This is a genomic window from Pseudoalteromonas sp. SR43-3 (genome assembly GCF_014163875.1).
GTDB lineage: Bacteria > Pseudomonadota > Gammaproteobacteria > Enterobacterales > Alteromonadaceae > Pseudoalteromonas > Pseudoalteromonas distincta.
The window spans coordinates 1-57,671 of the sequence record NZ_JACJEC010000001.1 but is presented as its reverse complement, the minus strand read 5'-3'; the positions used below and the strand labels follow the sequence as shown (position 1 = coordinate 57,671).

Genomic DNA, 57,671 nt, shown 5'->3' with positions numbered 1-57,671 from the left:
CCAGCGACGACACTCTAAATTGGCATTTTTTTATACATAAATTATACTCTTATCAATAATATAATTTACGCCATACCAAGGTAACTGCATGAGAGATAAACTTAGTAAGCACCTTTTTGATCCACAAAGCGATGCTTCTATTGAATCAAAGTTATTAAAGTTACTTTCACTTGTACGAAAACATTTAAGTATGGAAGTCGCGTTTATTTCAAAATTCACCAATACTGAGCGCGTTTTTAAAGTGGTAGATAACCAAACTACAAATACATGCGTATCAGTAGGTAATTCAGATCCAATTTGCGAAACTTACTGTAAAAAAATATCTGATAACGAGCTAGAACAAATAATCCCTAATACTCTTGAGCACCCAATAACCCGCAACATGCCAGTCACAGAAAAGCTAAATATTGGCTCTTATATTGGTGTACCCATTATTTTATCCACCGGAAAAGTTTATGGAACTTTTTGCTGTTATAAAACCGTATTAGACAATGCCCTGAACGACAAAGATTTGTCATTTCTTAGGCTCATTTCTGAAATAGCTACTGAGTTAATCGAAAAAAAAGTTCAGTCTGACATTTTAAATAATGAGTCAAAGTCGCTTATTGAAAATATTATAAAAACAAACGATATTACGATTTATTTTCAGCCCATATTTAATTTATCAACCAACCAACTTTCGGGTTATGAATCTCTGTCACGCTTTTTTATTGAACCCTATAAAACACCTGATATTTGGTTTAAAGATGCTGAAAAACTGGGTTTAGGAGAAGCATTAGAAATACTTGCTATACAAAATACATTACATTGCTTAGATCAATTTGATGAAAAAGCTTATATCACTATAAATACTTCACCTCAGCATATTTTATCAGGCTCAATAGACAAAGTATTACAAAGCATCGATTGTAATAGAATAATTTTAGAAGTGACTGAACATTCACCTATTTTAGACTACCAAGCGATGCGAACTGCACTTCAACCATTAAGAAGCAAAGGCGTAAGATTAGCTATAGATGATGTTGGAGCTGGCTATTCGTCTTTTCAACATATTTTAGAATTAGAGGCAGATATCATTAAGTTAGATATAAGCCTCACTCAAAATATAAATAAAGACAGTAGAAAGTTTTTATTAGCTAAAGCACTATGCGGATTTGCCAAAGCTATTAATTGCTCAATTGTAGCTGAGGGTATAGAAAATCAAGATGAATTAAACACACTAAGAAAACTAGGCGTTGATAACGTACAAGGCTATTTTATTGGGCGCCCAGCTCCTATTGAAGATGCCATCCAATATCAAACAATTACGCTATAATTAATAAACGCCACTTTTAGTGGCGTTCTGATTCGTTAAATTCTTTTCGATAATAGCGCTTTTGATAGTTTTTTACTTTAGTGTGTACGCCTTTGCTTAAGCTTTTAAATTTAGCCTCAAGTACGTCTACACCGTATAAAATACCGACCACCAGCACCGAGAGTTTTATTGCAGCCCCAAGGTTTTCTGTCGCTATCATCACGCCTATTGATGCAAGCACCCAAATGGTTGCAGCAGAGGTTACGCCAACTACCGCACCATCTTTTGCGAGCATAACGCCTGCCCCTAAAAAGCCAATACCTGTAATTATTTGCCCAACTACACGAGAATGATCTATTACATCCCCTTGTAAATTAAACGCAGTGGATAAAAACAAATACGTACCCAACGTTATTAGGGCTGACGTACGAATACCTACAGGCTTGCCGCGCAATTGGCGCTCTATTCCAATAATAGCACCACAAAAAGCCGCAGTACCAATAGCTGCCCATGAATACGGAGCTACATCAATTAAATCTAAAAAAGTCACTGTTAACCTTATATTTTATTAGCTATAGCCACCGCCGTTCTTAAACGTTGGCTACCAAACGCTGACATTTTGCTAAAATCACTTCGTGCAATAGGTACATATTGGCAATCTATTGCGAGCTGTTTATCGTTACCGGGCTCACAAAACGGATCGTGAACATACACGCAGTGCTCATCAAGGTGCGTAACACACACCCAGTGTGGCGATTTTTTACCATCAAAACTGTATGTACTAATTAATAACAGCACACTAAAGCCTTTACTTAACCACTGCTCAATATGCTCAAGCTCTACATCTTTATACGTAAGCGGTATATTTGCTTGTGCAATACCATCTACAAATTGTTGATGCACGGTGGCAAGTACCACTTTTTTGTTTTCGTTACGTACGCCATCTAAAAACAAAGGCTCTGTGGTATTAACCATTACCTCGCTTTTAAAACCACGCTTATTAGCCCCAAGTGCCAAACCAAACGGATGGCAACCACCATGACCCGATGTCATAAAAATGGTGGTACCTTCACGCCAAAGTGCCAGCTCATGCGATTGGGTAAGCTCAGTTGTTGACTCAAGTGCGCCCATTGCCATTAATAGTGCAGCAGGTCCGCACGTAAACTCAGTAGTTTGCTGATACCACGGCGTTAAACGCGCCACTTTTAACTCACTCGTTTGTCGAATGTTTTTTTGCATTCGTAGTGCGTCACTGTGGTCATCGTAATAATCGCTATATTGACCAAACACTCTGTAACCTAAGCTTTTATAAAGCCCTATCGCACCTTCGTTATTTACAGCCACTTCTAAACGAAGGTAAATACGCCCTCGCTCATACGTTTCTTTTTCAAGGCTAGTAAGCAATGTCTTTGCAACGCCCTTACCTTGCATTGTGGGTTTTACAGCAAGCGAATATAAACGCGCTAAACGAGTCCCTTTATGGCACCACACTAATCCATATCCACATACTTGCTCGCCATTTTGGGCAACGAGTAAAATACCGTGTTTTGCACTAAGCCAGCGTTTTAAACTACGCGGACTTAATTTATCGTTATTAAAGCAAGCGTTTTCAACGTCAATCAGTGCATTTAAATCACTACTAAGCGCCTTTCGAATAACAAGGTTGCTCATGTTATTACCCACGGCCTCGTGCTTCTAAGCGTTGTTTAAACTCATCCATAATGATCATGTATAGCTCGTCGCCTAAATAGCCGTCTTCTACCTTGTGATCAATACTTGGGTTGTCGTTTACTTCAAGTACATATGCTTTGCCTTGATGCTCTTTAACATCTACGCCATATAAACCCCTACCCACTGTTTTACATGCTTTTAATGCTGCATCTAACACCGCTTTTGGTAACTCAAAGGTTGGTAGAGTTTCAAAGCCGCCAGAGAAAAACCGTTTAGCGTCGTGGTTATAAATTTGCCAATGGTTACGCGCCATTAAATAGCGGCATGCATAAATTGCACGGCCATTTAACACACCCACTCGCCAATCATATTCGGTATACATGTACTCTTGTGCAAGCACTAATGCGCTATATTCAAACAGCTCTGTAAGCTTAGCGGCAAGCTCATCACGGTTTGAAACTTTAAACACACCTTTTGAGAACGACCCTTCAGGCATTTTTAAAACAAGCGGATACGTAAACGCTTCTTCTAATTGCTCAAGCGTTTCATTTGCTTGATCAGCCACTACAACCGTTTTTAAACTTGGCACTTTTTGATAATTAAACGCATCGTGTAAATACACTTTATTACAACAACGTAAAATAGACTCAGCATCGTCAATAACCACTAAACCAAGGCTTTGCGCTTTGCTTGCAAGGCGGTACGTTGGGTGGTCAATCGCTGTAGTTTGGCGAATAAATAACGCATCAAACTGGGCAATATTGTCAATTTCGTCAAAGCTTAATGCTTGTGCATAAATACCGTGTTTAGCCGCTGCCTTAATAAAACGTGCAATGGCGTCTTTGTCACTCGGTGGTACTTTTTCGTTATGATCAACAAGTATTGCCATGTCCCATCTAAAACGACGTTGCACCGAACTAATACGCCACTGTGTTTTAGTAAAGTTATCTAGCTTGGCTACAAATTCGCTGTACTGCTGCTCGCTTAAAGACGACATCGAGCCTTGTTGCAATAATCCTTGTTCATCAACAAATAAAATAGGCGCTGGGTATTGTTTAAATACCGACTTTGCCGCTTTTGATTGTAAATCGTTTTGGGCATTACCAAAGTAAAGTGTGCCATCTATTTGGCCCACATTTAACATAGGAGCTTGGCCACTACGAAGAGCATTAATGGTTTTTACACTGGGTAAAACTTGGTGCTTGCGCGCCTCTGCAAGTAATGAGCAATAGTAACCTTTGCTCAAGTATTGGCTTGAGTCGCACAGATTAATAATGCGTGTTTTTGGTTCGTTATGTTTTGGGTAATCACGTAAGTAGGTATTAAACGTAATTACATTTTCGAACGATTGAGCAAGCGTTTGCTCGTTGTTATCAACCACAATTAAGGTTTTAAACACGACTTTTCCTAGTTAAGTCAAAATATAAAAAGCATGCTTAGTAAAATACTAAGCATTATAAATAGAAACACCCATCGTACTAAGTGGGCATTGCGCGAATCACTTAATATGATGGGTGCTTTAACAGGTACCTACTGTACGAGTTAGCGCTTAAATTGCTTAAGCGACATGTGCTTTATATGCCCTTTTTTAAAAACGCACAAACGAGATATTTTTAGCGTGAAGATAAAAAATATTGATTAACTATATTTTCCACCTAATGCAGATTAAAATACGCAAAACAACACCTTATGAGAGTTAAAAATGTCGCTGCCTGCTTGCACAAAATGCCAATGTGAATATGTTTACGAAGACCAACAACTGCTTATTTGCCCCGAGTGCGCTCATGAGTGGAACCCAAATAACACAAACGATGAAGACGCAATTTTAGTAAAAGATGCCAACGGCACTTTACTTAATGATGGCGATAAAGTGACCGTAGCCAGAGATTTAAAAATTAAAGGCAGCTCGCAAGTAATTAAAATTGGCACCAAAGCGGTCGTTAGAAGAGTGCTTGATAAAAAAGATCACGAACTTGATTGTAAAGTAGAAGGCATTGGCGAAATGATGGTAACAGCGAAATTTGTGAAAAAAGCTACCTAAAATTGGATATTTAAAATATAGGATGTTAGATGAAAAATCATAAAAATAAATTCATCCAAGCCTTATGGCCTGTTATTGAAGCCTATTATTAGTGCGTATAATAGATTTTGTTTAACTGCTATTAGTTGGTGTATATCTAAAGGTCCACCTACATTTAATAAGGCGAATTATCGCTTAGGTATATTTAAGCATTTAACCTCCTCAGCTTAATGAGGAGGTATCTCTTGAACTGATCAGTTTACATTTCAATTAAAGTGCTTTTTAAGCTTTGATTACCCAGTAAAGAAATCAAATACGTTACCAAGTGTTGATGATGAACCTTTATAAAATTCAGTAAAACTACATCGACTGCATGTCACAGCGGTGTACTTTTTATTTTGAACATCAAAAATTCTTGACCAAAAGCCACCCGAAACTCTTATTTCACCGGTATCAAATTCGTTATTATTACACTTAGAGCAAGACCAATTGTTATGTCTCATATTTCAACCTCCATATTATTTATATACGGTATATTAAACACTTAAGGAACGTGTGTAGCAATTTTTTTTAATAAACAAACCAAAATTTAGTTCTTATATTTGTTAAGTTGGAATTTTGATAGATGTTTGGATAGCTTTTTAATAATTGCTTCTTATAATAATTAGTATGAGGGTCATACTAATTTCACTCAGGGATTACCTACTTGTTAGCTGTATATTGCGTTAGCAACAAAAATTTCGTAAGTCTCGTTCTTGTCTCATTACGTGCAAAATATATACTTTATTGTTATCTTTCTTGTAAAATATACGACAAGGATTCACGACCAGTTCAAGATAATTTAGGTTAGCTAACTCAATTGGTTTTTTACCTGATTCAGGAAAGGGTTCGAGACGTTCAACTTTTTCAAATATTTTGGCAACCAATTTTTTCGCTGACTGCAAATTGCTTAATGCGATATATTCAGCGATATCGTTAAGATCATCCAAAGCTGGATTAGTCCAAATTATTTCAGCCATTTATTCATTTTATCTTTAGCTTCAACATTCGACATCGTTTCACCACGACTTATTGCCTGCTCTCCTTTTGCAAGAGACTCAAGAATTTGCATACGCTTTTGCATAAATTCATAATCATCAACATCTACTAAGTATGCAGATGGTTGTCCATGTTCAGTTATCAACACAGGTTCTTTAGAGGAATGAAGTTCAGATAATATCTTCGTTGCTTGACGCTTCAATGTTGTTACTAGTTCTACTCTCATAATAATCCCCAAACAAATGTATCACTATAGTAGCACCGAGTAGCCAACTTGGGAAATACAACAAACGAGGCTGTAAAACCACTAAAATCAATTAAAAAGGGAGCACCTAACGTCAACCCTGCTCATTTTTAAACTATTAGGTACTTCTCATTATATGCCTTTGTACAAATTGAAATACACACCACGATACGCTATAAAAGCATTGCTGTAGGTTGGATAAATGGTGAAGCCATGCCATCCGACAATTAATTTATGAATATAAATAAGCGATTATTACGTTGGCATAGCTTTGTCAGATGGTGTTCTCTTAAAAACCAAAGCTTTATAAAATCTCTACCACCACATATTCGTGGGCTTTACCTGCAATTGTTAACGTAATTTCATCATCAATCTGTTTATTTAGTAACTGCTTACCCATTGGTGCGCCGGGTGTTACAACAGCAATTGCGTGCTTTTTAACGTTTACTGTTAAACCACCTGCTGCAGGGCCTAAATAAAACCATTTTTGCGCTGCGTTATCATCTTCTAAACACACCAACGAACCGATAGCTATTTTGTCGGTTGGCTTTTCGTTAAAGGCAGGCTCAAACAATTCTATGCTTTTATAGCAATCGTTTACGCGCTGGGCTTGGCCTTGTGCTAAATAAGCGGCTTCGAGCCCTAGGGTATCGTATTTGTTTTCGGCTATGTTTTCTTCATGTGTGGCGGTGTCGTGCGCGGTTTTTGCCGCTACTTTTGCTGTTGTAAGCTGCGCTTCTAGCGCAAAGCGAAGATGTTCGATAACGTGGGTTTTATTCATGGGGATTAGTACAATACAGGCAGTAAAAATAAGGCAGTTAGTTTAACATTTTTGCTAGGCTTAAAACCATTGTTTTAAACCCCCGCAAGTTTGGTGGGAATACTAGCGGGGCTTAAATTAGCATTAAACAAGCAAAGAGCTGTTGGTTGGTGCAGCTCTTTGCTTGTGCTTTATTAAAACCTTATGGCATATCTAATAATGTCTGCGTGTGGGCATCTACTTTAACTTCGTAGTTTTTAGCGCTTAAGCCCAATAGCTCTGGCAAAGTTGCCGCTATACAAATAGACGAGAACGTACCCACTACAATGCCGGTAAATAATGCAATAGCAAAGCCTTGCAGTGGTGCACCTGCAAGTAACCAAACGCTGGCAACCGTTGCAAGTGTGGTACCCGACGTTATTAAGGTGCGCGTTAGTGTGCTTTTAATCGCATTATTAATAATAGTCGCTGGGCTAAGTATATTGTTTGATTGAACACGTAAAAGCTCACGCACTCTATCCCCTACTATTATTGAGTCGTTAAGTGAGTAACCAATAATAGCCAGTAAACTTGCCAGTACGGTTAGGTTAAATTCAATTTGTAATAGTGAAAATAACCCAAGTACGAGTATTAAATCGTGCACTAGCGCAACCACAGACCCTACCGCTAATCGCCATTCAAAACGCACTGCAAGGTAAATCATTACCGCAATCATTGCAGCAAACATGGCTAAACAGCCTTGATCAAATAACTCATCGCCCACTTGTGAGCCAATATAAGCTGACGATAATACCTGTGCGTTTATATCATCGTTTTGTGTAACAGCGCTTTGCCAATCAAGGCTATTAGCTGTTGTTGATGCACTTGGCGCTTCTCTTAATTGAAAATGACTATTACCTTGCGCGGTTAGCTCAAACTCACCGTTGTGATTTTTAGCAATAAACGATTGAAGCTCTTTTAGTTCAACACTTTGGCTGGTTGTAAACTCAGTTAAATAACCGCCGGTAAAATCTAGGCCAAAATTTAGACCTTTTTGCGTAAGCGTAAATACGGATAGCAGCACTAAAATGGCACTTAAAAGCATACCCATAAAGCGTAAACGTGTGCCCGCCTCGCCTTTCAAAAAAGTGTTAAGCATGTGCATTTTCTCCTACTTTTTTACCCATTTTTAAATACAACGTTTGGCTTAATATTTTTGATACGTACACACCTGTAAATACAGACGTTAAAAGCCCCAGTGCGAGTGTAATGGCAAAACCTTTAACGGGCCCATAGCCTATGCCGTATAAGATAAGTGCGGTGATCATGGTGGTTATATTGGCATCAAATATTGTATTTGCGGCTTGTTTATACCCCTCTTGAATAGCTTGATATGGTGCACGGCCTTGGCGACGTTCTTCTTTAATGCGTTCAAATATTATAACGTTAGTGTCTACCGCCATACCTATGGTTAGCACCAAACCTGCAATACCCGGCAGCGTTAACACAACCCCTGGTAATAATGACATTAAGCCCACAAGCGACGTTAAATTTAATATAAGTGCTACGTTTGCAATAAGGCCTAAACGGCGATACCAAAGCGCCATAAATGCAAGCGTAATACCCATGCCTAACATAAGCGCGGCTAAGCCATTACTAATATTTTCGCTGCCGAGGCTTGGCCCTATTGTTTGTTCGTGCACAATTGTAACGGGCGCTGTAAGCGAGCCTGCACGTAGTAACAATGCTAGGTCGGCTGCAGCTTGTTGGCTTTTCATATTGGTAATACTAAAACGCGAACTTAAATGCTGAGCAATATTGGCAACGTTAATGACTTCGCTTTTTTTAACTACTTCGCCTTTAGCATTTTGAGAGTACTCAGAGTAAACCGTCGCCATTGGCTTACCAATATTGGCTTTTGAAAACGCCGACATTGCATCCCCGCCTTGGCCGTCTAGGCTTAGTTGTACAAGTGGTTTGCCCCAATCATCGCGGCCTATGTTTGCATTATTAATATGATCGCCTGTAAAAATTGGCACAGGATCGAGCTTTATCGTTCCGCCCGATTGCATATTAAATGTTTGCCCGCCAATTTCTTTTAATTGATAAAAACCAAGCGATGCTGTTGCACCAATAATACGTTTTGCTTCGGTTGGATCTTGCACGCCTGGTAGCTCTATACGAATGCGGTGCTTACCTTGTTGCTGTGTTACCGCTTCGGTAATGCCTAACTCTTCAATACGTGAACGAAGGGTTGTGAGTGTTTGCCCCATTACTTCTTTATCAAAGCTGCTGCGGCCTTGCTCCGAATAACTAAATTTGGCAGTTTTAACGCTGCCATTATTGCTTGTTACAACGGCAAAATTAGCAAACCGGCTTTGTAGCTCTTCAATAACGGGGGTTAACTTGTCTGTTGCATTAGGCAATGCGTTTATTTCAAACCCGTGCTGAGTTTGCTGCGCTTTTACGCCATGTGCTTTTTGCTTAATAATGATTGATTTAGCTTGTTGATACGCACTGACTAACTGCTCATCAACGGCTTTATCTAAATCTACGTCTAATACAAATAGCACACCGCCATTTAAATCAAGGCCCAGCTTTATTGGTGATAAACCAAAATTTTGTAACCATGTAGGGCTGGTTGCATGCTCAACAATTTTAACTTGCGTGTTTGGGTATTGCGCTTTTATAGCCGCTTGTGCCTGAGCGCTTTTAGTTGGCTCGTTTAAAAGTACATTAATAGTTGATTGCTTATCTAAACCCTGCTCAACCTCTAACCCTTGGTTATTTAAAAAAGTAACTAGCGTTTTAGTGCTCGGTAAAGATTGCGTTTCACTGTGCGGAGCAGCACTGATGTGCAACCACGATTTATTTGGGTATAAATTTGGTAATGCGCTGATAGCTAATAAAACCAATACTATTAGCATGGCTATATAGCTTAATTTGAACTTAGCCGTAGACGGTTTTTTGTCTTTTTTAAAACTTAACATGTTGAATCCTTATTGCCAGCAAAGCTAGCAACGTACTTTTTAAAAGCACAATTAATCTGCAGGCTAAAACTTTAAAAGTTAAAACCTAATAAAATTAAATAAGGAAAATTAAGCGTGGTAGGTAGTTACAGCTCTGTAGAGTAAATTAACGTCTTTCCAGCCACTCAAGCGCGACTTTTTACTATTAGTTACAAGCGTATACCAAGGCTGTATAGGATTAATCGCTCTTGGTCGTAAGAATATATGCCTAATAAGATTTTGAGCAAAAAATTCAAAAACCACATCGTATTCTGGCTCACTTTGAACAGTGTGCAAAAACAATGATGAATTATTGGCAGTTAACCTTGGTTGGTGCGCGTCAAAATCGGTTTGATGCGTTTTTTTATGCTGCGCAGTATCTACAGACTTACTAATAGGCTGTATTTTAGTTAAATCGGCAATATCAGTAAGCGAAACCTGCGTACTAACAGTAATATTTAAATTTTGTGAGGCGCCCATAGCATTGCTCTGCACACTAAAAAGTGCAGCAAGTAGCAAAAAGGCAGTTAAAAACACTCTAAATTTAAACATTCACGTTTTAAAACTAAAATAAGGGATGCGTAGTATATAAGGGCAAGCATTTAAAATACAATGCTTATTAATTAAGTATTTAGTTTTAACAGAGATCACTAATGCGCCCCAGACAAAGCACAGAAAAACGCCCCGACGCCATGAATTTACGCCAAAGTGTAAAAACACTGTGGCCCTACCTTACAAAATTTAAAGGCCGTGTTTTTATTGCACTTATGGCGCTTATAGGCGCAAAAGGTGCCACTTTGTTGATGCCGTGGGCACTTAAAGAAATTATAGACTCGGTAGATAAGTCGATTAACCCACTGTTAGTTATCCCCGCTTTATTGTTATTGATGTACGGTGCACTGCGTTTTGCTAGCGTATTTTTAGGTGAGATAAGAGATGCTGTATTTTCTCGGGTAACCGAGCACGCTATGCGTGATATTGGTTTAAAAGTATTTAAGCATTTGCACTCACTTGAGCTGGCTTTTCATTTAGATAGGCAAACTGGCGGTATTAGCCGCGATATAGAACGCGGTACTAGTGGGTTAAGTTTTTTAATGCGCTTTTTAATGTTTAACATTGTGCCTACTTTGTTTGAAATACTGACCGTTGCGATTATTTTTGGCACGTTGTTTTCTGTTTGGTTTGCGCTGATTACATTATTGGCAGTCGCCATTTATATTACCTTTACTGTGGTGGTTACTCAGTGGCGAAACCGCTTTATTAGAGAAGCAAACGCTGCCGACAATCAAAGTAATACCCGCGCAATAGACAGCTTGCTTAATTATGAAACTGTAAAATATTTTAATAATGAGCAGTTTGAAGCAAAAACTTACGACACCTTTTTAGCAAACTGGGAAAAAGCCCGTTTAAAAAATAGAATGTCGTTGCTCGCCCTCAACTCAGGCCAAGCACTTATTATTGCCTGTGCTATTACCGCGTTAATGTGGTTGGGCTCAACCGAGGTAGTTGCAGGTACGCTTTCTATTGGTGAACTTGTGATGATCAACGCGTATATGATTCAATTGTTTTTACCGCTTAACTTTTTAGGCTTTGTGTACCGCGAAATAAGACGCGCGCTAACCGACCTTGAAAACATGCTTGGGCTACTTAACAAAAAACCACAAATAACCGATGCACTTAATGCTAAAGAGCTCAATATTAGCCAAGGTGAAATAACATTTAATAATGTAAGTTTTAGTTACGATGCGCATCGCCCTATTCTTAATAATCTTAGCTTTAGTGTTAAAGCAGGCAGCAAAGTAGCTATTGTTGGTGCCAGTGGGGCTGGTAAAAGCTCATTGGCGCGACTGCTTTATCGTTTTTATGATGTAAGCGCCGGTGAAATTAGTATTGATAATCAAGCAATAAACTCAGTAACACTTAATAGTTTACGAAAAGCCATTGCAATAGTGCCGCAAGACACCGTGCTGTTTAACACCACTATTCGTGAAAATATCGCTTACGGCAGACCATCAGCAAGCGATGCTGAAATTGATGAAGCCATTGCTATGGCGCATTTAAAAGACTTTATAGGCACACTTGATAAAGGCGATAAAACACTGGTTGGCGAGCGCGGTTTAAAAGTATCAGGCGGCGAAAAACAGCGTATTGCCATTGCCCGCGCTATTTTGAAAAAATCCCCTATTTTAATTTTTGATGAAGCAACATCTGCACTCGACTCTCATTCTGAGCAAGCAATTCTCGCAGCAATGCGTGAAGTTGCCAGTAACCATACGAGTATTGTTATTGCTCATCGGTTATCTACTATTACCGATGCAGACACCATTATTGTGCTCAAAGCCGGACAAATTATTGAGCAAGGTAAGCACGATGAATTACTTACACTCGCCGGAGAATACGCCCGTATGTGGGAACTACAGCATAAAAAATAAATAGTGTGTGACCCCTCTTAGCTCGGATACCTTCAAGTATTCGAGCTAAATAAAGCGTTTATAGAACCTATTAGCCTTTCTCTTTTCTCCTATATTAGTTTTATCGAGCACTGTGGTGATTCACCTCAAAAGATTTGTTTGTCTGATTAATATCAATAACAATCGATAAGTTAAATATTCGTAACAATAAAAATAATTCACTGCTGCTTTAATTAAATCAGTGATACTCAGGAGTAAGTAATGAAAAAGAGTTTAATTGCCGCAGCATTAGCTGCCACATTTATTACCGGTTGTTCAGAGCCTCAAACAACAAAAACACACGAGCAACAACCTAAAGTAGTCACTGCAGCAGTGACAGAAAAAGCAGAGTTAGGTAGTTTTGGTGTTGATCTAACAGCTCGTAACGAAGCCGTGAAACCAGGCGATGACTTTTTTATGTATGCCAGCGGCACGTGGTATGACAACTACGAAATGCCTGCAGATAAAACCCGCTATGGTGCATTTTCTGGATTAGCTGAGCGCAGCGAAGGCGATGTTAAAGCTATTATTGAAGAAATAGCCGCACGTAAAGATTTAAACGCAGAAGAAAAACTCGTTGCTGATTTTTACAATGCGTATATGGATACCGAAACACTTAATAAACTCGGTGTAGCGCCTATTAAGCCATTGTTAAGTGAAATTAGTGATATAGCGTCAACTGACGATTTAGCTGAGATGTTTGGTAAGTCTTGGTTAACCGGTAATAAAGCCCCTTTTGGCGGCGGTATGTGGTTTAATCGCCTAGACCCTAATAAATATGAAATGTCACTAGGTGCTGGTGGTTTAGGTTTACCAGATCGTTCTTACTACCTTGAAGACGCTGAGCGCTTTGTAAAAACCCGTACAGCTTATGTTGCTCACATTGCTGACATGCTTAAGTTTGCAGGAGTAGAAAATACCGCTGAGCGCGCTCAAGCAATAGTTGATCTTGAAACCAAAATTGCACAAGGTCATTGGCCTCGTGAAAAGCGCCGTAATCGCGACTTAACCCTAAACCAAGTTGAACGTGCCGATTTAAGCACTGCTTATCCTGGCTTTAACTGGGATTTATATTTTGCGCAAACAGGTTATAAAGTACCTCAGTTAAATGTATCTCAGCCTGAGCCAATAAAAGCGATGATTGAGCTAATCAATCAAGAAGATATTGCAGTATGGAAAGACTACCTAACGTATCACGCTATTAGCGGTAACGCAGGTTTACTATCAGAGGACGTATTTAATACTAACTTTGCTTTTTTTGGTAAAGAACTAAACGGACAGCAAGAGCCTCGCCCTCGTTGGAAACGTGCAATAAGTGAAATGTCAGGCACAAGTTCGCTTGGTTTTGCTATTGGTAAGATATACGTAGCGCGTTACTTCCCTGAGTCGTCAAAACAACAAATGTCTGAGCTGGTTGAAAACCTACGTACAGCTCTTGGTGAACGTATTGATAACCTAGAGTGGATGGGCGATGAAACTAAAGTAAATGCGCGCGCTAAACTGGCTGCATTTGTACCAAAAATTGGTTATCCCGATGTTTGGCAGTCTTATGATGGTTTAAGCATTACTAAAAACGATTTAATCGGTAATGTGAAAAACATGCGTGAATTTTTTCATGCAGAAAGTGTTGAAAAAGAGCTACAAAAAACAGACCGTAGCCGCTGGGGCATGACGCCACAACGCGTAAACGCTTACTACAATAGCTCGTTTAATGAAATTGTATTTCCGGCTGCGATATTACAACCGCCGTTTTTCGATCCAAATGCCGATCCGGCTGTAAACTATGGCGGTATTGGCGCTGTAATTGGTCATGAAATGGGTCATGGGTTTGACGATCAAGGTTCAAAATCTGACGAAAACGGTGTGCAACGTAACTGGTGGACTGATGCTGACCGCGCTGCATTTGACAAAAAAGCCGATCAACTGGCTGCGCAGTACAGTAAATACGAGCCAATCGAAGGTAATTTTGTTAATGGTCGAAATAGCCTTGGCGAAAACATTGGTGATGTAGGTGGGCTATCAATGGCTTATCACGCGTACAAGCTCAGTTTAAATGGTAAAGAAGCGCCTGTTATTGACGGCGTTACTGGCGATCAGCGTTTCTTCCTTGCGTGGGCACAAGTATGGAAAGAAAAACGTACTGAGCAAAGCATGCTTAACCAACTGCGTGGTGGCACACATGCCCCAGGTCGCTTTAGAGCACAAGCGCCGCGTAACCATGATGCATGGTACAAAGCGTTTGATGTAAAACCAGGCGATGCGTTATACCTTCCTGAAGATGAGCGTGTACGTATTTGGTAAGTAACACTTACTTTTTATTACTTAGTAAGGCAACCTGTTATACAGGTTGCTTTTTTATTGAATTAAATTTACACATAATAGATATAATTCCAACGTCTAGAACCCTCGATGATCCCATTAATAAAATACAGTTTACATGGCTTTTAAACGTTACCGATTTAATCTGTTTTAATACTTACTAGCCCTTGAATGCATTTACCTTTAGAATACGCATTATAATTTTATTCTATTATTTACATATATTAAGGCGAAACGCAGATGGGAAGAGCTTACCAAAACAAAAAAGATTCAATGGCTAAGACTGCGGGTGCTAAAACTAAAGTTTATTCTAAGTACGGCAAAGAAATTTATATTTGTGCAAAAAACGGCGGTGTAGATCCAGATGGTAACTTATCATTACGTCGTTTAATTGAACGCGCTAAAAAAGACCAAGTACCAGCACACGTTATTGACCGCGCAATAGACAAAGCAAAAGGCGGCGGCGGTGAAGACTACGCAGCAACACGTTACGAAGGTTACGGCCCTGGTAACTGTATGATTATTGTTGACTGTTTAACAGACAACAACAAGCGTACCTTTGCTGATGTACGTGTTTGTTTTACCAAAGCGAATGCTAAAATTGGCGCTCAAAACTCTGTTTCACATTTATTTGATCACCTTGCTATTTTTGTATTTGACGGTGATGACGACGAAGCAGTACTTGAAGCTCTTATGATGGCTGATGTTGATGTAACTGACGTAGAAGTAGATGACGGTAAAGTTACTGTTTTTGCTCCTCACACAGAGTACAACAATACACGTACAGCGCTTGAAGAAATGGGCGTGACTGAATTTGACGAAGACCTAATTAGCTTTGTGCCACAAATTGAAACACCGATTGAAGGCGAAGACGTTGAAGTTATGGAACGCTTTTTAGCAATGTTAGAAGATTGCGACGACGTGCAAAACGTTTACCATAACGCGCAATTCTAAAGAGCGATTTAGTAAGTTAGAACGACTTTAAGCCAACAGCTATGTTGGCTTTTTCATTTTTAGAACATGGTATTAATATGAACTCCCTTAAAGAGCTTAAAAGTGGCAAACTTGTTGGTGCTACTCGCCTGCAATTGGTAGAAGAGCTAACGACATTTCCTGAAGAAATCTTTAGCTTAGCTGACACGCTTGAAGTTCTCGATTTATCAAATAATAACTTATCAACACTACCTGATGAATTTGCCTGTTTAACAAACCTGAAGCGTGTGTTTTTATCGTTTAATCAGTTTAAGCATATTCCTAAAGTGCTCGCTAAATGCCCTGCTTTAATTATGGTCGCGTTTAAAGGTAACCAAATTTCTGAATTTGCTTTAAACAGCCTGCCAAAAAATATTGAGTGGCTAATACTCACCGATAATACGTTAAGCGAATTGCCTGAAGATTTCGGTAATTATACCCAGCTTAAAAAGCTTGCGCTTGCAGGCAATCAACTTAAGCAACTGCCAAGTAGCATGGCGCAGTGTAAAAACCTTGAGCTTGTTAGGCTCTCTGCTAATAACTTAACACACGTAGACGACTGGCTGTTTGAATTGCCTAAACTTGCTTGGCTTGCGTTTGCCGGTAACGATTTTAATAAAGCCCAGTGCCTTACAAAAAGCTGCTTAGAAAATAAGTCTCTTAACGATTACACACTTAGTCATGTTATTGGCCAAGGTGCATCGGGCGTTATTCATTTAGCACAAGCTATTGAAAGTGCTGTAGCGATTAAATTATTTAAAGGCGCAATTACCAGCGACGGCTACCCGCTTGATGAAGTAAATTGCTGCTTACAAGCAGGCGATCACGCTAATTTAATTCAAGTACTTGCCTACATTGAGCAAAGTGATCAGCTAGGTTTAGTAATGGAGCTAATAGATAAAAGCTTTGCTAATTTAGGCCTGCCTCCAAGCCTTGAAACCTGTACTCGTGATACCTTTAATGATGATTGCCATTACTCAACTCACGCTATTTTAAAAATTGCACAGCAAATGGTAAGTACCTTACATCACTTGCATATTTGTAAAGTAAGCCATGGCGACGTGTATGCGCATAACACCATGATAAACAAAGATGCTGATGTATTATTTGGTGATTTTGGTGCAGCCACAAACTTAGCCATGTTAAGTGATTATCAACAAAAGCAAATCGAGTTAATTGAAGTACGTGCATTAGGGTGTTTAATTGAAGACTTAATAGGCACGGTAACTGGCGATGATAAACAAAGTGAGCTCTTTGTTAAAATGTCCGATATGGCAAAATGTGCCATGCAACCTACATTAAATCAAAGACCTACATTTACTGAGTTATTAGCAGAGCTAAAATAAATTTAATATTAATAATATAAGCGAGCAAAATGTAACATCTTACTCGCTTTTATTTTATGTTTATTCGGATTTTCCGTACTTATTTAGTGCGCTTAAACGGGTAAACCTGTTGTTTAAGCATACCTACGGGCATGTAATCCCCGACTACACCATACGCTTGTGGCCACTCTTTTTGGCCTTTAACAGCAGTACCAAACACATAATCTAAAAACGAAAAATGTGCAGCGTAATTTCGGTCAATCGCGGCTTTATCTGACGCATGATGCCAATGGTGAAACTGCGGTGTAACCATAAAATATTTTAGCCAACCAAATTTCACACGCACATTTGCATGGTTAAACACAGCCTGCAAACCCACAATTATTACGTACAAACTAATTATTTGCTGTGAAAAACCAAGTACAAATATAGGCGTGAGCACTAAGCTGCGCGTTACGAGTATTTCAAGAATATGCTGGCGAGAGCCCGCTAACCAATCCATTTCTTTAGCACTGTGATGTACGCCATGAAAGCGCCATAATAAAGGGACTTCGTGATAGGCACGATGCACCCAATACTGCATTAAATCAGCCACGAGTATTATTAAAAACAACTGCACTATAAAGGGTGTTTGCTCTATATAACCTTGTACTGTAGATGATACAGCCCAGCCAAAGCCATAATGCACAAAGTGGTTAGTAACGAGTAATACAAAACCAATAATTAAATGATTTACAAAAAAGTGGTTTAAATCGCCTCGCCATTCGCTACGTAATATTTTTTGATCTTTACGATGAGGTAATAACTTTTCAATCACAATAAATATAAGTGTTGAGCCGAGTAAATCTAAAATAAACCAATCAAGCCCTATATAAGGTGTATCAGAAGCAAATTCGTTTACTTCAACGTTTGGTCCGCCAAACATAATAGCGAGTAAAATAAAAAACCACGCTGTAGCCCCTAAACGCTTATTGGTATTACGTACAAAGTTAAGTAATCCTAAACTGCCCGAGACCAATAATGATGCAAACATAAGCTGACGTAAAAAGTCGACGCTGTAGCTTTTTCTCAGCTCTGGTGTGGTTAAATATTCAGGAAAGTGAAACGCTAATACGCCTAAGCAACTCAGTATTGCTAAAAAGCAGGCTATGTAGCCACTTATGTTGCCCTCACCTATCTGAAGATGATTTGTGCGAAATACTTTTCGCGATAGAGCTCTGATCATTTTTATTATTCCTTGCGTCGTTGAGTTGATTAAATACAACGAAATTCCATTGATTTACACACCCACATATTAACAAAATTTAGGGTATAAAAAATACAAATAGTTCCCTTCTAATTTTGAATTGCAAATATACAGATAAACTAAACGCAAAAAAGCCACGCAATGCGTGGCTTGGTTGGATAAAGCTAAACTTTTACAAGGTCAATTATAAGTACTGACCTAATGCTTTAACTTGGTCTAACATGCGGTTTGAGAAACCCCACTCATTGTCGTACCAAGCCATTACTTTAACTAGTTTGCCATTGGCTTTAGTTTGCGTTGCATCAAAGATAGACGACGCTGGGTTATGGTTAAAGTCGATAGAAACAAGCGGAAGCTCGTTATATTCTAAAATACTCTTCATTGAACCCGTTGATGCTTCTTTCATGATTGCATTGATTTCTTCTGCAGTCGTATCACGCTTAGTGATAAACGTAAAATCAACTAAAGAAACATTGATTGTAGGTACACGTACCGACATACCATCTAATTTACCAGCAAGTTCTGGTAATACTAAACCAACAGCTGCCGCAGCACCTGTTTTTGTTGGGATCATAGATTGAGTTGCACTACGCGCACGGTATAAATCTGGGTGGTAAACGTCAGATAAGTTTTGATCGTTGGTGTAAGCGTGAATAGTCGTCATGCTACCTTGCTCAATACCTACTGTGTCGTTAATTGCTTTTGCAATTGGCGCTAAACAGTTAGTAGTACAAGAAGCGTTAGAAATGATATTGCTGTCAGCATTAATTACGTCGCTGTTTACACCATGCACTACTGTTGCATCTAAACCAGTACCTGGAGCAGATACGATTACTTTTTTAGCGCCTGCAGTAATGTGCTTAGCAGCGTCATCACGTTTAGTGAAAAAACCAGTACATTCTAAAACGATATCTACGTTTAGCTCTTTCCACGGTAAGTTTGCAGGGTCACGCTCTTGCGTTAACGTAATTACGTCATCCCCAATTAGCATAGTGTTGTTTTCAAGTGTTACTTTTTTTGAAAATTGACCATGAACAGAGTCATATTGCGTTAAATGGGCATTTACGTTAGCTGGTGCTAAATCGTTAATTGCTACAATTTTAATTTCGCTGTTTTGAGCTGACTCATAAAGTGCACGTAAAACATTTCTACCGATACGGCCGTACCCGTTAATTGCTACATTAATCATTTTAGACTCCTATTTAAGTTCACTTGCTTGGCGAGCAAGCGCTTCAATTGCTTGCCAGTCTTTATTTTCAATTAGTTGTTTATCTAGCATCCACGTACCACCAACACAAATAACGTTGTTAAGCGCTAAATAATTAGGAGCAGTTGCTAGGCTAATGCCGCCAGTTGGGCAAAAAGTAATATGTGGTAATGGGCCACCGATTGATTTAAGCATAGCTGTTCCGCCTGCAGCTTCTGCTGGGAAGAATTTTAAATACTTAAAACCATGCGACGCAAGTTGCATAACTTCACTTGCAGTTGCAGCGCCTGGTAAAAATGGTATATCTGATGTTTTAGCTAAAGCAATAAGCTCATCACTAACACCTGGACTCACCATAAAATCAGCACCAGCGGCAACCGAAAGATCAAAACTTGCCTTATCTACTACCGTACCAGTACCTACATAGGCTTCAGGTACTTCTGCTTTCATTAGCTTTACAGCTTCTGCAGCAATGGGTGTACGTAGTGTTATTTCTAAGGCTTTTAAGCCACCGTTGTATAAAGCTCTTGCAAGTGGTGCTGCATCTTCTAATTTTTCGATTACAACCACTGGCACTACGGGTGCCGATGCTAAGATTTTTTCAATACTCATTACTTGTTCCTCATTACCCAGTATGGCTAATATTTATTCAAGCCCAAAAGCACTCGCGCCTAAATCGGCACTGCTTACGATATTTCTAAATCCAGTAAATAATTCACGACCTGTACCAAATGTTGCACTTGGCAGGCTAAGCTCTGCTTCACGCTTAGCAAGTTCTTCGTCGCTAACGTGTACTTTTAATATTCCGTTTGGCGCATCAAGCGTCACTAAATCGCCTTCTCGGATTTTAGCAATAATGCCGCCTTCTACTGCCTCTGGTGCTAAGTGAATAGCAGCAGGTACTTTACCTGATGCACCCGACATACGACCGTCAGTAACAATGGCTACTTTAAAGCCTTCATCTTGAAGCGTTGCCATTACTGGCGTTAACTTGTGTAGCTCTGGCATACCTTTCGCTTTAGGGCCTTGCTCTTTTAGCACGGCAATAAAGTCTTGGTTTAATTCGCCACGAGTGTATGCATCTTGCAGAGCACTTTGTGAACTAAATACTTTTGCAGGAGCAGTAACGGTTTGATGTTCTTCAGCAACAGCTGACACTTTGATAACAGCTTTACCTAAGTTGCCAGTTAGAAGTTGCAGACCACCTTGCTTACTAAATGGGTTACTCACTGGGCGAAGTACTTCTTCATCGTGCGAGTTTGCTGGGCAATCTACCCATTTAACTTTAGTTGGGCCAGTTGAGTCGCTCATGATCAAGCTATCGTCTTTATCCAAACGAGGCTCTGTCATATATGGTGCTAAACCATCGCCAAGCATTGTTTTAACGTCTGTATGTAAGTAACCAGCGCTTGCTAGTTCTCGCATTAAGAAACCCATACCGCCTGCTGCTTGAAAGTGGTTTACATCAGCTGAGCCGTTAGGGTAAATACGTGTAAGAAGTGGTACAACTTCTGATAAGTCAGACATATCTTTCCACGTAACCTGAATGCCGGCAGCTTTTGCTATCGCAACAATATGGATTGCATGATTAGTAGAACCACCTGTAGAAAGCAGGCCTACTAAACCGTTTATAATCGTTTTTTCGCTGATCACATCGGCTAAACACGGGCTTTCTTTATCATCTATAAGCTGCTTAAGCATTGTCTCTACAGCATTACCTGTAAGGCCATCGCGAAGCTCAGTGTAAGGGTTAATAAACGAGCTACCTGGAAGGTGTAAGCCCATTATTTCCATCAACATTTGGTTTGAATTGGCAGTACCGTAGAACGTACATGTACCAGCGCTGTGATAAGACGCACTTTCAGCTTCGAGTAAGTCTTCGCGGCTCACTAAACCTTGTGCAAACTTTTGGCGAATACGTGCTTTTTCTTTATTCGGAATACCTGATTGCATTGGACCTGCTGGTAAAAAGAACACAGGTAAATGACCAAACGACAATGCACCAATTAATAAACCCGGGACGATTTTGTCGCAAACGCCTAAACAAAAAACGCCATCAAACACATCGTGCGAAAGGGAAATTGCCGTAGACATAGCAATTACATCGCGAGAAAAAAGTGAAAGTTCCATGCCGTCACGCCCTTGCGTAACACCATCACACATTGCAGGCACGCCACCAGCAACTTGAGCTGTAGCATCGTATTTTGTTGCAATGTCTTTAATTAAATCTGGGTAGTCTTTGTATGGCACATGAGCCGATAACATGTCGTTGTATGAGTTGATAATAGCAAGATTTGGTTGCTCATCAGCCTTTAAGCGCGCTTTGTCATCACTGCTACATGCAGCCATAACATGGGCTATATTTCCGCAACCTAAACCGGCACGAACTCTTGTTTGTTTTTTTGCGTGCGAAATGCGATCTAAATAATCTTGACGGGTATTTTTACTGCGTTCGATAACGCGCTGGGTAACTTCTTGAATACGAGGATGTAACATAATTTAACTCATCTCTATTAGTTAGAGGATAAAGGCTCAGTAGCAACTACAGACTCCACGTAAATAACTGTACTGAGCATCTTTGATTTACCCGTTCAAAGGTACGCTACCAGGGAGCCTCTCACAACAACCCTGACACCGGTGTCACTGTATTAACGCATAGCAATGACACCGGTGTCAACCCCGGGTAACAAAAATAGTTTAATATTTTAACATGACCGAATAATGACCTAATTGATTTTTAGGCACAAACCATGTTTTAGCAAGTTCAGAGTAAAAAAAGCCCGAATAAGCGTCACTCATATTCGGGCTACTGTGAAAGTGTTTTAAACTCACTATTTTATTGCTGAGGTAGACTCGCGTGTAATCAAGCGCGACTCAAGCGTTACCTGATACGGCTGCTCTTGTGGTTGAGCTATGTGTGAAATAAGTTGCGTTACGGCTTGTTTAGTCATTTCTTCAACGGGCTGTGCAATCGTTGTTAACCCAGGCCAGATATGACGTGCAATGGGCGCATTATCAAACCCAGCTATTGAAATGTCATCAGGCACTTTTAATTGGCGCTGAGTTGCTAATTTAAGTACGGCAGCCGCCATGTAATCGTTTGATGCAAATACAGCGGTTGGCCTAGGGGATAAATCTAATATGCTGCGTGCACTATCTACACCTGAGTGATAACTAAAGTTACCCTCCTCGACTAAGCGCTCATCAAATTCTATACCATGGCTTGCAAGTGAACGCCTGTAACCTTTAAAACGTTGTTGCGTGGCACTGTGATCCGGGTGCCCTTTAATAAAGGCTATAGATTTATGACCGAGGTTAATTAAATGCTCGGTAATCTCAAATGCGCCTTGCTCGTCGTTACTACGCACTGAAATTGAATCATCTTGTAGTAAAGCTGAAGCAACTCTTGCATAAGGAATTTTTTTAGATTTTAAAAAAGAAGCAAGCTCAGCAAAATCACCAAAAGGAGGTGTTAGCACAATGCCATCTAATCGAGAAGTTTGTAGTAATTGCTCAATATTATTTATAAGTGCTTCACCACGAAACTCACAAGGGTGTATCAATAAATTATAGTTGTTTTCTTTACACGCTTCTAAGGCGCCCGTTTGCACTCGGGTAATATAACTTTTACTTGGGTTATCGTATAAACAGCCAATAATAAAGCTACGATTTTGAGCAAGACCTCGTGCAATTGGATTTGGGGTGTAATCAAGCTCTTTAAATACCGCAAGCACCTTTTCTCGGGTGGCGGCACTTACATTAGGCTCATTGTTTAACACGCGTGAGACGGTTTTTTTAGAAACCCCTGCATGGCTTGCTACACTATTTATGGTTACTTTTTTCATCTGTCCATTATCCAAATACAACCTGTAAGACCAAAGCCCTATTTGCTATTGTGTAAACACGCAGCAGCGCCAATAAGCGGTATGTTGTCTTGTGTTACGAGTGTTACAGGGATTTGTCCTGCGTACTGCGACATAATACCCTTTTGCGAAAATCGTTCAACAAAACGACTCTCAAGAAGTCTCGCTTGCATACGAGGTAGTATTCCACCGCCAATAAATAATCCACCTAACGCGCCATAAACAACCGCTAAATCACCGGCAACACTGCCAATCCAATCACAAAACTGGTTTAAGGTTGCATCACACACATCACATTCACCACTATTTGCAAGGCTGCTAATTTGTGCGGCATCTAAATTTTTAGCTGTTACACCCTTAACCGCAGACATTGCTTTGTATAAATGCGTTATGCCAGGACCTGAAAAAACTGTTTCGATAGAAACATGGGGATGATCTTTACGTAACTCATTTAATAATAAAGTATCGAGTTCATTAACAGGTGCAAGTGATATATGCCCCCCTTCTGAACTTAGCACTGCGGTAGATTGAGACGTTCTAACTAAGCACGCGGCACCAAAACCAGTACCTGGACCTATAACACCAATGTTTGCGTTATCATCAGCTTGACCTGATTTAACAATGACATTTTGTTTAGGATCTAAGTAAGGGGCAGCGTAAGCAAAGGCAGCAAAATCATTAATGACTTCAAGTTGTTGTAAATCAAAATGAGTTTTAAATTCACTGACGCTAAAATGCCAACCTAAATTGGTTAAATGCACTTGCCCGGCTTTTATTGGCCCTGCAACGGCTAAACATGCGCGTTTGGGTGCAATATGTGGGACGGTTTGTAAATATTGCTCGAGCGCACTTTCAAGAGAACCAAAATTGGCACTAGGAAAAATATTAATGTGCTCTATTATAAATTGGTTAGTCTGTTCATTAAAAGCAGTTATTAAAGCAAAGCGGGCATTAGTGCCGCCGACATCAGCAACTAAGATGGGATCAAATTGGGCAGAAGCGTTTGGGCTCATAGTATTATCTCTTTTGTTAAGCGACTCATGCTTATTATTTTACAATGGTGTACCATTGTTATTTATACTTTGAGCTATCACCTCAAAGTAGCTATCACAGTAAAAAATGCTGCCTATAAAGATATAGACAGCGAATACGTTTTGACAACAAAATGATAAAACACTGACATTATGACACCGGTGTCAGGAATTTATCAATAAAAATATACGTTAATTCACAAAAAGCTTGAAATTATTCATCAATAAACGAAAATGACACAATTATTTATCAATTTAATTAAGTTGTAACAATGAAAGGTAAAGCTACCTCATTTGATATTGCCCACTATGCAGGGGTATCTCAATCGACTGTATCTCGCGCTTTACGTAACAGCCACCTTGTTAATGAAGAAACACGCAAGCGTGTTTTCGATATAGCCAAAAAGCTTAATTATAAAGTTGATAAAAATGCGAGTAACCTTCGCACTCAACAAAGTAGTACGCTTGCATTATTGTTGTTTGAAGATCCTACTTCTGACGAGTCCCAAATAAATCCTTTCTTTTTAGCCATGCTTGGCAGTATTACCCGTGCTTGCGCTAAAGAAGGTTACGATTTATTAGTTTCATTTCAATCGGCCAGTGCTGATTGGCAAGCAGACTATGAAGATAGCCACAGAGCTGATGGCATTATTTTACTCGGGTATGGCGATTACATTGATTACCAACCAAAATTTAACACCTTACTTGAACAAAATACTAAGTTTGTTTGCTGGGGTGCAACGGTAGATAACCGTCCCGATTTAACTGTTTGTTGTGATAACTACGGTGGCGGTAAGCTCGCCGCTGAGCACTTTATTGCGCATAGCAGAACTGATTGCGCTTTTATTGGTGACGCCTCTGATCACAGCCCCGAATTTTTTAGTCGTTTTCAGGGTTTTAAAGATGAGCTATTGGCTAACAACGTTAAAATAAATGAACGTAAAATGGCTAATGCTATCTCTACTGAAGAATCTGGCTATCACGCAACACGCTCACTAATTGCTAATAATATTAAATTTAACGCCTTATTTGCTGCAAGTGACTTAATTGCTATTGGGGCTATACGCGCACTTAAAGAAGCAAATATCAACGTGCCGAAAGATGTTGCGGTAGTCGGCTTTGATAATATAGCCATTGCAAGTTATGTAAACCCCCCCCTAACTACAATAGAACAAAACACCACTATTGCTGGGCAAATGTTAGTAGAGAACCTATTAAAACTGATACGTGGTGAAGAAGTTCAAAGCACCCTGTTGCCTCCTATTCTCATTCCTAGAAGTTCAAGCTGAGCCGGGCTGATAAAATAAAGTAGAATTTATAAACGGTTTTAATTGGAAGTTACAACGACACTAATTTATTCAGTATATTTTTATCTATTCATTTCACTTTTCTTTCTGATCTATTCATATCTCATAAAAATACAAAATTTAGATATAAAAAAAGCCTCTAACGAGGCTTTAATTAAACAACTTTTAACTCATACTAACAAGTTATTAAAAATCGTAAGACGCAGATAATTGAATTCTACGAGGAGACTGGTAAGACTGAGCTAAACCAAACGTAGCATTTCCATCGCCAGCAGCTATTTCTGCAGCTTCGTCGTAACGAGTTTCAGTAGAAGCATCAAATACGTTAAATACATCCATAGCTAAACGAACTTTCTGATCGTTAAAGCGAAGGTTATAAGTAAAGTTAAGATCTAAGCGTGCTGTCCATGGTGTAGTACCCATGCTGCCACGAGGGAAACGTTTGTCACCTACATAGTAAGTATCACCATATTGGTATTGATCAGGATCTGGAGTATAACCTTGACCTAAAGCAGTCCAAGGACGTCCAGATGCGATATTAACATTAGCACCGATCAAGAAGTCTTCTGTAACAGCAAAAGCACCATAAATTTTAATGTTATGACGACGATCTGCAGGTAGATTACCATTAGCACCATCCATTAAATAAGGGTAATCCCAATCTTGCGTAAGACCTGCATCATCTTGACCATTATCAGATTTAACAAAACCTTCTGTATTACCATAGTTGTGAGACCATGTGTATAGCGCTTTTAAAGACCAAACCTGATCCCATGTTTTCTCTAATGTTAAATCAACTGATGCATATTTACGCTTAGCATCCGGATAACCTAACTCTTCTGCACTAAAGCTATATTCTTCAGTGGTGCCGTCACCATCAAGATCGAAATTGAAAGTAGCGCCATTACCAGGGTTAAATAAGAACCAGTTTTCACCTAAATATTCACCATTTTCATCACTAAAGATATAAGAACCATCATCAATTTGATTACCTAAAACACGGTAAGTAGCCTTGACTCCCCAAGACCAATCATCATTAATTGCTGCTTGATAACCAATCATATACTCATCGTTATACATAGGTTCAAGATCTTTATCAGATAAGGTATTTGATGGTTTTGCAGTACCGTCACCACCATTAGAAATAGCAGGTTCACCTAGCTGAGTACCTAAACCAACAGGGGTACCGTCAGCATTTAACCCTTCATAGGCGTACCAAGTTTGGATATACGTTTCTGCACCAGCTAAACGAATATTTGTATTAGCTGCTACTGGTAGATAATAACGACCAGCAGTGAAGAACAACTTACTATCGCCATCTCCATTAATATCCCAAGAACCACCTATACGAGGAGCAATTTGGTTATCAATAGAAACAAACTCTTCGCCATCTGCATTGTAGTTAGTAAAGCTATCATTACGGAGGCCTAATGTTAATGTTAAATCTTCAGTAACTGACCATTGATCTTCAATATAAATAGCCCAGTTTTCTACTTCAAACGAACCGCCATTTTTATAATCGCGTACACGTGTTGTCTTCATTTCTTCAGGTAAGACATAACCATTAGCCAGCCTTGCGCCTTCTTCATATGTACGATAATAGTAGTAAACGCCACCAGAGTTTTGTGTTGTTGAATCAGCTGTATTAGTTTCAGAATCATAGCCAAATCTTAACGTGTGCTCATCGTTTAGGTAGTAATCAAAGTCAACTCGCAATTGCTCGCGTTTATCTTCATTTTCACCAACGGTAAAGTTTACATAACATGTAGTATCCTCACCCAAATCGGCATCATAACCTGTAGGACAATCATCGAAGTCTGAGTAATCAGTTTCTGAAAACTTAACTTGGCCAAACATTGCTGACATACTTAGATCATCTGTAAGGTTACCAGTATAGCGAACTGCAAAACTTTCTCCGCCTCGCTTATGATAAGCTGTGCCACCATCTACAGTATAATTACCATTTCCTTGAGGATCTGAAATTGTTTTTTCTGAATAAGTGCGTTTGTCACTAAAGCCCCAAAGCATTAGTTGATGATCTTCGTTAATATTCCAGTCAAAGCGTGCTAGGTAATATGGGTCATCATCTTTTTCAACTGTTAAATCTGTTTGAGATGCATTACCATATTCGTAGTCATTATCTCTTGCAGTGTAAATACCATAGAAAAATAATGTATCTTCAATTATCGCACCTGAAGCATAAATACTTGTTTCAAATGAGTTGTCATAGTCGTCTTGGTTATTAACATATAAATCACCAATACAATGCCCATCAGCGTCTTCACAACGATCATTTTGTTTATAAAGTGAATTAGGAGCTTGCTCACTTAATGAGTCAGACGAATAAATCGTTTCAACACCAAAGTGAAAATCATTAGAACCAGATTTAGTAACTGATGAGATTAATCCACCGGTAGTACGCCCAAACTCTGCAGAATAACCACCCGTTTTAACTTGGAAGCTATCGTACGCGGTGAAAGGGATTGTTGCGCCACCAAGACCATTTCGGAAATTAGTCATATTTAGACCATTCACGTAATAAGCATTTTCAGCTACAGAAGCACCACCAAATGAAGCTTGGTCGCCAAAACGACTGTCCCCTTCAGTTGCGCCAGGCGCAAGCAATGCAACTGAAGTTACAGAGCGAGATATAGGTAAAAGTTCTAGTTCTTCAGAGCTAATATTGAGTGAAGATTCTGATGCAGAAACATCTATCGCACGAATAGAACCACCGACAACTGCAATTCTTTCGATATTACCTGTAGTTAGTGGAATTTCAATAAGAGCTGTTTTACCAACTCCTATTACTACATCTTTAACTTGAGCTTGGTCAAAACCAGCTTGTGAAACTACTATATTATACTTGCCTACCGGTACCTGTTTTAGATCGAACTCGCCGTTAGAACCTGCAATAAGCGTTTTTGAATAACCTTTAGTGTCATCTGTTATTGTTATTGTTGCACCCGCTAGCGAAACACCTGACTGAGCCGTTAAGCTACCTTTTATAGCGCCGTTAACGTTATCTGCCATTGCAGGCATTGCCGCACTTAACGTCATTGCAACTGCTGCAGCAGTAAATGAGCGTTTAAATGTCTTAGAAAAATTATGGTTCATCTTGATTTATCCCTAGATAATTAAATTATTATTTTTTATGTATTACATTATTTAAATTCACATAAAAATTACTTATATAAATTAAATAACACCTCTTAACCTACAAGAGAAACAAATTAATAACACAATAAAAATAAACTTGCCAACAAAATGCGATAGCGGTTAACCATGGATATATCAATAGAAACAATGGATTAACAAAAGCAAATAGCACGAACAGAAAATCAGGACAATGAACACAAAATTAACACCAATAACTATTCACGGAGACAATGAGCCAAACACAACAACAACCCTGTCATTTGTAAGTTTAGGGGCCTGAAACAGTAAAAAAAGATAAAGCCTATACGCCAAAACGCGATTTATAACTAATTATTATATTGGCTGAGCTGCATAAATATTCACACAACACTTTTTTCAATTAGGAACCATTGCATAAAACGAAACTAAATTAAGAGAAAAAAAGTTCCTAATTAGGAACTTTTTTTGTGTGATTTTAAGACAACTAATTAAGTGACTCGCCAACCACTGGATAATAATCCCATACTTGTTTATCACTGAGTGAGCGTACAAGCTTAATGTATTCTGCATGTGTCCATGCAAGTGGCGTTGCTGAGTTTGTGCCCTCGCCTAACGCATGACCAGCTTTATTTACACCTACACCATCCCATACTTGCTCTGGTAGCATTAGCCCTTTATTGGCAAATTGCTCCAAACCTTTAACATAACTATTTTTAATTTGCGCTTGTTTAGCATCATCAAAGGCGTTGTTTGCGTTAGCTGCTGCTATTTCATAGTGGCCACGTTCACCTGTGAAAAACGGCCATACACGACCACGTTGGCCTGGTGTATTACTGCCACCCTCGGCATAGTTTGTGCCCGTTACTTCATCTTCGCCGTAGCCATCATTACCATAGCGGCGGTAGCCTGCAAATGTGCCGCTGCCGTCGTCAAAGCTAAAGCTGTATTTAACTTGTAGGTTATCTTCTAGTGTTTCGTCATCGTACTCAGGTAGTGTTTTAACGATGCTTTCATCATTTGCACCGCGTACGCCATACCGTACTAGCTCTAAAAAACCGCCATCTAAAATTTGCTTTTTATTAAACCCTTCGCGGCCATTATTAGCGTTAATTTTAGTGTTTGAGTTTGCATCGGTATCTTGGCCTATACGAATAAAGTATTCGCCATCGCTATTCTCGCCTTTTAAGTTACCTTTAGTGGTAAACATTTGCGATTCAATATCGCTGCTGTATTTTTTAGCTGTATCTAAGTAGCGCTTTGCGTTTGTATCATCGCCACTTAGTGTTGCAATATCACTGGCTGTAATAAGGCCAGCTACTATTGCTGCAGTAGTCGAAGGCGAATAACCGCTTTGCTCTTCCCAACGCTCTTGTTGGGTTGCCGGTGGTGTAATTTGCGTGTCGTTCCATAAAATTTTAGTAAGGCCGCCATCAACCAAAAAATCAGCCGCGGGTTTTAACATTTTTCCGTACCAGCTTTTTAGCTCTTCATCACTAAGTACATTGGCTTTATGTAACTTCCAAGCAAGCATAATAGGCATAGCTGTTTGGTCAAGCTGTACGCCGACCCATTCAAGCTCACCATCTACGTGCGTTTTTTGTAAAAACCAGCCTGTATCGCCTTTATTACCTGGTGTTTTGCTATTTACTTGCACTTTTTCAAGGTATTCAAACGCTGTTTTTGCTGTGGCTGTATCGCCGAGTGCCATAAAGGCCATGGCTACTTGATAAAAGTCGCGCACCCATACTGCTTTATAGCCAGTAGAGCCCTCTTTGGCTGAAACAGTTTCGCCCCATGGATTAGATAGAGAAGCAATTAATGCCCCTGCGTGTGTTTTATCTTCTTGTGCTTTTAGAACCATGGCGCTGGTGTATAAAAGCTTACCGTTATCGGCTGTTTGTTCAATCATTTTATTGAGCGGTTTGAGACTTTGTAGGTAATCTTCCCAGCCTAGCGCTTCACCTTTACCGTTATAGTGATCAAGCACCGCTTGGTACCCTTTTGCTAAGCTTTTTTCGCCTTGCTTTATACTTTGCTGCTGCGTTTTACCAAAACTAAGTGCTAAATCAAAGGTGGTATTCGCGCTTATGTCGCCAAGCTCTGCAAGCATGCTTACATTACCTGCTGTATCGCCGGTATTTGTGTATTGTGTATTTATAGATTGCGTAGTTTTAAGTGCGTTAATACCATCGCTTTCACCGGTAAAGCCCACTGTTTTATCTTTAAATGAGGTCGCTGATTGAAGTGATAAATAGTTATCGTCTTCCCATGCGACAAGGCCTTGCTCAGTCGTTTTAGCGAAGTCACCTAGCCCGTTATTATTAATATACGGATTAACAGACACATATGCTTTTAGCCCTTCAAGCTCAGTGTTAAATACACTGCGTACAAATAATGTTTGCCCATCTGGGTCAGTAAAAATGTGTTTTTCTAGGCTAAAGCGCCCTTGTTTATCAGTGCTAGTTACTTTGTAGGCAAGCGATAACGGGCGACCTTGTGCATCTTTATGTAAGTAATCAATGGTGACATCTAAATCATCAGCTTCACTAACGGTAAAGTCTTTACCTGTTACTATAAATTGCATGTCTTTTATTTGAGCTTGGTGAATAAGCCCAAACATGGTTTCGGTGATCATACCTTTAGCAATTGAAAACCACACCTTAGATACATCGCCCGTTGCAGCTGAATCACTGTATTGGCCGTTTTGGTATTGCTCGTATGACGTGCCAATACCTGTTTTACCCGCATAAGCCCAAAAAGGCTCTGTGCCTGGGGCGCCTGGTGCTGATGTAACCTGTGCTGTGGTACTTTCGTTAGTTGTGCTTGTGTTTTGAGCGCCGCAAGCGGTTAAACCTAACGTTAAAAGTGAGGCGGTTATAAGGTTATATTTTTTCATTGTGTGTCCTTAATTTGAATTTTTAACGCGCATTAGCGCAACGGCAGCGACAACGAACGAGGCTGCACCAATTAACAATGCGTAAATAGGCTGATTAGAAAATACGTGGCGTAAAATGAGCCCTAAAATGCTGGCGGCAAGTAACTGAGGTATAACTATAAAAAAATTAAAAATACCCATGTAAACGCCCATTTTATTACTTGGCAGTGCGTTACTTAGCATGGCGTAAGGCAGCGATAAAATAGACGCCCACGCAAACCCCACCCCAATCATAGGTATAAGTAACATCTTAGGGTCTTGAATAAACATAAAGCTGCCAAGGCCTAATGCGCCCAGCAATAAATTAAAAAAATGCGCGCCTTTTAAGCCCATTTTTTTAACTAAAAACGGAATACACATAGCGGCAATAGCTGCAAAGCCATTGTAGGCGGCAAATAAAATACCCACCCAGTCTGCACCATCGTTAAATGCTTTAGAGGTTGCATCGCTACTACCATAATGAAAGCTTGTTACTGCTGCGGTGGTATAAATCCACATGGCAAATAAAGTAAACCAGCTAAAAAACTGCACCCATGCAAGCTGCTTCATGGCTTCTGGCATTGTAAATACATCTTGTACTACTTGGTAAAAACCACCTTGAGTTTTGTTAGCACTTTTAAGCGCTGCTGCAATCCACTGCACAATACCAAACGCTAATAAACCACCAGCTAATAGGTATAATTCTTTTTCAAGCGATAAGCCCATTACTAATGCAAGGGTTGCTAAACCCAGCACTACAAAAATAATGGCGCCTTTATTAAAGTTAATATCAACCAGTTTGCTGGTAGTTGGTTGAGCGCTTTGCTTTTCAAAAGCCGCTAATTGCTCTGGGCTATACTCTTTAGTACGTGCAACGGTCCAAAGCACAGTAACAAGTAGCACCACCCCACCCCAATAAAATGAGTATTTAACAGACTCTGGAATTTGCCCTGGGGCTGCGGTATTACTTACATCAAACCAGTTGGTCATCATCCATGGTAATGCTGAGGCTAGTACCGCACCAATACCAATAAAAAAGCTTTGTAACCCGTAACCTGTAGCCCGTTGTTTTTCTGGCAAGTTATCCCCAACAAGTGCTCTAAACGGTTCCATGGTTACGTTGATTGACGCATCCATTATCCATAACATACCAGCGGCAATCCAAAGCGTTGGTGAATGCGGCATAATAAATAGTGAAAGCGTTGTTAACACTGCGCCTATAAAAAAGAACGGACGGCGGCGACCAAAGCGCCCCCACGTTTTATCGCTCCAGTAACCAATAATAGGCTGTACGATTAAGCCAGTAAGAGGGGCTGCAACCCATAGAATGGGAATATCATCAACTTGTGCGCCTAATGTTTGAAATATTCGGCTCACATTGCCGTTTTGTAGTGCAAAGCCAAATTGAATACCTAAAAAACCAAAGCACATATTCCATATTTGCCAAAAACTCAGGTTTGGTTTGTTGCTGTCATAATTATTATTTTGATTATTCATGATTAGCCTTATTAGTTAAAACTGCGCTGCTAAATGCATCAAGTGTGAGTGTGAAGCTTGCGCCTTGAGACCCTGATGTGATCTCGGTGCTGTGCTGCTCAAGTAAGTCATGCAATTGAGTGTGTTCGCTAAGTACCGCTAATTGCACTTTTGATAAATTAACCGTAATTGTCTGAGGTTGTTCACTAAAGTTACTTAATACGTACAGCGTTTGTTGGCCAAGTTTGCGCATAAAGCCAACAACTCGCTCGCTTCCTGTTACATTAAGCTCTGTCATTTCACCCCCAACCACAGCAGGTAAACTATTAAGTGACATAATGGCTTTATAGTAATCACGGAGTGCTACTTGTTCTTTTGTTAAATTAGCACCGTCAAACTTGCCGTTATTCATCCACGCTTGATGCGCCGGTACACCAATGTAATCAAAAATACTGGTGCGTGTAGCTGTACCAAATCCTGCGTTTTCTGAGCCATCTTCTCCCACATCTTGACCAAAATATAATAACGTGGGTGCGCGGCTCATTAAGTTAGAAACCACCATAGACGGTTTACCCCACGCAGCGTTACCTGCAAAATCAGGGCTCGCGATGCGTTGTTCGTCATGATTTTCTAAAAAGTGCAGCATGTGCGCTTCAATATCAGTAACTTGGCTTTGGGCAGCAAAAATAGCATTAGCAGCTTGCTTACCCTGCATAATGGCTTTTAGCGTGTCGTAAAAGCCCACTTTATCGTAAAGGTAGTCCATTTTACCTTGGTGAATATACGCACGGTACATTAGCGGGTTATACACTTCGGCTAACAAAAAGGCGTCGCTTTTTTGCATTTTTATCGACGAATTTAAAAAACTCCAAAACTCTACTGGCACCATTTCGGCCATGTCGTATCTAAAGCCATCAACGCCTTTATCGAGCCAAAAAAGTGCTATGTCTCTAAATTTGTACCAGCTGTTAGGAAGCTCTTTATCTTGCCAAAATGCATAATGAGCACGGTAGTCTTTATTTTTGTATTCACTTGGCAATTGAACAAAGTCGTAGCTGCCATCAGGCTTTACGCCATAATTAACTTTTACTGTTTCGTACCAATCGTTTATATCGGGTTTTGCTGCACGGGCACCATTACCTGTCCATTTAGCGGGCGTTTCATCAAAAAAGCCATCCGCTAATGGGTGTTCATTACCCCCTAATACTTTATACTCTGGCGATGTTGGCACCTGAAAAGACTGCCCTGGTACGTAGTAAAAGTTATTATTTTTATCGTACGCTTTAGTGGTGTCGTCTTGTGCGCCAAAGTCTTTAACGCCTTTAGGTTTGCCAAGGGATTGGTAATTTCGTGCTACATGGTTAGGCACTATATCAATAATGACTTTCATGCCATGGTTATGTGTACGCTCAATAAGTGCGCCAAATTCATCCATTCGCTGAGTAACATTAACTGCTAAATCAGGATTTACATCGTAGTAATCCTTAATTGCGTACGGTGAACCTGCACGGCCCTTTACTACATCGGGGTCATCTTGCGAAATGCCGTAGTCGGTATAATCGCCTACTAACGCATGGTGTAACACACCGGTATACCAAACGTGCGTGGTACCTAGCTCTTTAATGCCTTTTATGGCTGCATCGTTAAAGTCGGCAAATTTACCTACACCATTTTGCTCTTTAGTGCCCCATGGCACATTGGCTGTTTCCGTATTACCAAACAAACGGGTAAATACTTGATATACAACCGGCTTGGTAAGCTCATTTTGTGTGTGTGCAGGCGCTTGCGGTTGCTCAGGTTTGTTATTTTCTGAACACCCTGTAGCAATAAGTGCACTACAAAGTACTGCGGGTACATAAACTGATTTTTTCATTGTGTGTCTTTTTTGTCAGTATTGTTATTAACTTTATACTAAAGATTACTGCAGCAACCATACAGTTGCTGCATACGTATTCAGGTTACTATTGTGGCGTTTTTAAAACGAGTACCGTTGCGCTCATCGCTGGTAATTCAATGGTTTTGCCCAGCTTTTGTGTTTTTTGAGTAAATAAATTAAATGCTGTTGTGCTGTTAGGCATCACCTCTTGCATATACTCAATGTTTTTTTGTAGCGTTTGTGTATTTTTATTCATAAATACCAACACAGTTTGCTCGTCGCTAATACGCGCGTAACTATACACGCCTTGTTGAGGCGTAAAGTGCACAAGTTTTCCTTTATCAAGTGCTGGGCTGCTTTTTCTAAAATTAAGCAAGGTACTGATGGTGTTATGCATCACTTTTTGCTGTTTTGTTAGCCCCTCGCCCGTAAAGGCGTTCCGAGTTTGGCCTTTAAATCCACCAGGGAAGTCTATTCTAATATCGCCATGGTCTTTACTTGGGGTGTTATCTAATAGCACTTCCGTACCGTAGTACATTTGGGCTATACCACGCGTGGTTAAAAATAACGTCATCGCCATTTTTGTTTTAGCAACGTCTTGGCCAAGCTCGGTGTAAACTCTGCTCATATCATGATTATCTGCAAATACCATAATGTTATTAGTATCAGGGTATAAAAAGTCATTAGCTAACGATTCATATACTTTAACCCAGCCCGTGTTCCAGCTTTCATCTTCATTTAGCGCTTGAATTACCGACTCTTGCAACGAAAAGTCCATCACGCTTGGTAAGCTTGATGTATAACCATCTTGGTTATGCTTGCCACGTTGCCAGTAAGAGGCAATAGCAGGGTTTGACGTCCACTCTTCTCCAACAATATTAAAGTTTGGGTACTCCTGCATTATGGCTTTTGTCCAATCACTCAAAAATGCTTTATCTGAGTAAGAGTAGGTATCAACACGAATACCACTTAAATCGGCGTATTCTATCCACCAAATAGCATTTTGAATTAAGTATTCACTTAACAGTGGCTGGCGCTGATTTAAATCGGGCATGGTTTCTACAAACCAACCATCGTTAAACTGGCGCTTGTCGTATTCACTCGCGTGTGGGTCTTGTATAGTTTGGCGCGCATGGCTTGTGGCGTTTTTACCTTTTTTAAACTCGCCATTAAAGTTAATCCAATCTTTAGTTGGCTTATCTTTAACCCAAGTATGCTCAGAGCCAAAATGGTTAAGAACCATATCCATTACCAGGCCTATGCCCTGCTCTTTTGCTTTTACCGAGAGCGTTTTATATAACTGGTTTGAGCCCATACGTGGGTCAACATTATAAAAATCTGTAATTGCATAACCATGATAAGAATAATCTGGCATGTTGTTTTCAAGCACTGGGGTAAGCCAAAGCTGTGTAACGCCTAAATTGTTTAAATACGGTAATGCGTTTATAACACCTTGAATATCACCACCGTGGCGCCCGCCCTTAGTACTAGGATCAGCGGCTTCTAACATGCTAGGAACGCTATCGTTTTGTTTATCACCATTAGCAAAGCGATCTGGGTTAATTAAATAAAGCGTATCAGCTGATGTAAACCCTTGGCGGTTTGCGCTGTTTTTATTACGTTCAAGTAGTGAAAACTCAAAATTTTGACTCGCTTCGCTGCTGTTAAACACAAGCGTTCCTGCTTTAGCGGTATCAGTAATAGTAATATTTAAAAATACATAATTTGGGTTATCTGTACGGGTTACTTTATTTAACTTAACACCATTGTATTTAGCTAATTTAATTTGCTCGTTTGCAATATTTTGCTCATGCACCATGATGGTTATGGTATTTTTGTTCATGCCAACCCACCAATTAGCAGGCTCAACGTTAAGTGCGTAGCTAATGGTTGGTAAAGTACAGGCACTTACAAGTAAAAGTGTGTTTAAAAATCGCATCATCAGGCCTTTTTAATTTTTGCTAAAAAATCTTTATGAGTGGGTAATTGATCTACTGTTGAGGTAATAAGCGTTTTTAATGTAGAAAATAAGTCGTTTAGTTGTTCACTGCTTAATGAGTCAACAATACTGTTGTAATCATCGGGGATGAGGCCTTGGCCAATAAATACCTGTTGCCAAGCAACTTCGGCAAATAGTTCATCGTTTTCGCGCACTACTTTGCCAGTTTCCTTAAATAATTTGAGCTTGTGGGCCAATGAGTGAGGAATGTCCATTTGCTTGCATTGTCGCCAAAAAGCAGAATCTTCTCGCTCCGTCAGTTTGTAATGCAAAATAATAAAATCGCGTATGTGCTCTATTTCTATCACGCTTTGCTTATTAAATTCAGTAACTAAAGTTTCGCTTATGCCATTGTGTGGAAACAGCTTTATTAAACGGGTTACTGCACTTTGTATTAAGTGGATACTAGTTGACTCTAACGGCTCTAAAAAGCCACTAGCAAGACCAACCGACACCACGTTTTTATGCCACTGCTTTAAGCGCCGTCCTGTTTTAAATTTTATAACACGTGGCGCCGTAATTGGTTCAGCGGGTAAATTATTTAATAATAACTGCGTTGCTGCATCGTCAGATAAATAACGGCTACAGTACACCAAGCCATTACCTATTCGGCTTTGCAGCGGTATTTGCCACTGCCAGCATGCGCTATGTGCAATTGAACGCGTATAAGGTTTTAGCTCGCTAGTACCTTGAGACTGCACCGCCACGGCGCTGTCGCATGGTAAGTAATGAGACCAATCTACAAAACCTGTATTAAGGGTTTGCTCTATGAGTAAGGCGCGCTGCCCTGTAGCGTCAATAAAAAGATCGCCATTTATCTGCTGTGTGTTATCAAGGGTTAATGATTTTATATTCCCTGATAGAGGGCATTGTTCAACCTGCTCTATTTTGGCATCAATATGATCAACACCGCGTGACATTGCGAGCTTTTTTAAAAACTCGGCATATAAAGTTGCGTCAAAATGGTACGCATAGCTTAAGCCAGGTAATTGCGTGTTAGGTATGGTATTTAATGGTGCAAACTTATGCTGTTTAGCTGCTTGGTAGTTAAGAGAAAAATCCCATAAGCTTTCTTCTGTACCGCTAATGTGCCCTTTTACCCAAAAATTGTAAAAATCGCAAAAGGGGAAGTCTTTTCCAAATGAGCCAAAAGCATGCATGTAGCTATGAGAGGTGGTTTTCCAATTTTCGAACTCAATTCCTAGTTTTATAGATGCATTAGTAGCGTTTATAAACTCTTGCTCGTTTATACCCAGTGCGTTATTAAGCTGAATAATAGGCGGAATTGTTGCTTCACCCACGCCTATAGTGCCAATAGTACTTGACTCAATAAGGGTTATTTTGATTACTTTACCTAACACTTTATTAAGCAAGGCGGCTGTTATCCACCCTGCTGTGCCCCCGCCTGCGATTACGACGTGTTTTATTGGTTTCATATTATTGTCCACGTTTAGCCCCGCAAAATGATTAGGTTTTACTGCGGATTGGTATTAGATAGAGTAGCTATAAAAAAGCCCTTGTAACACAAATTACAAGGGCTCCTACACACAATCTTTATTATAGCTTGTAGCTAAAGCCTAACAAGTAAGTACGACCGTAATCTTGGTAGTCGCGAACTTGTAGCGCGTTATCACCAGAAAGCGATGTAAACGGCTCTTCTGTTAAGTTTTGTACTTGGAACTGAATTGATAAACCTTCAAGGCTTTCAATACCGGCTTCAGAAAAGTCATAACCCGCTTGAACATCCCAAATTGTTTCACCTAGGATATCTACTTGCTCGGTGTTAAAACCTAAACCGTATACATCACCTTTAAAGGCACTACGCTTACGCATACTAGTACGTAATTGCACACCATTCATTTCGTAGTAAACCGTTAAGCTTTGAATTTTATCTGAAAGACCCGGTAGCTCGTACTCATTACCGTTTTGATCTTCAATATCAGACTCAATACCTGTATGGCTTGCAATTAAACCAAAGCCTTCAAGTGACGGGTGGAAAATTTTAAATGGTAACGCTAGAGATAGCTCGTAACCGTATAGGTCACCGCCGCCGCCATTTACTTTACCACTACCTGTGCCCTCTGATGTTGCAGGAATTTCACCTGTTGATGGATCTGCAACACCCGACATATCAATTTCGTATTTACCATCAAAAATCCACTGCGTTAAGTCTTTATAGAAAAATGCAGCAGAGAAGTAACCTTCATCACTAAAGTAGTTTTCGTACGTTAAATCGTAACCAGTTGCTTCTTTTGGCTCTAAATTAGGATTACCACCGGATACAGACCAGTAGTTACCATTTTCATCCTGTGTAGTATTGTAAGATGCGTCAATAGATGCATTCATTTCGTCTAAACGTGCACGAGAGATTGTTTTAGCCGCACCAAAGCGAACTGTTTGTTGCTCATCAATCGCAAGTGATAAGTTTAAGCTTGGTAATACGTGTGAGTAATCGTGGCTAATATTGGTAGATGATGCCACCACAATATCATCAACAGTGTTAAATGCATTACCCTGCGATGACTGGTCGGTATGAACATAACGTACACCCACATTACCTGTAAGTGCTAAGCCGCTTACTTCGGCATTAATATTAGCCTGTGCAAATACTGAGGTAATTTCTTCTTTTACCGTCCAAGATTTTGTTAAATGGCTCGTATTCGTTAAGCTTTCATCTAACAAGCTGTAGTAACCGTCATTTACTAACCCATTAACATCGTAAGCAATCATGTCACCCATGCCAATAAAGCCTAGGTCAACGCTACCCATGCGATATTGCTCTGGCACAGCTAGCATGCCAGGATTATCAAGCGAAAAGCCAGATAACGTCATAAAGAAACCTTGCGAATCTTTTGTTTTTTCACGCTCTTTATAAGACATACCAAACTCAATTGAGCTGAAGTATTCGTTTTCTAATACTTTAGATGCAGCTAGCTTTAACGTAGACAGCTCATCTTCAATCGTTGGTGCATTTATGAATCCATCCTGTGCCTGATCTTTATAACCAGAAATGTCATTTCCATCAGCATCAATTAAACCATATTGATTATTTAAGGCCTTACTTGCGCCCCACGATAAAGGACCGCCTAATTGAATAAGGCTGTAATCACTATAATCTAAGTCATGAGTAAACGTAGCACCTGTATTACTACCATTAAAGGTGTAACCTAAATTATCTGCAACACCACGTGAATCACCGCGCCCTGTACCTGAGTAACTTTCAAGGCTCCACACTTTACGATCTACATGCGAGTAACTTGCATCAAATTCAACTGACCATGAATCGTCAATATCGTATTTAGTATTAAAACCAAACGCGGTTAATTCTGCTTCACGCTCTTCGTAGTCATTACGAACAACAACTCGTTGACCTTCGGTAACGGCACTCGTAATAAAACCAGATTCCTGATCTATTACGAATGAGTCTTCGTCCCGTGCACCTTGCCCCCATGCAAATGGAATTTCGATACCACGTAAGATTTTTTCATCTGTAAAATCTACATATAATGCATCAAACGTCATATTTAGTTTGTCAGTCGGTGCAGCTTCTAGTACGAGCATGGCTGAATCACGTTCAAGTGTCGATGAACGTACAAATGGTTTTGCACCACCTAAAATTGAATATGTTTGGCCACCTACTTCTCTTTCGGGGTAGCCCCAAGCGTTCCAACGTTTTTCTTGGTTTGGTGAGCTCATTGAAGTTAAGGCAAATGCAACACCTATGGTGTCATCAGCAAACTGATCGATGTATGAAATAGTACCGCGGTAACCATCGTCGTTACCGTCTGGGTTTAGTTTATCAAAGCTGGTTTGCTCGTATTGGCCATTAACTTGAAATACACGCTCGCCTTTACTTAAAGGACGCACGGTTTGCATGTTAATAACACCGGCAATACCTTCTGCTTCGATACTTGCGTTTGGTGTTTTATATACCGTAACGCCGCTCATAATTTCTGATGGGTAAAGGTCAAACTCTACGCCGCGGTTATCACCAATAGATACCTGTTCACGGCCGTTAAACGTAGTACCACTTTCGTTTTCACCAAAACCACGAATTGATACTCTGCTTGCGCGACCATCTAAACGCTGCGCTGTTAAACCAGGTAAGCGTGCAATAGACTCAGCAATTGATGAGTCAGGTAGTTTACCTATATCTTCTGCAGAGATAGATTCTACAACCTGTGTAGAAAAGCGTTTTGTGTTGATAGATTCAACAACACTGCCACGAAAGCCTTTTACTTCGATAACCTCAACGTCATCATTTTTAACTGTATCTTCTTGCGCTGCTACAGAGGTAAAGCTTGCTAAACCTGCAGTTGCTAATGCCAAAGTTAATATACTTGGTTTGAACATAGACATGATGTTTTTCCCGTTACCCATATTGTGATACCCGCTTCTTTATTTGAGTGATAGTCAAACAGGCGAGCTAATTTTGTTGTCAGCATCAATATTAACGCTCGAATTATTTTATTAACAACTTTATGCATACGTATTCAAGACCATGCAATGTAATATAAATTAACAGTTGGTTCACAAAATAAAAGCTAAGCTATTGTTTTTAAATTTATTATTATGGTGCAACATGATTGTTAATGAGTCTTATGAAAATACATATATTCGCACTATGAATTACCCATGATACAGCGTGTAAATAGCGTTAAATAAAGCAATTTATAATATTTACATAAGTTATTTTAATAATTTAATGTTTTATGAAATTGGTAAGACCATTCATCACTTTCACCAATACCGTGCAAGCCTTTTAAAATAAGCACCAAAACAGACCGCGCTATTTTATTCATAAGTAAAAAGCATGATTGGTAAAGCTAGCAATAAAAAAAACAGCACCTTAAATACACCTCTTTAAAAGCGCATTTAAGTAAGTAAATTAGCTGCATACGTATGCAGACTTTTTACAGAGTAGCCCCCTTCACGTATGCTTTTTGAAAATTTAGTGATTGTTTCAATCAAACTAATAACAATATAAATACTGTGTGGAACGACGGAGAAAAGCATGGCCCAACAGCAGTGGTATAAAGGTGCGGTTATTTATCAGGTTTACCCGCGAAGCTTTCAAGACAGCAATAACGATGGTATTGGTGATTTAAGAGGGATTATTAATCGTATTGATTACATTAAAAGCTTAGGCGTTGATGCTATTTGGATTTCACCTTTTTTCAAATCGCCAATGAAAGACTTTGGCTATGATATTAGCGACTATCGTGACATTGACCCGCTTTTTGGTGACCTAAATGATTTTGATGAGCTAATAAGCGAAGCCCACACTCGTAATATTAAAATAATTATTGATCAGGTGTTAAGCCATACATCAGATCAACACCAATGGTTTACTGATAGCCGTGAAAATCAAAATAACAGTAAAGCCGACTGGTATGTTTGGGCTGACGCAAAAGATGATGGAACAGCCCCAAACAACTGGCTATCTATTTTTGGTGGTGGTGCTTGGCAGTGGGAGCCTCGCCGCGGGCAATACTACCTACATAATTTTTTAACCGAACAACCGGATCTTAACTTTCATAACCCAGATGTTCGAAAAGCTGTGCTTGATAATGTTGAGTTTTGGCTTAAAAAAGGCGTTGATGGTTTTAGGCTTGATGCAATTAATTTTTGCTATCACGACGCGCAATTACGTGATAATCCGGCTAAACCAAAAGATAAGCGCCAGGGTCGTGGTTTTAGTGAAGATAATCCGTATGCATTTCAGTACCATTACTACAATAATACTCAGCCTGAAAATATTGAATTTATGCAAGATATTCGCACATTACTTAATAAATACCCAGGTACTGTATCGCTTGGCGAAATCTCATCAGAAGATTCATTAGCAACAATGGCGCAGTACACCCAAGGTGGTGACAAGCTGCACATGGGTTATAGCTTTGAGCTCTTAACAAATGATTACTCAAGTGAATATATTAGAACTACGGTTCAAACTCTAGAACAACGTATGACTGAAGGCTGGCCATGCTGGGCATTTAGTAATCATGATGTAGAGCGCGTAGCGAGCCGCTGGAGCGAAAATGGCAAAGTAAACCCTCAACAATGTAAAATGCTAACCGCCCTATTAGCTTCTCTTCGTGGCAGCGTGTGTATGTACCAAGGTGAAGAGCTAGGTCTAGGTGAAGCAAGTGTGGCCTTTGAAGATTTACAAGACCCTTACGGCATTACGTTTTGGCCTAACTTTAAAGGACGTGATGGCTGTAGAACACCAATACCTTGGGAGCAAGCTGATTCACCTCATGCAGGGTTTAGTGAAGTAGAACCTTGGCTACCCGTTGATGATGCACATAAACAACAATCAGTAGCTATACAAACAAAGGATAATGACTCAATTTTAAACGCTTATCGTGAGTTCATGGCATGGCGAAAAGGCCAAACAGTTTTACTTGAGGGTGATATTGAATTTATTGAAACGCCAGAGCCTGTACTTGCTTTTTATAGAACGCTTGAATCGCAAAAAGTGCTTTGTATGTTTAATCTAAGCTCTAAACAAACAAGTATAGATATGCCGACATCAATTGTTAAAGAATATAATGAGCTTAGCCACCACAAAGTAAAATTAAGCCAAGACACACTAACGCTTGAGCCTTACGCTTGCTTTTATGCAAAGTGTTAGTGACATCAAAACTACGTTTTACATATACTAAGTCCTAAATATGTAAACACATTTCAGGACAAAACAGTTCTAAACACTAAAAGGCCCAAATAAATTAATTGGGCCTTTTCGTGTGTCTTACCTTTTAATGATTTCGAGTTTTACTATTTAGGTAATCAGTTAAAGCAAATAAGACGCCTGATATTACAAACTTAAAATGAATAGTCTCTTCCCAAAGTACTTTGTTATTTGGATTAGCACTTGAGTTAATAAAGACTTAAAATATCCTCATAGCAGAAATATACAATGGCGCTTATCCATTTCATTTTTGAACCTAAAAAATCACTTTCCCTAAAACAATCTAAAGGTTATTAATATAAAGCGCAGAATCAAGTTTTCTTAGCTACTAAATATATTACTCCAGCTGATAATGCTGTACTTACTAAAGTTAAAAAAATGACAAGTAAATTACTCATCCTCACGATAAAAAAATTTCGTTATCTTTTATTTCAATTTCGATTAAAAATCAGCATACCAACAGAGTTGTTCTGAATTGGGCACTACTGATTTATACCTAACTTTAAACTGGATAAATCAGTCATCACACCATTTTTTTAGGAATAAACGAATGAAAAAAGCATTGCTAGCATTAATCGTAGCACCACTATTTGCAGTATCTGCGACTTACGCGGTTGCAGACGATGCGCCAACAGCTTCAGCCGAAATGATAAAAGAATACACAGAAATGTGTGTTAACTGGGCTAAAGATGATGACGTAAGCAATGAAGAGCTAAATGCCTACGTATTAAAATGCGTAAATGATGAGCTTGAATCTGAAGGCTATAAAAAAGTATCTTCTGTTAAGATTTAATTATACCAATTACATTTAATTAGTGATCTGTTAAAGCTATAAGAATATAGCTCAATAGCTAAGCGAATAAGCATGACATATATTTGTTCTCGGCAGCTGCTCCCTGCAATGCCTACTTTCTGCATCTACGCAGTCATATATGAATAGTGTTTAACACAGTAATTGAGTTATTTAATACGCTAAAATGACCATGTTTTTAATCAAATTGGTAACACGCTTAGGTGAATGTACTGCTAATAAAGCCGTTGCGAAAGCATTCAACTAGGCACAAAAAACCGGAATAGACACAAGCTGTGCATTCCGGTTTTTTTATGACTTTTTAAATCTACAAAAGCTATGAATAAGCAATAACGAGCTTATTCATCTTCTTTTTTAGCTTTCGCTTTAGGCTTAGCTTTAGCTGGTGCCTTTTTTGCAGCTGCTTTCTTTTTAGGCGCTGCTTTTTTCTTCGCTTCTTCTGTCCATTTACCTGCCTCATAATGAGCAGTCCAGCCGGTAGCTTTACCGTCAACTTCAGTCATAACATACTGAGATTTATTTTTACGGCTATAGCGTACAACAGCAAGATTACCATCATGATCTTTAGCTGGTGCATCTGCTAAATAATAAAACTTAGGCGAAATGCGGTCTCTAAAGCGTTTTAGTTCTTCAACCTTAGGTGCACGTGTTTCACGTGACTTAGGAAAAGTATTTGCGGCTAAAAATATACCCGCAGCGCCATCACGTAAAACAAAATACGCATCTGACTTCTCACACTCTAATTCAGTAATGTGAACAGGATCTTCTTTTGGTGGAGCAGCCTCACCATTTTTAAGTAACTTACGTGTGTTCTTACACTCGTCGTTATTGCAACCAAAGTACTTACCAAAGCGACCCGATTTAAGCTCCATGTCAGAACCGCACTTATCACATTCGATAATTGGTCCGTCGTAGCCTTTAATTTTAAAGGTACCTTCTTCAACTATATGCCCTTTACATGCTGGGTTATTACCACACACATGTAGTTTACGGGTTTCGTCAATTAGGTATGAGTCCATTGCAGTTTCACAAATAGGACAACGCTTCATCTGCATTAATTTTTCGGTTTCTACGTCTTCGACATCAGCAGCAACCGCTTCATCGCCCGACACTAAGTTCATTGTTGTAGTACAACGCTCTTTTGGCGGAAGGCTGTAACCAGTACACCCTAAGAAAACACCGGTTGAAGCCGTACGTATGCCCATTTTGCGGCTACATGTAGGACATTCTATATCGGTTTCAACCATCTCATTAAGACGCATGCCACCATTCTCTGGCTCGTCTTTAGCTACAGTTAGTTGCGTTGAAAAATCAGCATAAAACTTATCTAAAACTTGAGTCCATACACGCTCGCCTTCAGCAATGTCATCTAAACGACCTTCCATTTTAGCTGTAAAATCAAAGTTCATTAAATCAGTGAAGTTTTCAACTAAGCGGTCAGTAACAATTTCACCCATTTTTTCAGCAAAGAAACGGCGATTTTCTACACGTACATAACCACGATCTTGAATTGTTGATATAATCGACGCATAAGTAGATGGACGACCAATACCACGCTTTTCAAGCTCTTTTACTAAACTAGCTTCACTAAAGCGAGCTGGCGGCTTAGTAAAATGCTGCTTAGGATCAAGTTCTATTAAAGTAAGTATTTCACCTTCTTTAACAGCTGGCAGTGATTGATCTTCTTCGTTCTTTTTACGCACCGCAGGTTGTACTTTTGTCCAACCATCAAAGCGAAGCACGCGGCCTTTTGCTTTGAGCTGGAAATCGTTAGCTGCAACAGTCAGTGTTGTTAAGTCGTATTCAGCAGGTACCATTTGACACGCTACAAACTGACGCCAAATTAGCTCATACAGCTTTTTAGCATCGGCATCTACGCCTTCGATATGACCAGACAACACTGTAACGCTTGAAGGACGAATTGCCTCATGCGCTTCTTGTGCATTGCCTTTAGAGCTATAGTTAATTGGATCTTTTGGTAAATATTTAGCACCAAACTCGTTCGTTACATACTCACGACACATTTCAACCGCATCTTTTGAAAGATTGGTTGAATCGGTACGCATATAAGTAATATAACCGCCTTCATACAAACGCTGAGCGAGCATCATAGTCTTTTTAACGCCATAACCTAGGCGTGTACTTGCCGCTTGTTGCATGGTTGAAGTAATTAATGGCGCACTTGGGCGACTTTTACTTGGTTTTTCTTCAACGCTAATTACTTTGTATTCTGCATTCTCAAGGCTTTTAACAGCTGCGCTAGCCTGAGCTTCATTTACAGGCTTAAATGCCTTTCCAGCTTGTTTGGTTACTTCTAAGCGTAACTCAGACTCAGTATTCTTAACATCAGCGTGAATATCCCAAAACTCTTCAGGGATAAATGCCTTAATTTCACGTTCACGCTCAACTAATAAGCGTACCGCAACAGACTGAACTCGTCCTGCAGATAGACCACGTGCAACTTTTGCCCACAACAAAGGAGAAACCATAAAGCCTACAACACGGTCTAAAAAGCGTCGTGTTTGCTGAGCGTAAACCATGTCAGTATTAAGCTCACCTGGTGTTTCGAAGGCTTGTTGTATTGCGTTTTTGGTAATCTCGTTAAAAACTACGCGCTTATACTTTTCAGGTTCGCCGCCAATGATTTCTTGAAGGTGCCAAGCAATTGCTTCCCCTTCTCTATCCAAATCCGTTGCGAGGTATATTTGATCTGCATTTTCAGCCAGCTTTTGTAATTCTTGAACAACCTTCTCTTTACCTGGCAGGATTTCATAATGCGGCTCCCAACCTTGCTCAGGATCAATACCCATACGCGCGACTAGGTTAGTATAATCTCGTTGCTTTTTATACGCTGCTTTCTCTTCAGGTTCCATTTTGCGAACTTCTGCTGGCGTTTTAGTTGCCGGCACTTTAGCTTTGCTCGAACCTGAAGTAGGTAAATCACGTACATGCCCAATACTGGACTTTACGATGAAGTCATTACCTAAATATTTATTAATTGTTTTAGCCTTAGCAGGTGACTCTACAATTACTAGCGATTTGCCCATAGTTGCCTATTTCTAACCAAATATTAAAAATGTGTTTTGCCGACATAAGCGGCGCGAATATTTATAGGTATATCTACAAACACTAGTTGTTACAAGCTTTTAATACAAACTTTTCAGTATTTACTGAATAAACGAACAATTTTTGTCGTTAAATTAAACAAACAGGTGTTTTTAGATTAATTGATGTGGAATATATAGAACAGATACAAAAATGCCAACCTAAAGGTTGGCATTTTTTATTTTAAACTACTCATTAGCAATCAACTATCATCACTTATTGCAATTTGAGCTGTCGAAATGTTGCCTTTACCAGTCGTAAACTCAACGGTTAAGAAGCCTTCCGTTTTATCATTTCCTTCTGCTTCGCGGCTAATTGATAGAGCTTCACCAAATGCAAACGTTGCACTTGAATTGCGAATATCAAAACCGTCTGTACCGCTGTACTCACCATTATCAGCAGATATAGCTACACTGGTACCTGTAGGCATTGGGTTATTATATATATCAGAGTAGTAAACAGCGAAAGTTAATGCTGATAGCTGATTCCCTAAATCTGCAGTAGTAATGTTGATAGAACCTACATCACAGTAATCTGTGTTATCGGTTGCTTCTAAGCGCAAGATAATAGCGCCAGACTGAGTGTCAGCCTGACGATAGATATTATTACACTCTTCGATATCCTGTCCGAGCTGCATAGCATTATCAGTAAATACTGTAGGATCATCTATAACTGTTTCTTCTAATGCTTCAGCAAAGCGATAACGTAACTCACTTTTTGTGACCACAAATCTACTGTATGCGGTACTACCCGACATAATGATTTCAAAAGAATCACGAATATCAACTAGTTCTTTAGTACAAAGGCTTTCAAATGTGTCACCTTCTGTTGGTGTTGTTGCTTCTGCTTTACATACTAAACCATTGTATTTTTCATCAGCTAGCGTGTGCATGCCATTGAGATCAATATCCCAGTTTTCTTCAAAATGCCCAGCATTTGTATTCTCTGGGCTACATGGATCATCACTATCGCCTTCTTGACAGTTATCAGCGGCTTTTATCACTGTCGCTGTAACAGGATCATAAATACCCGCTAAGCCATCATAAACACCATTTTCATTGTGATCGATAAATGCCTCTGTTAGATCATAACCACTATAATATTCGTTGGTATCAAAACGCCCATTTCCGTTAATGTCAATGAAAGATTCTTGACCTTTAGCGGTAACAAGCACTGTTGCACGACCACCAAGAGGGACGCCATTTTCATTGAAAGCAGCATTTAAAATACCGGCCATACAAGGTGCTGCAGAACCAAAGTAAAGATCACAGTTAAGTTCATTAGTTTTAGGGTTAATACTGTTAATTGTATTACCCCATTTTGCATCTGTGAATGGTTTTGGGTTTTGTGAACGCCATTGAGCAACGCACTGACCGTCGACTGTATTACACTCTAGCTGCGCATTAAATTCTGTACCATCAATGGTACCAATAGCACCCCCTTCAGTTGTTAAGTATACCGATGTACCATCAGGAACAGGGTTGTTAAAATGATCAGCTAAATAAACATTAACTTCTTCAATATCACCGTTATAATTTAACGCTTCAATATTGAAGTTAGTTGGTGCAGCAGTGAAACTATTGCCATCAGGTAAACCCGAACTAATCGAAACTAAATCAGATACTGTTATTACTTGCTCATCTAATGAAACTAATGAGAGTTCTCCGGTTGGACATGAAACATTGATATCACGCTCTGCGTCATCAAGAAGACACTCATCATAAAGTTCTTTCCAGCATGTAACGTTGTCGTTTTGGTCAGCTGGAATAAGTTCATCTGGGATGTAGCAAGCTTGCACACGCACAGCCTGAGGAACAAAACCAGAGTTCACTTGAATACGTGCTAAACCTTCAGAGTCTGTTGAAACACTAGCATGCGAATAACCGGTTGCATCTGTAACTTCAGAAAGTGAGATGCCACCATTAGTCGAGCTTAAACGAAAGTCTAAGCGCTTTTGCTTAGCAGTATTACCTATTTCATCTGTTAATTTGAATGTAAGTTGGCTGATTTCTTTACGAGAAACTCCACCAGTCCCTTTTAGTGCAATTACATTTTCTGATGCTTCAACAAATTCAATCGAGCTTACTGCGGCAGCCGATACAGGTACATTAACTGTAACAACTTTTGGTGTACCACCAGTAAGCACTGTCGCTGTAACCGTATCGCCTTGTGATATGTTACAGCCATTACTTCGGTATGTCGCTGTTGCAATACCACTAATACTCGTTGCAGTATCATCCATTACCGCAAGATCAGATTCAACACAACCAGATGTAAATTCAACATCTAGTGGAGTTACAAACAAATCTCCATTTGCATCATAAATATTTACTGAAATAACCGTTGTAGCTCCAGCTGCTAGCGGCACAAATTCGTTATCAATCACATTGCCAGCATCATCTAATTTATTATATAAACCATTTGAAATTTCAACACTTAATTCTGCTGTAGCGATTTCAAATGCTTTTGAAGCAGTAACTGATTTAGCAGTAACAGATACTTCTCCCGCACCACTGCTTGCCCCTGGCTGTAATTTTAAAATTGCAAAACCAAAGTTATCTGTTAGTGCTTTACCTGATTCTGGTAACAAGGCACCAAGGTCTGTAGATAACTCAGCTATAATGCCATCAATACCATCACCTGAACTTGTATCTGTGACTTTAATCATAACGTCAATAAGTTCATCAGAAGAGAATTGATTTACAACATTACAACCAGATGCTAGATATGTGCTTTCGAGGGATGTTGTGTTGCGATTAGCATCCCAATCACTTGCACAGCCTTGTAATAACTTGATATCAAGCTCTGCTTCAGCACTTTCCACAGGTGCATCATCACCATTTGAAATAAAGCCTGCAACTTTAGTGATGCTATTACCGCTATCATCCGTATAGATGGCAACGACTTGACCCGCACCTTTTGAATCACCGCTACTGAGCGTTACGGAAGCTTTACCACTCGCGTCTGTTAATGCCGTACCTAACACAGGTGTGATTTTACCTGTGTAGTTAGTTGTAAAAGAAATTAGCTGGCCTTGTAAAGGTTCATCTTCATCTAACAAGGTAGCGGTAACCGTCCCTTTATTATCTTTACTGACTGGATTTTCAGCTGTAAATGGCGAACCAGTAATATCTAAAATTGAAATATCTAGTTCAATACTTCCACTCACACTTGAGTCATCATTCTCAGAACCATCTGATGCAAATCCAAACGAATCACTGTAGGTGTCTTCACCGTTAATATGGGTAGCAGTAATAATACCCGCCCCCGCAGTATCGCCTGCCGTAAGAGTGATCGATGCTACACCATCAGCGTTAGTTAAAACCGTGCCAGAGACTGGGTCAAGTAAACCAATAGAGTCTGCTAACGTGAATGTAATACGCTCGCCAGACACTGCATCACCATCTTCATTAACTAAACTAGCTCTTAATTCTAAAGGAGCATCAGCAGTCACACTATTCGACTCAGTATCACTCGCTTTCAAATATCCTTTCAAACTTATTGTATAGGTTGATGTTTCCGTCGTGGAATCACCATCACTAATAGAGCCGTCTTTTTCAAGTGACCCACCGCCACCACAGGCTGTGAGTAAAAAACTTAGCAATGAAATGCCGAGCAGTCGCATTAAAGGCATGAACCTCTCCCTAGCGTTGTTATTATAATCAAAATTAATTTTCACTTAATATTAACCTATAACTTAGTCTAAAATCTCAGTTTTTTATTACTTTTTTGCGCAAAATAATTTTAAATAAATACCAATTTTTTCTGTAGTAAATATTTCCTTGCTGGTAGTCTATGGCAAATTTATAAAATGTAGATCAGGGAATATGTCAAAAATCCGTTCAATGAGTTTAACCACTCGCATCATGATTGGTATGGCGCTTGGGGTTGCAGTAGGTTTTATATTTCAGGCTATATTAGCTGGTGAAGACGATTATCTAATACCACTTGGGTTATTCTCTTTGCCAATTAAAGCCTTTTTTGTTGATGGTATTTTCCATGTTGGTGGCCAAATATTTATTGCCAGCTTAAAAATGTTAGTTGTGCCTCTTGTTTTTGTATCGCTCGTTTGTGGTACCTGTAGCTTAAGTGACCCTAAAAAACTAGGCCGCCTAGGTGGTAAATCTATTGGTTTATATTTATTAACTACGGCTATTGCTATAACGGTGGCTATTACACTTGCCTTATTATTTAGCCCTGGTGAAGGTATAAGCTTGCCATCTAATGCAACTTATGATGCCAAAGAAGCGCCTACCCTTGCACGTGTAATTATAGATATGTTTCCTACTAACCCATTTGAAGCCATGGCCAAGGGTAATATGCTTCAAGTTATAGTGTTTGCACTATTATTTGGTGTAGCAATGGCATTAAGTGGTAAAACAGGCAAACGCGTAGCAAGTGTTTTTGAAGATTTAAACACAGTAATCTTAAAACTAGTTACGCTGTTAATGAACATTGCACCTTATGGCGTGTTCTTTTTAATGGCAAAACTATTTACAACAATTGAGCTTAACTTAATTGTTAGCCTAGCCAAATACTTTGGCGTTGTAGTGCTTGCACTGTTATTACATGCTTTCGTAAACTACACATTACTTTTAAAAATATTAACGGGCTTAAACCCGCTTATTTTCTTAGCAAAAATGAAGCACACATGCTTATTTGCATTTAGTACCTCGAGCTCAAGCGCAACTATGCCTATTACACTTGAAACTGCTACTAAAAAACTAGGTGCTAATAACTCGGTTGCCTCATTTACTATCCCACTGGGTGCTACCATTAACATGGATGGCACTGCCATCATGCAAGGTGTGGCTACCGTATTCATTGCACAAGTGTTTAGTGTAGATTTAACAATTTCTGATTATCTAATGGTTATACTAACAGCAACACTTGCCTCTGTAGGTACAGCAGGCGTACCAGGTGTTGGCTTAATAATGCTCGCGATGGTACTTAACCAAGTTGGCTTACCTGTAGAAGGGATTGCAATTATTATCGGTGTAGATAGATTACTTGATATGACACGTACAGCAGTTAATGTAACCGGTGATTGTATGGTTACCTGTGTTGTTGCCAAGTCTGAAGGTGAACTTGATGAGAGCATCTTTAACGACCCTAATGCAGCTAAAGACTTAGAAGATTATCATAAGTCTATTGACTCATAAGCTACATTTATACAGCTATAAAAAAACCTTGATGCAATACATCAAGGTTTTTTTTCGAGTAGAAAGAATTAAACTGAATCGTAAAAAAATTCTAATCTAAGGATTTAGGGATTTAAATTTAGAGAGTAAGTTTATTCCCACTTTATTTACACCACTACTCAGGCCAAGAGCTAGCTTATCGCTTAATCCCTTTTTAATTTTGTATTTAATCTTATAAATTTGGCGCTCATGTTGCTGCTCCAGCAATGCATCATCACTTGTCTTTATAACATCTACCAAATCTTTATCAATCGCTTGAGTTGCAAACCAATGCTCGCCTGTCGCAACTAAGTTTATATCTAAGCTTGGGCGTTGAGTGCTTACAAACGTTTTAAATAAATCATGTGTTTGTTCAATTTCTTCACGAAATTTTTCACGGGCCTTATCTGTGTTTTCACCAAATAAAGTAAGCGTACGTTTAAACTCACCTGCAGTAATTTGCTCAAATTCCACATCATTTTTCTTTAATATTTTATTAAAGTTAGGTATTTGAGCTATCACACCAATAGATCCAACTATGGCAAAAGGGGCTGCTAGTATCTCATCGGCTACACACGCCATCATGTAACCACCGCTCGCTGCTACTTTATCAATTGCAACACTCAAAGGAATACCGGCATTTTTAATACGCTGTAGCTGAGATGCAGCAAGTCCATAGCCATGCACTACTCCGCCGCCACTTTCTAAACGAATAAGTACTTTGTCTTTACTTGGGTTAGCAATAGAGATAATGGCTGTTATTTCTTCTCGTAAGCTTTCTACTTCGTGAGCGTCCATACTACCCACAAAGTCAATTACATATAAACGAGGTTTAGGCTCATCTTTATCTGCTTTTTTACTTTGCGATTTAAGCTGCTTTTGGTGTGCTTTAAGCTCTTTTTTACCCAGCGTATTTTGTAGAAAACTTTCTTTAAGATCGACTAATTGCTCTGATATGTCGTCAATTTGTATTTCACCTTTTTTGGCTTTAGGCTTAACTGCAGCGCCAACTATTAGCATTAGAATAACTGCTATAGCGATAATAAAAGTAATTGTTTTAGCAAAAAACAAACCGTATTCGTATAAAAATTCCAACTGGTTTCTCCATTTATAAATTTCAGCTAATTTAGCATGCTTTAAAGCAAAAAAAAGCCACTTTTCAGTGGCTTTTAAAGGTTAATTATTTTATTGGCTATTAATCAGTCACAACCTCAGGGTTGGAAACTAATAACATTCGACCGCGAGCAGCTAAGTAAGTAGCTACTTGCAACTGCATTTCTGTATTAGCGGCAGCACTGCCTTCAACAGTTGCAGCTTGTGCATCATCTTGAGCTGGCGTTAATATAGAACCATGATGCCCTTTAGTAAATTTAACTAAGTAGCTTGTTGGTGTTTCAGTCAATGCTTGCGAAGTACTTACTGTTTCAAGACCCATCAAGTTAGCTAATGGAATTGTGCCTGAAATAGGATTATTTGCTGCCATTGGTGGTATCACTTGGTCAGGCTTGTTATCAACACCATCGCCCACAACAACATTAGTATAAACAGGAGTACCTAATGCTTTTACAGTGGCTGCGTAATTAGTTGGATCGCCGCTATCTAGCGCTGTTTGCGCCGCAAATGCAAATTGAGTAAACACTCCTTGAATATTAGTAAGCTTACTTGTTTCACCAGCTGTAGTTAACGAAGCTACATACTCGTTATAACCACAAGTTAAATATGCTTCCATATCTGGTAATACTGCACCACAGTTAGACACTGCATCAACTTGTAAATACGCGTTAAACTCATCAGCTTCTGTTGTACCTGCTTGTGAAAGTACTGAACCTTGGATAAATGGACCAAATGCAGCTGATTCTAGTAAGAAGCTAGCTATACCGCCGCCGCCGCTTGCAAGTGCTACTGTGTTTACATTAAATAATGGGTCAACGGTTGGCGCTAATGGGTTATTAGCTTGTGCAATAAATGCAGGGGCTACAATAGAGCCTAATGAATGACCAATGTAAGTTACATCTTGCGCATTAATCGTTGCATCATTAATAAAGTTTAGACCTAAACGTAAACCCAATAAATCAGCCGCTGATTGACGTAAGCTATCACGCGCAACAAGTAATGAACTTAAGTTCATGTAACTAAGCACAGAACCCGTTGTTGCATTAAAGTCGTCTGTTCCATCACCATCAACATCTATTCCACGCTCACCATGTCTTGGATGGTCAATAGCAACTGTTGCAAAGCCTTGAATAGAAAGCTGCGCCGTTAAAGCAAGCATACTTTCTTTTTGTGTTGTAATACCGTGTTGCATAATAACAACTGGCCATCCGCTATCAGGCATTGCGATAGGATCTAATTGTAACTGCGCACGTACACCATTAATTATTGGTAAAATAGGCTTAGTAACTTGCACTGGCACATTTGCCATGCTTTGTACTTTTGGAATGGAGTTATATTTTGTTAAATGACGTGTGCTATCTAGTCCTAAGTCACGTAATTGCCCGTCACTTAATGCAGAACATAAACCATCATTTTCACTAATAGGATCTGTAGGAAATGCATCACCAGCAACGGCCTTGTAACCGATTATTGCCACCGCGTTATCACACATACCTTGCCAATATGTATCACTTAAATCACTAATATCAGTACCCGTTGGTGTACCTAAATACATTGGTAGCATAATGCTACCTTTTTGATATTGCACACCAGAGAAAGCAGCAGACACTTCTACACCCTTAGAAGCAAATACCTGTTGTACATTTACCATCGGTTGTTCAGGAACTTGAAGCGCAGGCGTTGGCATCGCAGGCTGTTGCAAACTTGCAGCTAGCAATTTTTTAATTGTCCCAAGTACTGGCCCCGCAGACTGAATAGTCATTGCGCTAGAAAAAATAATATCTTCTTTTGTTATATTTCCTGAACTTACAACTACATTTTCGTAACTGTTAACAGCGCCCTGCAAACCAAGTTGGGCTTCTGTAATTAATGGCGCTTCTTGTTTAACCAGCCCATAAGTAGAAGAAGGCTCGATAGAACGCCCTAATGAATCTTTAAGACCAGTAGTTAGTACATTGATGTATGAGCTACCTGCCGTAAATGGTTTTAAAGGAATAATTGCAACGGCATCACCAGAAGCTTGAGTAACAAAATCAACACCAAAAGTAAGTTCACCGACCAATTTACAAGCTGTACCTGCAGCTACAACTGAACATTCTGCGTCAGTTAAACTTGCACCCATTACTACTTCAAAAATGCGAACTGTACCTGGTGTCCCAGCAGACGTTTCATCTAAACTCACATTTGGCGGAAATGTTAAATCGATTTTATAAGGAACCTGCGAAGACCAACCATCAAGTGCACCTAGAGCAAGCTGAGGGTCAGCATAAGCTGCTCGAGAAATAGACACATTGTCGTCATCTAATTCTCCAGGAATATTAAGTGTACCGTCTTGGGTTCCACTCATTAATAAATCATTAGGTACCGATAAGATACCTGCAGCAGGGTCAAAAGTAACCGTTGCTGTTGGAATAACGGTTGCTGTGTCGTTCTTAACATCTTCTAACGTTTCTCCGCCGCCACAACCTGCCAAGGCAGCTGTAACAGAGAGTGAAAGTAGCATTTTTTTCATATTGTTGGCTCCGCACATATTTTATTTTTATAGTGTGTTTAATCAGTGTATTAAGTTAAAATAATGTAATCAGGTTATTAATGAGACATTAGACCAGTTAAACTTAACGTAAAGTTTCTATTTTCGCCACCTAATTTTACAATAAATTCGATTACTTCACGTTTCGCTATGTTAAAATCAAAAAAAATAGATGAATGGGTACTTTTATGCACACATATCAAGCGGCTGAAAACGCACTTAAAGATAAAATTATTTTAATAACAGGCGCCGGTGATGGTATTGGCCGAGTAGCAGCAATTACGTATGCAAAATACGGCGCTACAGTTATCTTATTAGGAAAAACAACTAATAAACTTGAATGTGTTTACGATGAAATTGTTAATGCAGGTTACCCTAAACCTGCAATTGTGCCCATGGACTTAAAAGGCGCAACTAAACAAAACTACCGTGACCTTGCTGCAACAATTGAGTATCAATTTGGCCGCCTTGATGGCTTGCTTAATAATGCAGGTATTTTAGGGTCACTTGGTCCACTTGAACATTTTTGCTCATCTACGTTCGAAAACATAATGAAAGTAAACGTGACCGCGCAAGCGATGATCACTAAAGCGCTTTTTCCTGTTCTTCGTAAGTCTGATAATGCATCGATAGTATTTACGTCATCAGGTGTAGGCCGCAAAGGCCGTGAGTTTTGGGGGCCATACGCCATCTCAAAATTTGCTGTAGAAGGCATGATGCAAACATGGGCATGTGAAGTAGGCAAAACGAATATTCGTATAAACTGTATTAATCCAGGCGCTACTCGCACTTCTATGCGCGCTGCTGCATACCCAGGAGAAGATAGAGACGCGCTTGCTACACCAGAAGATTTAATGCCAACCTACTTATACTTGATGAGCGATGATTCTAGTAAAGTGAATGGCGAATCGTTAGATGCTCAAGTAAAAAAGTAATTTAGAGTTTAAAAAATTTATACAACACACATTAAAAAAGCCGCAATTAGCTGTCTCTTGATCACAAGTCTGACTCAAGAGATTTTGCTAAATCGTAGCCTTCCAGGATGGCTTGTAACTTAAGCCATCCTTGCCATAACACTTTCACAGATGCACGCCCTGTGCGCTT

38 protein-coding genes are annotated in these 57,671 nt (G+C 39.5%); 11 read left to right on the top strand and 27 right to left on the bottom strand.

Annotated features, from left to right (window positions below; translation table 11 throughout):
* Nucleotides 1–88 precede the first annotated feature (88 nt).
* Nucleotides 89–1,315, top strand: coding sequence for an EAL domain-containing protein (locus tag H5088_RS00190; protein WP_182715340.1), 1,227 nt, complete (start codon nt 89–91; stop codon nt 1,313–1,315).
* 16 nt (nt 1,316–1,331) lie between these two features.
* Here the strand turns inward: H5088_RS00190 and H5088_RS00185 are convergent, their stop codons facing one another.
* From H5088_RS00185 to H5088_RS00175, 3 genes are read right to left on the bottom strand one after another with little or no spacing between them, the layout of a single operon-like run.
* Nucleotides 1,332–1,844, bottom strand: a complete 513-nt coding sequence (locus H5088_RS00185) for an MgtC/SapB family protein (protein WP_002960746.1) — start codon at nt 1,842–1,844, stop codon at nt 1,332–1,334.
* A gap of 8 nt (nt 1,845–1,852) precedes the next feature.
* Entirely contained in the window at nt 1,853–2,965 is a 1,113-nt protein-coding gene (locus H5088_RS00180) for a GNAT family N-acetyltransferase/peptidase C39 family protein (RefSeq protein WP_182751932.1), read from the bottom strand.
* A 4-nt stretch (nt 2,966–2,969) separates the two neighbouring features.
* Complete coding sequence (locus H5088_RS00175; RefSeq protein WP_182694985.1) at nt 2,970–4,364, bottom strand: RimK family protein; 1,395 nt, start codon at nt 4,362–4,364, stop codon at nt 2,970–2,972.
* 303 nt (nt 4,365–4,667) lie between these two features.
* On the opposite strand from H5088_RS00175, the gene H5088_RS00170 reads away from it, so the two are divergent.
* Entirely contained in the window at nt 4,668–5,006 is a 339-nt protein-coding gene (locus H5088_RS00170; protein WP_182751931.1) for a zinc ribbon domain-containing protein YjdM, read from the top strand.
* A 272-nt stretch (nt 5,007–5,278) separates the two neighbouring features.
* Here H5088_RS00170 and H5088_RS00165 read toward each other — a convergent pair whose 3' ends face one another.
* The 7 genes from H5088_RS00165 to H5088_RS00135 form a co-directional block, all read right to left on the bottom strand.
* Nucleotides 5,279–5,488 carry a zinc ribbon domain-containing protein gene (locus tag H5088_RS00165; RefSeq protein ID WP_007582647.1) on the bottom strand — a complete coding sequence of 70 codons (210 nt, stop codon included), beginning with the start codon at nt 5,486–5,488 and terminating at the stop codon, nt 5,279–5,281.
* 222 nt (nt 5,489–5,710) lie between these two features.
* On the bottom strand, nt 5,711–6,004 hold the full coding sequence (locus tag H5088_RS00160) for a type II toxin-antitoxin system RelE/ParE family toxin (protein WP_182751930.1): 294 nt from the start codon (nt 6,002–6,004) through the stop codon (nt 5,711–5,713).
* Entirely contained in the window at nt 5,992–6,249 is a 258-nt protein-coding gene (locus H5088_RS00155; RefSeq protein WP_010555056.1) for a type II toxin-antitoxin system Phd/YefM family antitoxin, read from the bottom strand. Before H5088_RS00155 ends, H5088_RS00160 begins: the two co-directional genes overlap by 13 nt.
* Nucleotides 6,250–6,571: 322 nt before the next feature.
* Nucleotides 6,572–7,048, bottom strand: a complete 477-nt coding sequence (locus tag H5088_RS00150) for a GreA/GreB family elongation factor (protein WP_010555055.1) — start codon at nt 7,046–7,048, stop codon at nt 6,572–6,574.
* Nucleotides 7,049–7,229: 181 nt separating this feature from the next.
* Complete coding sequence (gene secF / locus H5088_RS00145) at nt 7,230–8,165, bottom strand: protein translocase subunit SecF (RefSeq protein WP_182751929.1); 936 nt, start codon at nt 8,163–8,165, stop codon at nt 7,230–7,232.
* Nucleotides 8,158–9,996: a protein translocase subunit SecD gene (gene secD / locus H5088_RS00140; protein ID WP_182751928.1), complete on the bottom strand. Its 1,839-nt coding sequence runs from the start codon at nt 9,994–9,996 to the stop codon at nt 8,158–8,160. The genes secF and secD overlap by 8 nt, the downstream gene beginning before the upstream one ends.
* A gap of 108 nt (nt 9,997–10,104) precedes the next feature.
* On the bottom strand, nt 10,105–10,566 hold the full coding sequence (locus tag H5088_RS00135; protein ID WP_182751927.1) for a hypothetical protein: 462 nt from the start codon (nt 10,564–10,566) through the stop codon (nt 10,105–10,107).
* 101 nt (nt 10,567–10,667) lie between these two features.
* Here H5088_RS00135 and H5088_RS00130 point away from each other — a divergent pair, with 101 nt between their 5' ends.
* The 4 genes from H5088_RS00130 (at nt 10,668) to H5088_RS00115 (ending at nt 17,101) form a co-directional block, all read left to right on the top strand.
* A complete protein-coding gene (locus H5088_RS00130; protein ID WP_182751926.1) occupies nt 10,668–12,446 on the top strand; it encodes an ABC transporter ATP-binding protein/permease in 1,779 nt (592 codons plus the stop codon).
* A gap of 240 nt (nt 12,447–12,686) precedes the next feature.
* On the top strand, nt 12,687–14,765 hold the full coding sequence (locus tag H5088_RS00125) for a M13 family metallopeptidase (RefSeq protein WP_182751925.1): 2,079 nt from the start codon (nt 12,687–12,689) through the stop codon (nt 14,763–14,765).
* Between the two features lie 258 nt (nt 14,766–15,023).
* Nucleotides 15,024–15,737: a YebC/PmpR family DNA-binding transcriptional regulator gene (locus H5088_RS00120; RefSeq protein WP_002959761.1), complete on the top strand. Its 714-nt coding sequence runs from the start codon at nt 15,024–15,026 to the stop codon at nt 15,735–15,737.
* A gap of 41 nt (nt 15,738–15,778) precedes the next feature.
* Nucleotides 15,779–17,101: a leucine-rich repeat-containing protein kinase family protein gene (locus tag H5088_RS00115; protein ID WP_259395892.1), complete on the top strand. Its 1,323-nt coding sequence runs from the start codon at nt 15,779–15,781 to the stop codon at nt 17,099–17,101.
* 79 nt (nt 17,102–17,180) lie between these two features.
* On the opposite strand, the gene H5088_RS00110 is transcribed toward H5088_RS00115, so the two are convergent.
* The 6 genes from H5088_RS00110 to glk form a co-directional block, all read right to left on the bottom strand.
* Nucleotides 17,181–18,305, bottom strand: a complete 1,125-nt coding sequence (locus H5088_RS00110; protein WP_024597617.1) for a sterol desaturase family protein — start codon at nt 18,303–18,305, stop codon at nt 17,181–17,183.
* A gap of 205 nt (nt 18,306–18,510) precedes the next feature.
* Entirely contained in the window at nt 18,511–19,515 is a 1,005-nt protein-coding gene (gene gap / locus H5088_RS00105) for a type I glyceraldehyde-3-phosphate dehydrogenase (protein ID WP_002959757.1), read from the bottom strand.
* A 9-nt stretch (nt 19,516–19,524) separates the two neighbouring features.
* Nucleotides 19,525–20,145 (bottom strand): bifunctional 4-hydroxy-2-oxoglutarate aldolase/2-dehydro-3-deoxy-phosphogluconate aldolase, encoded by a 621-nt coding sequence (gene eda, locus H5088_RS00100; RefSeq protein WP_002959756.1) that lies wholly within the window; start codon nt 20,143–20,145, stop codon nt 19,525–19,527.
* 33 nt (nt 20,146–20,178) lie between these two features.
* Nucleotides 20,179–22,029 (bottom strand): phosphogluconate dehydratase, encoded by a 1,851-nt coding sequence (gene edd / locus H5088_RS00095; protein WP_182751924.1) that lies wholly within the window; start codon nt 22,027–22,029, stop codon nt 20,179–20,181.
* Nucleotides 22,030–22,364: 335 nt separating this feature from the next.
* The gene (locus H5088_RS00090) at nt 22,365–23,378 is read right to left on the bottom strand and encodes a LacI family DNA-binding transcriptional regulator (protein WP_002959752.1); all 1,014 of its coding nucleotides are present in this window, start codon (nt 23,376–23,378) and stop codon (nt 22,365–22,367) included.
* Between the two features lie 38 nt (nt 23,379–23,416).
* Nucleotides 23,417–24,409: a glucokinase gene (glk, locus tag H5088_RS00085; protein ID WP_002959751.1), complete on the bottom strand. Its 993-nt coding sequence runs from the start codon at nt 24,407–24,409 to the stop codon at nt 23,417–23,419.
* A 290-nt stretch (nt 24,410–24,699) separates the two neighbouring features.
* Here glk and H5088_RS00080 point away from each other — a divergent pair, with 290 nt between their 5' ends.
* Nucleotides 24,700–25,716, top strand: a complete 1,017-nt coding sequence (locus H5088_RS00080; RefSeq protein ID WP_024603984.1) for a LacI family DNA-binding transcriptional regulator — start codon at nt 24,700–24,702, stop codon at nt 25,714–25,716.
* Nucleotides 25,717–25,920: 204 nt separating this feature from the next.
* Here H5088_RS00080 and H5088_RS00075 read toward each other — a convergent pair whose 3' ends face one another.
* The 7 genes from H5088_RS00075 to H5088_RS00045 form a co-directional block, all read right to left on the bottom strand.
* Entirely contained in the window at nt 25,921–28,848 is a 2,928-nt protein-coding gene (locus H5088_RS00075; protein WP_182751923.1) for a TonB-dependent receptor, read from the bottom strand.
* A 505-nt stretch (nt 28,849–29,353) separates the two neighbouring features.
* Nucleotides 29,354–31,765 (bottom strand): glycoside hydrolase family 15 protein, encoded by a 2,412-nt coding sequence (locus H5088_RS00070; RefSeq protein ID WP_182751922.1) that lies wholly within the window; start codon nt 31,763–31,765, stop codon nt 29,354–29,356.
* A gap of 9 nt (nt 31,766–31,774) precedes the next feature.
* The gene (locus H5088_RS00065; protein ID WP_182751921.1) at nt 31,775–33,280 is read right to left on the bottom strand and encodes an MFS transporter; all 1,506 of its coding nucleotides are present in this window, start codon (nt 33,278–33,280) and stop codon (nt 31,775–31,777) included.
* A complete protein-coding gene (locus tag H5088_RS00060; RefSeq protein WP_182751920.1) occupies nt 33,273–35,132 on the bottom strand; it encodes an alpha-amylase family glycosyl hydrolase in 1,860 nt (619 codons plus the stop codon). Before H5088_RS00060 ends, H5088_RS00065 begins: the two co-directional genes overlap by 8 nt.
* A gap of 88 nt (nt 35,133–35,220) precedes the next feature.
* Entirely contained in the window at nt 35,221–37,077 is a 1,857-nt protein-coding gene (locus tag H5088_RS00055; RefSeq protein ID WP_182751919.1) for a glycoside hydrolase family 13 protein, read from the bottom strand.
* The gene (locus tag H5088_RS00050) at nt 37,077–38,570 is read right to left on the bottom strand and encodes a tryptophan halogenase family protein (protein WP_182751918.1); all 1,494 of its coding nucleotides are present in this window, start codon (nt 38,568–38,570) and stop codon (nt 37,077–37,079) included. The genes H5088_RS00055 and H5088_RS00050 overlap by 1 nt, the downstream gene beginning before the upstream one ends.
* A gap of 121 nt (nt 38,571–38,691) precedes the next feature.
* Nucleotides 38,692–41,493, bottom strand: a complete 2,802-nt coding sequence (locus H5088_RS00045) for a TonB-dependent receptor (protein WP_182751917.1) — start codon at nt 41,491–41,493, stop codon at nt 38,692–38,694.
* 655 nt (nt 41,494–42,148) lie between these two features.
* On the opposite strand from H5088_RS00045, the gene H5088_RS00040 reads away from it, so the two are divergent.
* Nucleotides 42,149–43,771: an alpha-glucosidase family protein gene (locus H5088_RS00040; protein ID WP_182751916.1), complete on the top strand. Its 1,623-nt coding sequence runs from the start codon at nt 42,149–42,151 to the stop codon at nt 43,769–43,771.
* Nucleotides 43,772–44,378: 607 nt separating this feature from the next.
* Complete coding sequence (locus tag H5088_RS00035; protein ID WP_002959734.1) at nt 44,379–44,621, top strand: hypothetical protein; 243 nt, start codon at nt 44,379–44,381, stop codon at nt 44,619–44,621.
* Nucleotides 44,622–44,977: 356 nt separating this feature from the next.
* On the opposite strand, the gene topA is transcribed toward H5088_RS00035, so the two are convergent.
* Together topA and H5088_RS00025 are read right to left on the bottom strand one after the other, a co-directional pair.
* Complete coding sequence (gene topA / locus H5088_RS00030) at nt 44,978–47,686, bottom strand: type I DNA topoisomerase (protein ID WP_182751915.1); 2,709 nt, start codon at nt 47,684–47,686, stop codon at nt 44,978–44,980.
* A gap of 260 nt (nt 47,687–47,946) precedes the next feature.
* On the bottom strand, nt 47,947–51,378 hold the full coding sequence (locus H5088_RS00025; RefSeq protein ID WP_182751914.1) for a hypothetical protein: 3,432 nt from the start codon (nt 51,376–51,378) through the stop codon (nt 47,947–47,949).
* A 193-nt stretch (nt 51,379–51,571) separates the two neighbouring features.
* Here H5088_RS00025 and H5088_RS00020 point away from each other — a divergent pair, with 193 nt between their 5' ends.
* Nucleotides 51,572–52,906, top strand: coding sequence for a dicarboxylate/amino acid:cation symporter (locus H5088_RS00020; RefSeq protein ID WP_024606768.1), 1,335 nt, complete (start codon nt 51,572–51,574; stop codon nt 52,904–52,906).
* Nucleotides 52,907–53,002: 96 nt separating this feature from the next.
* On the opposite strand, the gene sohB is transcribed toward H5088_RS00020, so the two are convergent.
* On the bottom strand, nt 53,003–54,019 hold the full coding sequence (gene sohB, locus H5088_RS00015) for a protease SohB (RefSeq protein ID WP_182751913.1): 1,017 nt from the start codon (nt 54,017–54,019) through the stop codon (nt 53,003–53,005).
* A 100-nt stretch (nt 54,020–54,119) separates the two neighbouring features.
* A complete protein-coding gene (locus H5088_RS00010) occupies nt 54,120–56,549 on the bottom strand; it encodes a VolA/Pla-1 family phospholipase (RefSeq protein WP_182751912.1) in 2,430 nt (809 codons plus the stop codon).
* Nucleotides 56,550–56,755: 206 nt separating this feature from the next.
* On the opposite strand from H5088_RS00010, the gene H5088_RS00005 reads away from it, so the two are divergent.
* The gene (locus tag H5088_RS00005; RefSeq protein ID WP_002959717.1) at nt 56,756–57,502 is read left to right on the top strand and encodes a YciK family oxidoreductase; all 747 of its coding nucleotides are present in this window, start codon (nt 56,756–56,758) and stop codon (nt 57,500–57,502) included.
* Nucleotides 57,503–57,671 lie beyond the last annotated feature (169 nt).

What these genes read in the sequence shown, in the direction of transcription:
- H5088_RS00190 (WP_182715340.1), top strand. Translation starts at nt 89, where the DNA reads ATGAGAGATAAACTTAGTAAGCACCTTTTTGATCCACAAAGCGATGCT.
- H5088_RS00180 (WP_182751932.1), bottom strand. Translation starts at nt 2,965, where the DNA reads ATGAGCAACCTTGTTATTCGAAAGGCGCTTAGTAGTGATTTAAATGCA.
- H5088_RS00170 (WP_182751931.1), top strand. Translation starts at nt 4,668, where the DNA reads ATGTCGCTGCCTGCTTGCACAAAATGCCAATGTGAATATGTTTACGAA.
- H5088_RS00165 (WP_007582647.1), bottom strand. Translation starts at nt 5,488, where the DNA reads ATGAGACATAACAATTGGTCTTGCTCTAAGTGTAATAATAACGAATTT.
- H5088_RS00160 (WP_182751930.1), bottom strand. Translation starts at nt 6,004, where the DNA reads ATGGCTGAAATAATTTGGACTAATCCAGCTTTGGATGATCTTAACGAT.
- H5088_RS00155 (WP_010555056.1), bottom strand. Translation starts at nt 6,249, where the DNA reads ATGAGAGTAGAACTAGTAACAACATTGAAGCGTCAAGCAACGAAGATA.
- H5088_RS00150 (WP_010555055.1), bottom strand. Translation starts at nt 7,048, where the DNA reads ATGAATAAAACCCACGTTATCGAACATCTTCGCTTTGCGCTAGAAGCG.
- secF (WP_182751929.1), bottom strand. Translation starts at nt 8,165, where the DNA reads ATGCTTAACACTTTTTTGAAAGGCGAGGCGGGCACACGTTTACGCTTT.
- secD (WP_182751928.1), bottom strand. Translation starts at nt 9,996, where the DNA reads ATGTTAAGTTTTAAAAAAGACAAAAAACCGTCTACGGCTAAGTTCAAA.
- H5088_RS00135 (WP_182751927.1), bottom strand. Translation starts at nt 10,566, where the DNA reads ATGTTTAAATTTAGAGTGTTTTTAACTGCCTTTTTGCTACTTGCTGCA.
- H5088_RS00130 (WP_182751926.1), top strand. Translation starts at nt 10,668, where the DNA reads ATGCGCCCCAGACAAAGCACAGAAAAACGCCCCGACGCCATGAATTTA.
- H5088_RS00125 (WP_182751925.1), top strand. Translation starts at nt 12,687, where the DNA reads ATGAAAAAGAGTTTAATTGCCGCAGCATTAGCTGCCACATTTATTACC.
- H5088_RS00120 (WP_002959761.1), top strand. Translation starts at nt 15,024, where the DNA reads ATGGGAAGAGCTTACCAAAACAAAAAAGATTCAATGGCTAAGACTGCG.
- H5088_RS00115 (WP_259395892.1), top strand. Translation starts at nt 15,779, where the DNA reads ATGTTGGCTTTTTCATTTTTAGAACATGGTATTAATATGAACTCCCTT.
- H5088_RS00110 (WP_024597617.1), bottom strand. Translation starts at nt 18,305, where the DNA reads ATGATCAGAGCTCTATCGCGAAAAGTATTTCGCACAAATCATCTTCAG.
- gap (WP_002959757.1), bottom strand. Translation starts at nt 19,515, where the DNA reads ATGATTAATGTAGCAATTAACGGGTACGGCCGTATCGGTAGAAATGTT.
- eda (WP_002959756.1), bottom strand. Translation starts at nt 20,145, where the DNA reads ATGAGTATTGAAAAAATCTTAGCATCGGCACCCGTAGTGCCAGTGGTT.
- edd (WP_182751924.1), bottom strand. Translation starts at nt 22,029, where the DNA reads ATGTTACATCCTCGTATTCAAGAAGTTACCCAGCGCGTTATCGAACGC.
- H5088_RS00090 (WP_002959752.1), bottom strand. Translation starts at nt 23,378, where the DNA reads ATGAAAAAAGTAACCATAAATAGTGTAGCAAGCCATGCAGGGGTTTCT.
- glk (WP_002959751.1), bottom strand. Translation starts at nt 24,409, where the DNA reads ATGAGCCCAAACGCTTCTGCCCAATTTGATCCCATCTTAGTTGCTGAT.
- H5088_RS00080 (WP_024603984.1), top strand. Translation starts at nt 24,700, where the DNA reads ATGAAAGGTAAAGCTACCTCATTTGATATTGCCCACTATGCAGGGGTA.
- H5088_RS00075 (WP_182751923.1), bottom strand. Translation starts at nt 28,848, where the DNA reads ATGAACCATAATTTTTCTAAGACATTTAAACGCTCATTTACTGCTGCA.
- H5088_RS00070 (WP_182751922.1), bottom strand. Translation starts at nt 31,765, where the DNA reads ATGAAAAAATATAACCTTATAACCGCCTCACTTTTAACGTTAGGTTTA.
- H5088_RS00065 (WP_182751921.1), bottom strand. Translation starts at nt 33,280, where the DNA reads ATGAATAATCAAAATAATAATTATGACAGCAACAAACCAAACCTGAGT.
- H5088_RS00060 (WP_182751920.1), bottom strand. Translation starts at nt 35,132, where the DNA reads ATGAAAAAATCAGTTTATGTACCCGCAGTACTTTGTAGTGCACTTATT.
- H5088_RS00055 (WP_182751919.1), bottom strand. Translation starts at nt 37,077, where the DNA reads ATGATGCGATTTTTAAACACACTTTTACTTGTAAGTGCCTGTACTTTA.
- H5088_RS00050 (WP_182751918.1), bottom strand. Translation starts at nt 38,570, where the DNA reads ATGAAACCAATAAAACACGTCGTAATCGCAGGCGGGGGCACAGCAGGG.
- H5088_RS00045 (WP_182751917.1), bottom strand. Translation starts at nt 41,493, where the DNA reads ATGTCTATGTTCAAACCAAGTATATTAACTTTGGCATTAGCAACTGCA.
- H5088_RS00040 (WP_182751916.1), top strand. Translation starts at nt 42,149, where the DNA reads ATGGCCCAACAGCAGTGGTATAAAGGTGCGGTTATTTATCAGGTTTAC.
- H5088_RS00035 (WP_002959734.1), top strand. Translation starts at nt 44,379, where the DNA reads ATGAAAAAAGCATTGCTAGCATTAATCGTAGCACCACTATTTGCAGTA.
- topA (WP_182751915.1), bottom strand. Translation starts at nt 47,686, where the DNA reads ATGGGCAAATCGCTAGTAATTGTAGAGTCACCTGCTAAGGCTAAAACA.
- H5088_RS00025 (WP_182751914.1), bottom strand. Translation starts at nt 51,378, where the DNA reads ATGCCTTTAATGCGACTGCTCGGCATTTCATTGCTAAGTTTTTTACTC.
- H5088_RS00020 (WP_024606768.1), top strand. Translation starts at nt 51,572, where the DNA reads ATGTCAAAAATCCGTTCAATGAGTTTAACCACTCGCATCATGATTGGT.
- H5088_RS00010 (WP_182751912.1), bottom strand. Translation starts at nt 56,549, where the DNA reads ATGAAAAAAATGCTACTTTCACTCTCTGTTACAGCTGCCTTGGCAGGT.
- H5088_RS00005 (WP_002959717.1), top strand. Translation starts at nt 56,756, where the DNA reads ATGCACACATATCAAGCGGCTGAAAACGCACTTAAAGATAAAATTATT.